We start from the raw sequence: 57,671 nt of genomic DNA on the forward strand, positions 1-57,671 counted from the left end.
CCCGGACATGGGTGGAGTCGATCACCGCCCGGGACCAGTCCAGCTGCTTCGCCGACCGCAGCTTCGTCAGCAGGACGGCATGGAGCCGGTCCCACGCGCCGGCCTCGTTCCACGCGGCGAGCCGCCGCCAGCACGTCATGCCGGACCCGAAGCCGAGCTCCTGGGGCAGGTACTCCCACTGGATGCCGGTGTGGAGCACGAAGAGGATCCCGCACAGAGCCTGCCGGTCAGGAACCCGAGGCCGCCCCGCCACCAGCTTCGGTGCCGGGACCGGCAGCAACGGCTCGATCAGCGACCACAGTTCGTCCGACACGACCCACGGTCGAGAGTTCCTCTTCCCCACGAACGGACCAACGAGCATCCAAGCCGACAGTCACCCCATTAATGACTTCTGTTAGGACCTCTTATTCCTCCCGAATGCCCCCGAGAGCCCAGCCGGATACGTCAGCCAGTCGGCCCCTCCAGCTCGGGAACGTGAACAGTCTGCCGTTCGGTCCCAGCACAGCCGCGTCACGGAGGTGAATCCACCGCGGCAGGTCATTCGGCTTCCGCACTCCCGCCTGGCGCAGTACTGCTGCAGCCTTGCGTTGGAAGCCGACGACGCCTGGCATGCCTGCGTTGGTTGCAACAGCGTCCCAGCGGTCCAGGTACTCCTCTCGGCCGATGAGCTCGCCACTGACGATGCCGCCCGGCACGTGCAGCGTGATGCTGACACTCGTCCCTCGGTTCTCCTCCGAGTCGACCATCGAGACCAGGAGGCGCAGGTCCAGGTCGAGGACCGGTTCCACGATGTCCGGGAACTCCGGATGCGCTTCGGTTCTCTGGGAAGCCTCCTCGGAATCCGGCATGGCACACCCCTCCTGTCGGGACTTCCGTACTTCCACGAGAGACGGAACGGGCCTCACCTGCAGTCTGATCGTCTGAAGGTAGCGCCCCCACGGACAACGTGCTCCGGTGTACAGCGTGCGGGCCGCGACAATTGAAGAGCCGAAGTACGTACGCGCGAGGGGGCTCCTTCAGTGAGAGGACGGAGGGGTGGAACGTCCGCGGATTGCGCGACCCACGAGCACGGCGAGCGGAACTACGACCACGACGTACGCGGCGCAGGCCGCTGCGGCCACGAAGCTGCCGGTGACGGCAAGGACGAGTCCCCCGAGCACGAGGCCGGCGGCGAGGGTCGAGAAGAACAGGCGCATGGGATGTTCAACGACTAGAGCTGCCGGGGGGCTCTGAGAGCCGCCCAGGATCTGGGGACGGGGACCCCGTCGGGGGTTCCTCCCACGACGCTGCCGACACGCCCCCTTTTGCGGCGGAACAGCACGTCGTGCTGTTCGCCCTCGTCCACATGGTCCAAGGCATCTCCCACATGGTGGCGCCCGCCCGGTGCAACGTGCGACGGCTTCCCGGGCGGGCTCTACCTCTATGTTGCGCCCTGCGCGTGACTGCTCAAGTTGAACTCGCCTTGTCGTGGGTGCTGACGGACCTTGATCCCTGCGATATGACGTCGGGGTGCGATACGCGCAGGGGGGTGGTTTCACTGCCCAGGAGCAACAGTGTCGGAGGCGGGTACGGCTGGAGGCCGCCGAGCGGTCCGAACGGGGTGACGGCAACAGGGTGATCGCGGCTGACCTTCGGGTCACCGTGCGGTCGGTGGAGCGGTGGTGCCACACCTGGCGCCAGGGAGGTTCGGATGCCTTGGAGTCGAAGGGGCCGCAGTCGCTGCCCCGGCTCGGCGAACGGCAGTTCGACCAGCTGGAGCGGGAGTTGGAGAAGGGACCGCTCGCTCACGGCTGGGAGGACCAGCGGTGGACGCTGGCGCGGATCAAAACTCTGTTCGGCCGACGGTTCCACGTCTCCTGCACCGTCCAGGGCGTATGGAAGTTGATGCGACGCAACGGCTGGTCGTGCCAGCAGCCGGTCCGCCGGGCAATCGAGCGCGACGACGGGGCGGTCGAGATGTGGAAGAAGCAGGTGTGGCCGCAGGTAAAAGCCTAGTGGCGGCGCTCGGAGCCTGGCTCGTGCTCGAGGACGAGGCTGGTGTCTCGATGACGCCGGCGCGGGCCCGCACCTGGGGACGCCGTGGCCGAACACCCATCGTTCGGGTGCGTGGCCGCTCCCGTCGGCGGGTCTCAATCGCCGCCCTGACCTGCTACAAACCCGGGGACCGGTCCCGGCTGATCTACCCGCCCAGGCTCGACGACGGCCAGGGCAGGCGGTCAGACGCGGCTTACGGAAGATCCAGTACCGGCCGCAGCTCATCGACGGCTGCCTGGCCGCGACCGGGCTGACCACTGCGTTGCCGTGATCATGTTCGACATCGGCAGGACTTGGCCGCATCAGCGGTCGCGTGGTCCGCGAGCGACGATCGGAGGAGCGTCGCCCTCTGGCAGGACGACCAGGAACCGCCAGAGGTCGTGCTCAACGTTCGCCAGTCCGATTGTCGCCGCTGACGCGAAAGCTTCGGCAGCGGGCCCCACACCCTCGGTCAGCTCGTCGATCCTTGCGTAGAACTTTGCCAGATCTGCGGAGCGGCCGTTGATCCACAAGCGAACCGTCGTCCCTGTACGAAGGGCGGCGAGCAGCTCATCGCGCATCGTGCCCGGAGTCGAATCCAGGACTCGGTCGTAAAGGCGCTCCTGGGCACAGGGCCGGGTCGGGGCCGCGTCGGCCTGCTGACGGCACCGTCGACACGACTGCAGCGCGTCGGGAACGAAAAGATGCAGATAGGCAGTGGTGTGCCGTGCCGATATGCCACACAGCGTCCCGCGCGCGCCTACCGCGTGCTCCACGCCAGGGGCCCCGTTCACCTCGCAAGCACCGAAGCGAGCCGGCTCCCGTGCTGCTGCGAACGACCAGCCATCGTTTGGGACCTCGATCACGCGGACGAGTGTGCCACAGCAGCTCAACCATCCGGTCCTGCCGCCGACATCACGAGTTCAACCTGAGTAACCGACCGCAGTTCGGAAGGCTGGTCCCTCGATCAGGTGACTCGGGGACGAGCGCCCTCATCGGGGCCGAAACCGGCCCGCGGCATCCGGGCGCAGACAGGTGGGCTGCGCATCCGTGAGATCGCTCCGCAGTGGCCGCGGGGCGGGCTTGCGGTGAGAACCGTGCTTTCGTCCCGGCCGGCACGGGGCCGGGACCCGCGCGTCCGCGAGCCCCGGCCCGGAGATTCCTCAGGCGAAGGTGAACCAGTTCACGTTGACGAAGTCGGCGGGCTGGCCGCTGTCGAAGGTCAGGTAGACGTCGTGGGTGCCGGTGGTCCGGCCGATGTCGGCGGGTACGGTGCGCCAGGCCTGCCAGCCTCCGGTGTTGGCGACGGCGAAGCTGCCGACCGGGGTTGCCGTGGGGCTGCCGAGGCGGACCTGGACCAGGCCGCTGACGCCGGCGGCGGCCCCGGACGCGACGCGGGCGTTGAAGCGGGTGGCGCCGGTGGCGCCGAAGGCGACGGACGAGAACTTGAGCCAGTCGCCGTTGGACAGGTGGCCGACGTCGGATCCCCCGCCGCTGTCGGAGCACGCTTCGACCTGGGCCCCCGACTGGGCGTTGAACGCCTCGGCCTGGATGGTGGCGAAGGCGCTGACCCCGCCGCCCGTGGCGGTGGCGGTCGGCGTCGGGCTCGGCGTACCGCCGCCGGCCGTTCCGCCGACGGTGATGGTCCAGCGGCCGGGGCTGCCGGACTGCACCTTGCCCTCGAAGTCGACGCCGGCCGGGTGCACGTCGTCGTACGGGAAGGCGTACCCGAGGTGGTCGGGGGTCGTGGCGTGCAGGATGCGGGCGTAGTGGTTGGTGCGGGGCCGGGTGTAGAAGGCGGCAGGGTTCTCGGCGGTCGGCTGGTGGGGGTTGTCCAGCAGGGTGGTGCGGTTGAACGCGGCGGCGAGCCGTGCGCTGAGGTTGCCCATCAGGTCGTTGCCCGTGGTGAAGGGCGCGTCGCTGCACGAGAAGATCGACAGGGTCGACGGCTTGGCGAAGCTGCCGGCCCCGGGGAACGTGAGGGTGTCGCCGTTGACGCGGCCGGTGAGCGTTCCCCAGGTGAACTGGGTGTCGATGCGCAGGTCGGTGGAGCGGTACTTGTTCCACACCTCGTCGACGTAACCGTCGAAGTAGCCCCGGAACAGGGCGTTGTTGCCGCGGATCGCCAGGTTGGGGCTGAGCACGCGCAGGTCGCCCCCGCCCTTGCTGACGATGAGCCGGCTCCAGTCGCTGCCGTCGGCTGCGGACTGGGCGCGCAGCGCCGCGGCGACCCGGGACAGCCCGTCGGAAGGCAGCCCGCGCACCGTCTGGGTGCCCTGGCCGGTCTCCAGTTGGAAGGCGATCGGCAGCGAGACCATGTCGACGAACGTGATGTTCGCGTACAACTGGTCGGCGTTGAAGGTGAATTCGCAGAAGTCGTGGTGGACGTTCGCGTTGGGGTCGGTGGGGTTGCTCACCGACGGCAGGGCCAGCCCGCCGCCCCGGTTCATCAGGAAGGTGAGCTTCGCGCCGACGGAGAAGTAGATGCGGCCGCTGTACAGCCGAGGGAGCGTGACCCTGCGCGCCCCGGCACCGGACGCGTTGAGAGCGATGGCGCAGTCGGCCCCGAGCGGGGTCTGGTCGTTGGCCGGGGCCGGCGGGTGGTACAGGGTGGAGCCGTTGGCCTGGATGAAGGCCCAGTTGCCACCGGCCGCCGGGTCGCGGCCGAGCACGTAGGCGTACACCGTGTTGTTGCCGGTGGTGTTGACCAGGTCGAGGGGGAGCGTGGGCGTGGTGGCAGCGTTCGCGCCGGCCTCGAGCCAAGTGGCCACGGCGGGGACCGCCACGGCCAGGCCCGCGGTCGCGGCGAGGAGTTTTCTGCGGGACATCGTTCGCTGGTGGCGTGCCGTCACGGTGGGGGGTCCGTTCTGAGTGAGGTCGGGTCGGGGAGCGATGGGATGCGGGGATGCGGGGACGCAGGAGGAAGGGGGAGAGGACGGGAGGGGAGGGCCCGTCCGGTGGGACGGGCCGGTCAGCCGATCGTCCACTTCTGGTTGGCGGAGCCGGTGCAGGTCCAGGTCTGGAGGCGGGTGCCGTCGGCCGAGGAGTTGCCCTTGGCGTCCAGGCACTTGTTCGCGCCGACGTTGGTGAAGTCGTGGGCGGCGGTGTACGTCCACTTCTGGGCGTTGGTGCCGTTGCAGGTGTAGAGCTGGACGACCGCGCCGTCCGCGGTGGAGCCGCCCGCCACGTCCAGGCACTTGCCGAGGGCGCGGACGGTGCCGTCGCCGCCGACGGTCCACTGCTGGGCGGCGTTGCCGGTGCAGTTGTGCAGCTGGATGGGGGTGCGGTCGGCGCTGGAGGCGCCGGCGACGTCGACGCACATGCCGCCGATGCCGCGGATCGGGCGTGCGGCGGGCGCGCTGCCGGAGGAGGAGGCGCGGACGTAGTCGACGGTCATCGTCTGCGGGAACGCCGTGGAACCGTCCGGGCTGCCGGGCCAGTCGCCGCCGACCGCGAGGTTGAGGATGATGAAGAACGGGTGGTCGAAGACCCACTTCTTGCCGCCGGTGTCGGCCGGGGTGAGGGTCTTGTACGCGGTGCCGTCCACCGACCAGACGATGGAGCTGGGGCTCCAGTCGACGGCGAACACGTGGAAGTCGTCGGCGAAGGCGCGGCCGCCGGGCAGGCTGTACGCGGAGCCGAGTCCGCCCGCCCCCGAGTAGCCGGGACCGTGCACCGTGCCGTGCACGGTGTTGGGCTCGCGGCCGATGTTCTCCATGATGTCGATCTCACCGCTGTTGGGCCAGCCCACGGTGCCGAGGTCGTTGCCGAGCATCCAGAACGCCGGCCAGACTCCCTGGCCCCGCGGGATCTTGATGCGGGCCTCGAAGCGGCCGTACGCCTGGGTGAAGGTCCGGGCGGTGTTCAGCCGGGCCGAGGTGTACTGACACTGCCCGTACCAGCAGCCGAGGCCGGCGTCGGTGTTCTTCCGCGCCGTGATGACCAGGTGGCCCTGGCCGTCGAGCGCGGCGTTGGAAGTGCTGTTGGTGTAGTACTGCAGCTCGTGGTTGCCGAAGCCCGAACCACCGCTCTCCAATGTCCACTTGGCGGCGTCGGGCGCACGGCCGGCCGCGCCGTCGAACTCGTCGGACCACGTCTGCGCGGCGACCGCGGCACCGGCCCGTGGGGCGACCGAGCCGCTGAAGGAGATGAGGACCGCCGCGACGAGGGCGGCGGTGAGGACGAGCACCACGCCGCCGAAGGACCAGCGTCGTGCGCGATGAGCAGCAGCCATGGGCGTACTCCCTTGTCTGGGGGATGGGGAACGAGGGTGACAGGGCAGGTCGAACCGTGCGCTCTTCGCCTGAGAGCGCTCTCAGTCGTGACGAGATGGCACCCGCGGGCAGTGAGTATTACGGAGGAGTAACTGCCATGGCAACGTCGGAGGTTAGTTCTTACATGCCTCTGAACTGCGGTTTTCTCCAGCAGTCCGTGACTTAACGCTCCCTTAAGGCTGGCTTGAGGGAGCGCGGGAGCTTGGAACGGGGCACTCGGAGTCACCCCGCAGCCGCGCACCCGAGCCGACGAACTGGTGGTACGCACGGCTGGTGACGGTGTCGACGGCGGAGCCGGAGGCGTGGGGGAGCCGCACCGCAGGTCCTCCCGAGCGCTTGCGCCCGGAAGGACCCGTTCGCTGTCGCGGGCTCAGGCGGTGTGCAGCCGCAGGCCGTACCGGCCGAGGATCTCGTTGATCGGCTGGAACCACGTCTCGCCGCCGGAGGAGCAGTTGCCCCAGCCGCCCGAGGTGACACCCTGGGCCTGGTCACCGCTGAGGAACGAGCCGCCGGAGTCGCCGCCCTCGGCGCAGACGCTGGTCTTGGTCATCTGGTACACGGCACCCTGGCTGTAGTTGACCGTCTCGTTCTTGGCCAGGACCGTGCCGCAGCGCCAGTGCGTGGTCGAGCCGGAGCGGCAGATCGAGGAACCCACCGGGGCCTCGGCCGAGCCGCGGACGAGCTGGTCGGGGATGGTGCCCCAGCCGAGCACCACGGGCACGGTCCACCAACCGCTGTGGATCGAAACGTACGCGTAGTCGTCGCCCGGGAACGACGAGCCCTGGAAAGTGCCCATCGCGGAGCCGTCCCAGCCGCGCACCGCCGCGCCGGCCCGACCGCAGTGCCCGGCCGTCACGAAGCCCCCGTACACGGAGAAGCCGATCGAACAGCGGACGTTGCCCGTGTAGTACGGGTCGCCGCCGACCGTGCCGGCCGCGTACGTACGGGGAGCCTGCTCCGTCTCGGCGACGGTGACGGGGCCGCCGGCCCGGGCCCGGTCCACGAAGGACCGCACGGCGGGGTTCTGCCGCTCGGAACGCACGACGTCGACCACCACGCTGTTGGTCCTCGGATCGACGTGCCAGCCGGCCACTCCGGCGGGTGCGCGCAGCGTGTCCAGGCGCGCCTTGGCGCGGTCCAGCGCGGCCGCGCTGTGCCGGACCAGCCGCGTGTCGGCGCCCAGCGCCCGGACCTCCGCCTCCTCGGCCCGGTCGGTCACGGCGACGACCAGCCGGCCGCTCGCCGCATCGAACCACGAACCGCCATAGGCCGCGCCGACGCTCTGACGAGCGGCCTTCTCCACCGCGACGGCGGCCTTCTCGGCGCTCAGTCGTTCCTCGGCCTCGGCGGCGGTGAGCCCGAGGTCCCTGCTCATGGCGTCGAGCAGTCCGGCCGAGGCGGACGGCGCGGCCGACCGCTCCGGAAGCGGGGCCGCGCCCGCCGCGCCGGCCTGGGCAGCGCCCAGACCGACTGTCAGAAGCAGGGCGGCGATGGCGGCGCGCAGGGGGGTGGTGCGTTTCACGGTACCTCCTGATGCGGGGGGCTTGAGAGCGCTCTCAGTGAGGCGCCGGCGTCACGGTAACCGGCCTTGCTTGTCAGGTCCATACCAACTTTCGGCCGTCACGACGGCCGGTTCCCGCCCCCACCCGCGGGCACGACGAAGTCCCGGAGCACGATCCCGCGCTCGCGGTCCGGGGGGTTCCGGGGCCGCACGGTCATCCCGCACGGCACCGTAGACGTCGCCCTACGGCTTTCCGGCTGCGCGCGGCGCGGCCACCTCCTCAGAGGAAAACGCCTCGTCGAAGGCGTGCGCCCCGTCGACCGAACCCTTCCAGACGTCGATGCTCCCGCCGCCCCACTCGGCGCGGCCGACCGCGAACGGGCCGGTGCTCACATCAGCCCGTCCCGGGAGCGCTGTGGCGGCCAGGACGCCGTCGACGTACGGCCGGATCTCGTTCGTCGCCGCGTCCCGGACACCCGCCATGTGGTACCAGTGCCCCAGTTCGGAGGCGGCGCTTCCTCGGACGGGGAGATCTCGCGGCCGAGCAGTGGGCAGTGCTGGAGCCGTTGTTGCCGAAGGGTGCGAGGGTGGGCCGGTCGCCCGTCTGGCCGCGGCGGCAGTTGATCGACGGTGTGCGGTTCCGTGTGCGGACCGATGTGCCGTGGCGGGACGTGCCCGTCGAGTACGGACCGTGGAGCCGGGTCTACGACTTGTTCCGCCGGTGGCAGCGGAACGGCACCTGGCGGCGGATCCTCACTCGGCTTCACTCCCTGGCCGACATGAGAGGCGCGATCGTCTGGGACCTGAGCGTCGACTCCACGGCCTGCCGCGCTCACCAGCATGCGGCCGGGGCCCGCATGCGGGGTGGCCTGCAGAAGGAACTGCCGGGCGGTGTGTTCACCGAGCCCGGGGATCACGGGTTGGGAAGGTCGCGCGGCGGGTTCACCACCAAGTTGCACTTGGTGGTCGAGCAGGGCCAGAAGCTCCTGTCGATCGTGATCCCGGCAGGGCAGCGCGGCGATTCGCCGCAGTTCGAGCCCGTGCTGGAGAGGGGTCCGTGTACCCCGCCTCGGGCCGGGCCGGCCGCGCGTCCGCCCCAGCCGGGTCCGCGCGGACAAGGCGTACGCCTCCTGCAAGAACCGCGCCTACCTGCGCCGCCGCGGCAGTCGCGGCACCATCTCGGGCATAGCGGATATGGCGGACAGGGCAGAAAGGGCGAACAGGCCGACCAGGCGCGCAACCGCAAGAAGCGCGGCTCCCGCAGTGGCCGCCCGCCCGGGTTCGACGCCGAGGACTGCAAGGCTCGGCATGCCGTCGAGTACGGCATCAACCGTCTCGAAAGGAACCGGGCCGTGGCCGCGAGATGCGACAAGCCCGCGGGCCGCCACGAGGCCGCTGTCCTCGTGGCGGCCATCAATGAATGGCTGACGGCTCATTCAGGGATGACGGGCGGACCTCCGTGGACGTCCGGGCGGTTCAGGCGTTGATGGCATGTTCGACGAACTGGCCGCAGGCGCGGAACCCCAGGCGGCGGTATACGGGCTCGCCGTCGGCCGATGCCTGCAGGACCGCGATGCGGTGGTCTCGCTCGCGGGCTGTGTGGAGGGCCGTGAGCGTGATGGCTCCGCCGTAGCCGCGCCGGCGGTGGGCGGCCGGCGTGAAGATGTTGTAGATGCCGGCGACTCCCGCGTGGTGGAACACCTCGGCGGAGCAGACCGGACGGTTCTCCACGTAAGGGCTGTCCCGTAAATGATCTCCGAGTCTCCTCGGGCAGGCTTGGTGGTCGTGTAGCCCGCTGGCCTATCCGGCGAGGGCGAGGTTGTGCATCCGGGCGATGCCGAGCATGGCGTGGTGGACGCCGTCGCCTTTGAGGCGGCAGTCGCGAAGGATCTTCCACGTCTTCATGCGGGCGAAGATATGCTCGACACGAGCCAGGACCTGCTTGTGGGACTTGTTGTGTTGCTCTTTCCAGTCGGGTAGTTCGCTCTGCCCGCGCCCGCGGCGGTGCGGGATGACCAGTCCGGTGCCCGGGTAGCCGCCGTCGGCAATCGTGAGGGTCCTGCCGACGGCGGCTTTGGCCCCTGATTCTTCCCATGCCTTGCAGTCGTTGCGGTTCCCGGCGAGCGGCCGGCCGACTACGACGACCAGGCGGGTGTCGGCGTCGATGACGACCTGGTGGTTGGTGGAGTACCGGTAGTTCTTCGATCGCTCGGCGATGGCGTGGTCGCGGATGGGGACCAGGGTGCCGTCGACGATGAGCACGGCGTCCTTGGTGAACCGCTTGCGGGGCTGGAGGGCGACCATCGGCCCGAGGTGGTCGATGATCCGGTCCGCCGCCGACTTCGAGACCCCGAACAGCGGCGCGAGCTGCCGCATCGTGAGGTTCGTGCGCCAGTAAGCCGCGACCAGCAGGGCCCGGTCCTCCAGTGGAAGACTCCACGGCCGGCCCTTGCGGACCACGTCCGCACCCTCGCGCCGCAGAACCGTCACCAGCTTCCCGAAGGCTCGTGGGCTGAGCTCGGTAAACGGGGCTATCCAGGACGGATCCGACGCCGTGATCACACCAGCCACAAACAGATCGTCGCATCATGCCTGCTGACCACGGCGCGTCTGTCCGTCGCCTCGGTCACCTGCCAGGCACGGACTCCCCGAGTACCTCCGCACCGACCTGCCGCGCCAACCACTCCGCTCGGGGGAGATCCCCGAACTTGGACAGGTGCACGAACACCGTGTGCTCATCGGCGGGAAGCTCCCCGTCAATGTCGAGGCTGTTGAACACCACTTGGACTGCCTCGTACTTCGCATACGCCTCAAGATCGAGTTCCGGCACGTCTGGCCAGCTGCCGTCCCAGTAAATCGACGCGGGGCCACGGCCCAGGGCCTGGACGAAGAGATCCTCCAGCTCATCACCCACCGTCGCCTCGGCGTCCACGCGGAACGGCAGCAACGTCACGAGCCCATATGAATCCCTGGGCAACGTGTCCGCCCGGTACTCATGAGTCCACTCATATGAGTCGAACGGCATGCCTTGTGCGTTGTAGACAGCCTTTGGCAGCACCCCCACCATCCTCCACACGTCCTCGGCCGTTTGCAGCTCAGCGGTTAGCTCGACAACCGAATCCCGCTTCTCCATCAGCGAGCACAGACGCCGTGCCAGCGTGAGCGTGTCCGCTGCGCTGGCACTCCTGAAGAGCGGGTACGCCCTTGAGTCACCCATGATCGCCACGATGTCACACCCGCCGACACTGGCCCCAGGTGCGTGGTGCAGAAGTACGCGAGGGTAGCCCTCGGCCGTAGTTACGGGACAGCCTTTAGCAAGATCATTCTCGCCGAGATTTCCTGCACTCAACCATTCACACCCACTGTTAGAGGCCACCCTTCGTCGTAGGCCCTGCGCGATTGCCGCTGCCGCTGCCGCTGCCGGTGTCGACTGTGACAGCGATGCCTCATCGGGGTCCTTTTTCTGCTCTGGGGTTCTGGCGCGGTCGATGGCTATGTCAACTGGATCAAGGCGCTCAAGCGCGAGATGTTCGGCTGTGCGGTCTTTGAGCTTCTTCGGAAGCATGTCCTCGTGTCGTGCTGGTGCCGAGGCTTGTCGGTTGATCGTGAGGGCTTCCCGAGACGGCTGTGTTCAGCAGTCGGATGTCGTACGCGGTCCAGCAATCGGAGATTTCGATGCCGACCTCGCTGCCGCAGTGGGCGCACAGCAGGTTCGGTCCGTTGAGCCCGTCCCGCCGACAACACCCGTAAAGCCGAGACGGGTCCGTGTGGGGCCGCAGGAGCACACCATCCAGGGGGTTGATCACCCGGGTGGCACTCGGTCCAGCGGGACCGTACGGGTCTGGGGCACCGGAAAAGAAACCGGCAGGCACTGTCGACGGACCGTATGTGTAGTGCTCCCGGCCCCGTACGGACGGCAGCGGCTTCCACTCACATTGCCCCAACGGAATTCGACAAGGGAGCAGCACACGACCGACACCTGAACACGACCAGCACCCCTGGCACCCTGGCACCTCTCCCGTTTCGAACCGCGTTCCTTGTCGTCATCCAACCCCCGCGCGCCTGGTGGAGGCCGGGCAGGGCACTGCCTACCGGCATGTGTGCGCAGTCGTCCTGGAGGGTGATCTCCTCCGTTTCGCCGGGCGCCGGGGTCGCCGAGGGGCGAGGTCGATGTGGTGAAGGGCGCGCGGGAGTGTGCGAGACCCTGAGCCCTCGCCAACTTGAAGTCGCAGGTCAAAGGGCTGGTGTGACCGGTGCTCAGGGTGCTCACGCTGGTCATGGGCGGCTGTCTGCGCAGTAGATCGTCCGTCAGCGGTTGGTTGCCGGTTTTCCGGTGCTCGAAATCGGTGGCGGACGTGCGCTTCCCGACCAGTGACAGGCGTGACTCCGACGCCGTGGTGTTCGGCCGCAGAGCCTCCTCAAAAACCCGTTGGCGGAACCACGGCAGCCACTGCTATGTTCTCGGAGGCCGTGCAAGAGAGCGAGGAGGTGGTACCCGTGAACGTATCGACATGGGTGCTCCCCTCCGGGGTCACGGTCGGGCGGTAGGTCGTCCGGGAGCGCCGTTCCATGGCACTCCCGAAAGGCATGACCGTGCAATTCACTTCTGAACAGCGTCTCGACGACGCTGTCCTTGAGCGCGAATTCACCCTCGGCGAGATCCCCGGCATCCTGTGGACGCCCGGATCTGCATCCACATCCGCACCGGCGCCGCTGATCCTGCTCAGCCCCCCTCCTCTCGGGCTGCGCAAGATGTACCCCCGGCTGCTGGCCCGGGCCCGGCACTCCGCGGCGGACGGCTTCGCCACGGCCACCATCGAGCTCCCCGGAAGCGGCGACCGGCCCCGTTTGCCCGCAGCCGAGCAGGCCGTCGCCGACCTGCGCCGGGCTATGGAGGCCGGCGAGCCGGTCAGCGACGAGATCATCGACGCCCTTGTCCTCCCCCTGGTCGACAAGGCGGTCCCGGAATGGCAGGCCGCCCTGGACGCCCTCCTGTCGCTGCCCGAGATCGGCGGCCCGGTCGGGTACTCGGGGGGAGTGATCTCCATCGGGACTCGGCTGGCGGTGGTCGAGCCGCGTATCTCGGCCGCTGTTCTGTTCGCCGGGAGTTTCGTCCCTCGCGCCATGTTCGAGGAGGCCCGCCAGGTCACCATCCCTCTGCACGTCCTGCTGCAGTGGGACGACGAAGGGAACGACCGGCAGGCGGCCCTGGACCTGTTCGACGCCTTCGGCTCCAAGGAGAAGACGCTGCACGCCAATATGGGCGGGCACACCGGCGTTCCGCAGTTCGCGGGGGACGCCGCGGCCCAGTTCTTCACCCGACACCTGAAGTGACGCCGGGCCGTCAGGCCACCAGCAGACGGTAGCCGTGTTGGCCAGGATGCTGCTCATCTAGGGACGGGTCCCAGCCCCCTCGGCTCCCTACACCACGGGCCCCTGCCAGACTCTTGGCAGGGACCCGTGCTGCCCGAAGCCATGAATTGCTCGACGTCCGCAGAGCTTCGAGTGCTGTCCCAACCCGTGTACAGGCGCTGTCGGCTCGTGAACAAAGCCACTCGATCACACCCTTTTCCGGAAAGCCCCACCAATAGGCTTCTACGATCTGTGCATGCTGGATCCCGAGCTGCTGGTACGGATCACCGCGCGGCGCGCGGAACTGGACGAACTCGAATGATCAAACAACGGGTTCAGGACACTGCCCCTGACCTGCTGGAACTCCACGGAGTCGGACCGGACTCGGCCGCGGCGCTCCTGGTCGCGGCCGGGGACGACCCGGAGCGCTTCTCCAGCGAGGCGTCCTTCGCCGCACTGTGCGGAGTGAGCCCGGTCGAACGGTCGTCCGGCAAGAGTCAGCGGCGTCGGCTGAACCGCGGTGGCGACCGCCAGGCCAATGCAGCTCTCTTCCGCATCGCCCTTACTCGGCTTCGCGACCACCCCGAGACGCGTGCCTACCTTGCGCGACGGACCGCGGAAGGTCGAACCAGAAGAGAGATCATCAGATGCCTCAAGCGGTATCTCGCCCGGCAGATCTTCAAGATCATCAGCACTTCGATGGCGACCAGGGCAACTTGACGAACATAGAGGCGTCAAGCACCGCAGCCACGGCCTGCACTTCCTCGCCCTGACCGACGAGAGCAGCCGCCTGATCTGGATCTCCGCCGCCCGGCCCGGCCGCACCCACGACAACACCGCCGCCCGCCACGACCACATCCTGGCCCACCTACGCGCCGCCGGCCTCGGCGCTCTGGCCGGCCTCGGCTTCCGCGGCCTGGACAACGACATCCGCGACCCCGTGATCATCACCGGCTACACCGCCAGCCGCACCCACAAACTCACCGCCGGTCAGAAGGAAGCCAACCGCGTCCTCGCCGTCGGACGCGCACCGGTCGAGCGCGGCTTCGCCCACCTCAAGAACTGGCGGATCCTCACCAAACTCCGTACCGATCCCGCCCACGCCACCCAACTCCTGCGTGCTCTGCTCGTCCTGACGAACCTCGAAGTCGACCGCTAACGGACGATCTTGTCCGCAGACTTCCGCCCGCGACCAGCACGAGCACCACGAGAACCGATCACACCAGCCCTTTGACATGCGACTTCAAGTTGGCGAGGGCTCCCTGCACTGCACTGCACTGCACTGCACTGCACACAGGCACGCGTGGTGGCGATGGACGAGTGTGGGCAGAGGAGGACCCGGGCGCGCCCGCCAACTCGTGGTCCCCGCGGGGGAGGGTGTGTGCTGGGAGCATGGCGGGCATGACCACTGATCATCCCGCCAAGCGAGGCGGTGCCGGTCGTGACTGGTTCGCTGCGTTCTCTGATCGGGCGTCGAACGTCACCAGCTCCCCGTTCTTCTACGTGCTGTGCGTGCTCCTGGTCTTCGGCACGATCGCCCTGCACCTCGTGCACCCGCCGCTGTCCTGGCTGATCTTCGCCGGAGACCTCATGACGTCGGTCAACCTTCTACTGCTGGCTTTGCTGAAGAACGCCGAACGGCGTGACACGCACGCCGTTCAGCGCAAGCTGGACGCGATTGCCGCGGCGCTGCTGGAGCAGCGCGAGGGCACGAGCCAGGAGGCGGCTGATGAACTGCGGCGCGCCATCCGTTTGGATGAGCGGCAGTGAGGATCGAGGCCCGGTGATCCAGCTCTGGGTACGGGGCGGCGGGGTGCAGACCCGTGGCACGTGCTTACGCAGCTTGCCTGCTCTGCCGAACATCACCGAGCAGGCGGGTGCGCAGAGATCGGTGGATGCGTCGAGACGCATCGACACGACCTGGATGTCGTCGGGACTGTGCAGGACGGCGCGAGCGGACGACCTGTCCGTCGAGGGAGCGGCACAGCCACGCGAATGCACTGCGCACCGGCTGCCCTGTGCAGGCCGAGCACCTGCTGTACGGGCTCGATCAACGGGTGGAGCAGGATAGGTGGGGGCGGCATGGGGGAACGTGAGCGCCGGGCCTTGCTGAAACGTCGCCTGAACGTCACGTCCTGGGCTCGACTCCTGGATACGGCTCGGCGTCAGAACGAGCAGAGCAATCGTCAATACTTGTGGCTGACTGCTTGAACAGCCGGCTGGGTTGATGCCCCGGAGGATGTCGCTTGCCTTTGATCTGGAGATCGTCAGAGTCTGGAGCGGTGAAGATGAGACGGGCGCCGTGTTGTCGACTGCGAGGAGTACTACGTGTTGGGTGAGGCGGAGTATGAGCGCCTCCTGACGGACTCTGAGGCAGCTCGTTCGCTCGTCGAGGCCGGCCGTCGCCACCGGCACGACGACCTGCTGATGCAGAAAGTCGGGCTGGACAGCTACGGGTCGATGGCGCGCGTGCGCGAGATCGGAGTCATGCTGATCCCCTCCGAAGCCAGGAGCCTGCTCGTGGCGTATTTCGCCGAGCATCCGCCGGCGATCTCGGGCGAGCTGTACATCGCGCCGGAGTGGTACGAGGACGCCGTGGACTACCTGCCGGTCTGGGGTGCGCGGGAGTTCCTCGTCGACGGCCGGGAGGCGTTCGGCCGGTGGGACAACCTCGCGATCTTCATCGACAAGCGCACCGGCGAAGTCCGCGAGGACTGGCACACGCCGAACTTCGGCAAGATCAAGGCGATGACGCCCATCGCCGTTCCCGAATGAGCGAAGGGGACCGGTCCATGCTCGACGCGGCCACCGAACGGTTCGTCGACCGGGTTCGCGCGCTGCCGGCCGAGTCGCTCGCCACGGCCTTCGAACCGACCACCGGGGCAGACGTCCGGTCGGCGCGCCGGGCGAGTCGTCCGGCTTGCTGCTGCGGCGCACGCCGGTCCGAGGAAGGCGCGCATGACGGCATTCAGGAGTTCTGCCCCGATCACCTCCGACCCCGACGAGAACCGGCTGGTCGCGGTCGGCCGCGCCCTGTTCGCCACACTCGCGGACGACCCGGTGCTGAGCTTCGTCGAGCTCCCCGACGGCCTCGGCGTCTGCCTGGTGCACGCCGCCCGCGGCGGCGGAAAGATCTACGTCGCGCCCGACGAGACGGCCCTCTTCGTAGGTTCGGCGGTGGACTTCGAGGCCGGCCTCGAAGCGTTCTGGGGCTGCGTGCGCACGCCGCTCGAGACGTCCGTCATCGATCGCGGGGGAGCGGACACCTGATCGGTGAGAGACCGCCCGCAGGGACCCAGGCCGCCGACTTGCCCCGTGCTCTCCCGAGGCCCGACGCGGACTCGGCCACCAGCTCGCCCGGCAGGCGGCGCCAGGACAGTCGCGGAACGGATCACGGCGGAAGCGCCACGGTGACTTCGGCTCCATCGCGTTCTGAAGCGATCAGCTAGGAGTTCGGTCCGGCAGGGTCACACCCGAGGTGGTGAAGGGCGCGGTGAGGGTCGCGTACTGGCCGACGGTCAGCGTTTCGCGCTTCCACACCGTCTGCGCGGTGAGCACGGTCCGGGAGATCGCCGCGCGCAGCCCGCCGGAGCGGTAACTCGACAGTTCTTCGGCGCGTGCGGCGAAGGCGTCGCGCACCCGCTTGTTCAGTGCGCTGAACTGCGACGCGGAGAGTTTCGGTACGACAGAGTGGTCGTACGCGCCCGAAGCCACCGCTGTGGCGGTGGCGTGCCGGATCTCGTCCAGAACCTCCGCCGTCAGCCCCGACGCCTCAGCGACGAAAGCCGCCACCTCAGGTGGAATCGTGGACATGCGGCCCCCTGGAATCCGGCGCGGGAACACCGATCGCGCAAGCCGCCCGACCGAGGTGACAACACTATAAAGAGCTGTGGTTCGGGTGACGCGTGATCAGGCAGCGGCGGCCTGTGCGCGCTCGACCAGGACGCCGTCTTCGACCAGGACGCCGTCTTCGAACGCGGCGCCCGCGCGGACCAGGGCGACGAGGTGGGCTCCGGTGACCGCGCGCCAGCGGGCCTGGGCGGACTCGACGAGCTTGAACACCATGGCGAGGGCTGCGGCCGGGCTGCCGGCGCCGCGGGTGACCTTGCTGCGGAGCTTGACCGTGGAGAAGGTCGACTCGATCGGGTTCGTGGTCCGCAGGTGGATCCAGTGCTCGGCCGGGAAGCCGTAGAACGCCAGCAGTTCCTCCCAGTCTTCGGCGATCTTCGCGACGGCCTTGGGGAACTTGGTGCCGTAGGTCTTCGCGAACGCCTCGATCGCCTTCTCGGCGTGCGCGCGGTCCTCGGCGTTGTCGATCTCCTGCATCGCCCTCGTCGCGCTCGGCTGCGCGGACTTCGGCAGGGCGTTCGTGACATTCCGGCCCTTGTGGACCCGGCACCGCTGATGGCGGGCAGCCGGAACACCTCCGCCAGTGCCTTCCACAACCCCATCGCGCCGTCGCCGACGACCAGCTCGGGATCGCGCATGCCCCGGCGGCGACAGTCGCGCAGCAGGTCGGCCCACGACTCGGCCGACTCACGCAGCCCCTCGGCCAGCGCGATCAGCTCCTTCGTGCCGTCCAGGCGCACACCCATCAGCACCAGGACGCAGGAGCGCGCCTGCCCGAGTCGAACCTTGGGGTGCACTCCGTCCGCCCACACGTACACGTAGTCGGACTCAGCGAGGTCGCGCTGCTGGAAGGCGGCGTGGCCGTTCTGCCGCTGCCTCGTCAGCCGGGTCATGGTGGCCGGCGACAGTCCGGCCGCCGAGCCGAGGAACTGTTCCAGCGCGGGCACGAAGTCCCCCGAGGACAGCCCATACAGGTAGAGCAGCGGCAGCGCCTTGCTGGATCACTGCGTCGGCGTGGCTCCGGGGGCCGGCATGGAGTGGACGGTGGTGCTTCGGGCACGCCCCTTTCGGCACAGTGCTGAGTGTCTGCCATGAGGCGGCGGCGGTGAGGCCCCTGCGGGAGGATGTCGCCGATGAGCGGTAGGTTCGGGATGGTGTGCCGGTAATGGCTGCAGGCAGGTCACCCAGCGGGTGCAACAGCCGGCGAACGTGCGGACCCCCGAATCGTGCTGCCTGCGCGCGCAGGTCAGTCATGTCGACACACTGCTGGGCGCCGCCGACATCCTGTCGCCACATGTACGACCACGGAACCCGCGCCCCGACCGCCGCCTGCCTCCGCCCGGCCGGGGCCGGCGCAGGACCCGTGTCGTACCTCCGTGGTAGTCATGCCTCATGAGTCAGTTCCGCGATTTCAACCTCAAGCTGCTCGTCATCGAGGAGCTCATGTACGGCCCCGAGCCGCTCCTCCCGGTCTACGACCTGTCGACACGGCTGGCTGAGCGGGGGATCGGCGACCCCGCGTCCTACGCCTTGGCAAATGGCCTCCATGCGGAGGTGCTGCCGGAGTCCCGGGCCCACTTCGAGTCTCTGGAGATCCCGGCCGAGCTGCTCGCCCGAGTGGAGGAGCTGTGCTTCGACGCAGGGGCGGACGTCTTTCGGCATTGCGCCCCCGCTTGGGACGGTGAGGACGACCTGTTCGACGTTCGCTCGCTCGACGACCTCGCCCTGCTGCCGAACCTGCGGGAGGTGACGTTCGTGGAGGACGGCGTCCTGGCGGTGCCGGAGGCAGCGGAGATCTTCGCCGCGTCCGGCATCGACACCGACTGATCCCCGGCCCTCGTTCGTCGCCCGCCACCACGGCCGGGGCCTCAGGGCCCCGGCCGGTGAAGGCCGCGTACCGCCAGGAAGGGCTCCGTGAACGCGCAGGGAAGCGCAGCGTCCTGCGGGCGCGAAGCCCGAGGATGCCGCCGAGCGGGTCGGTCATGTGGAGCACGACCTGCAGCCGGTGCGGAAGACCACGTCGAGGACCGCCGCACGAACGGCCAAAGAAGGTACGGCGGTGAACACCGCTGTAGAGCAGCGCATCAGCTGCCTCGCGCAGCAGCGCGGCCCGGCTGCGCGATGCAGCGAACGTGCCATCGCCTGCCGGGCCGCGCTTCAGCTCGCCGCGGTCTGCATCTGAACCAGACGCTGACCGGCGGCGTCGATCACGGGGTCGTGAGGGTCGGGTTCTTGACGACCTTCGCGCAGATCGCGTACGCCTTCAGCTTGCCCGGGTTGCTGGTGTCGGAGTTCGTCGCGAACGCCCACCAGCTCTCCCCGGCGATGGGGATGCTCGCGCCGAGCTGGTAGCGGTCGGCGTAGGAGTTCCCTGCGGTCACCACGGCGCCGCCGCCGGTCCGGGTCTCGCCAGCCGGGCACTCCGCCACCGCCGCCGCGCGGCCCGGGTACCCGCCGCTGGCGACCGGGATGGTCACCTCCGCGCTCTCCACCACGCGCACCACATCGTCGGCCGCCGCAACGCCGGCCGGCATGAACGCCATCGCCGCGGCAGCGGCCGCGACAAGAGACTTCTTCAGCACAGGGATTCGCTTTCACTCGATCAGGAACGGAAAGCCCGCACACCTTCACGGGCCGACCTCAGATCTACCGGTGTGCGTCTCTTCAGCCTGCTCGACCGCGCCCGGCAGCCCGAGGGTTCACTGCCGAAACGATCATGCTTAGCGCAAACAGTCCTGCCCTGTGTGACCGCTGAGCTCGCCGGGGCCGGATGCCGCCCTCGCGAACGTCTGCGACCGCTCCGGCGCGACGACCGCGGCCCTCACCTTGATGCGCCTCGACGACCGGATCGTCCCGGACAACGCCGACGACACCCACGACTTCGACCTTGAGACCGAACCCGCCGTCGCGCGCGACAGGAGAAAGGGAGGAAGGGGAGGGAGGGGAGGGAGGGGAGGGAGGGGAGGGAGGGGAGGGAGGGGATGGCAAGGGCAAGGAGCGGTGAGCCGGCAGGTATGCGCGGATACAACCTCCCCGCCCTCCCGCTCTCCGGACCTGCACACCTCAACTCGCTGGCACCCCCACCATCCAATCCCCACGGGCGGGGGCACAGTCCTGGCCGGTCGCGGTGATTCCCGCCCCCCGGCGACGGCCTGACCGGCACGCGTCACACCCCGCGGACCGAATCTTCCCTCCCTGTCCAGCCGGTGGCTGCCACCGCATCCCGCGCGATGTCCACGACGCGCCTGGCATCGGTGGCCACCCGCACGGTCCCCGCCACCGCCCGCCGGTCCAGGAGTCGCGCGGTGCGGACGCTGCGGGCCCACTCCTCCTCCAGTCCCGAGCCGAGCTCCCGGCCCGTCAGCCGCTGACGGGTGGTGGCGTCGGACGCGGTGAGCAGCACGCGCACGATCCGTACGCCGGTGCCCATGGACCGCTGGAACATGCCGGTGGCCTCGGGGAGCACGCTGGCGGTGTTCGTGTAGATCAGGTGCCGGTAGCCCCGGTGGGAGAAGTTCGCCCATACGGCCGTCAGATTGACCTCGGTGATCGCCGAGCGGTCGGGGTCGCCTGCCGGGGCGGGGTGCACCTGCCCCATGAAGTCGCCGTCGACGATGGCGTGGGGGATGGCCTCGGCGCGCAGCAGCGCCGAGACCTCCCAGCCCACGGTCGTCTTGCCGACCCCTGCCCGCCCGCCGATGAGGAGTACTTCCGCGTCGTCCATGCGGGCAGGGTGTCAGCGCTCTACGGCGTCCCGCGATCCGGTATCGGGCGGCCGTGCGCTGTCCGGGCCGGGGAGTACGAGGAAACGGAACGCCGTCGTGTCGTCAGATGCCGCAGCTGGACGCCGACCAGAAGCGGGCGTCGCGGTGGTCGACGTGGGCGTGGTCGCTGTGTCCGGGGTAGCCGGGGCCGAGGATCCCGTTGAAGCCGTGGTTACGGGCCTGCTGGGCCAGCGTGCACAGTGAGTGGGGTCCGGCACCCAGGTCGGCCGCGTCTCCGTAGAGGTGGCGGCTCGAGGTGGCGCCGCCGGCGGCGTCGTTGCAGGCCTGGCTGCGGAAGCCGCTGGTGACGCGGATGCTCTGGTCGCCGAGGGCGTGCCGCAGGGCCTCCAGCTTCCACATCGTGCGCAGGGCGTTGGACTTGGCGGTGGCCGCGCTGACGGCGCCGCCGGCCCAGGTGGTGTTGCAGTTGTTGAGTTCGGCGTAGGAGAAGTGGAGGGGGGTGCAGTCGTCGTCCTGGAGCGCGTAGATCTTGCTGAAGGTCGCGGGTCCCGCGACACCGTCGGAGGCCAGACCGTAGGCGGCCTGGAAGCGCTTGACGGCGGCCGCCGTTGCGGGACCGTAGGAGCCGTCGATCGCCAGCACCCCGCCGTATCCGGGATATCCGGCCACGCGGATCTGCAGCGCCGTGACGTCTGAGCCGGAGGCGCCCTGGGACAGGGTGCGCGACCAGGTGTAGCAGCCGTCGGCCTGGGCGGTGCCGGCGGTGGCGACCACCCCACCCAACGAAGCAGTCATGATCATGACAAGCGAGAGAAGTAGGCGAAACGGCAGGGAACGCAGCGGGCGTCTAGACATCGATCCTCCATGGCCTCACGAATCAGAGGTGACCCAGGAGTGAGGGTCCCCCCGAGACTGACGGCCCGGTCGACGCGCGTCAACCACGCCGGAGCGACCGTCATTTGTTGAGCCAATGACGCCCGGACGAACAGGAGGCCGCCCCTGCCCCACCGTGGCGGTGGACCCGCGCAGCACGGGCGTCAGCGGGCGCCAGGGCATGAACCCCCACAGCGCCGCCCACCACCTCTCGCCCCGCACCACGCCCCGACACCACTTCCAGGGCACGCCCCCGACGGCAGCCGTCCGCGACCCCCGCCATCCCCTTCTCGACGCCGGGCGGAAGGTCCTGCCCGAACGACGCCTCAGCGGTGGAAGTCGAGGCATCTGCGTATCTGCTCCTGCGGGTGGCCGGCTCCACGCCGAACAGCTCCACACCGCGGCCCCTGACGGCCTCGTCCGCCGTCTCCAGTGGTCCCCGCGCGTGGTCGGCGTCCACCTTCCCAAGTCCGCAAGCCGACGCCCGGTCATCACCCTCGCCCTCCCGATCGCCCTCGCCTTCGTGCTCGTGGGCGAGGCGTCCGGCGCGCAGCGTCGCCGCGAGCAGTACGGCAGGCAGGATCGGTGGCCGGTACGTCGACCACCTCACGTACGTATCGGTACACGGTCGCGATGCCGATGCCGATGCCGAACCAGGCGGCGAGCCGCATGTATGCGTTCCCACATCGGAGGTGGGCACGGACGAGCAGGGCCTGATGGCCGACGGGCAGGCGGCGCCCCGGATCCCGATCCCTCGCAGCCGGGCACGCGGCCGTGCAGCCAGGGAGCGCAGGGTGTGGCTGGACAGACTCGATACCAGCCCGACTGTCGGCCGCCTCACATCCGTCACCGGCCTGCCCCGCCCAGGCCCTGCCCCCCGCTCAGGCCCTGCCCCCCCGCTCAGGCCCTGCCCCCCGCCCAGGCCCTGACACCCCCTCGTCCGGCTCCGCGCCCGCCCCGGTGACCCGGTCGGTCCCGCCCACACCGACGCAGGACGGCTCGGCAGCTTCATTGCCGTCAGCCCCGACCCCCGCACCACCCGGGCCCGTGGCGACCAACTGCTGGGCGACACGGACATCCACGTCGAACCGCAGCCCGCCTGGGTATTTGGTCCATCTCCCCGTGATGCTCCTCTGCCGGCATGGACCGGGTCCATGTAGCGTCAGGGGGATGGGATGGACTTCGACGAGAACGAACCGCAGTCTGTTCGAGAGGGGCGCTTCGCCGCAGAGCGGGCCGAACGCAGAGAGGCACGTAAGGCTGCGTCGCTCGACTCGCGGGGAGCCCACCTCGGCGTGGCCATCGTGGCCATCGCCCTGGTCTTCTTCGGCTGGAACGGGAAGCTGGTCGTTCTGGGCATCGGGGTGGGAGTTTTTCTGCTCTGGTTCTCCGCAGTCCTCGCGTGGGCCTACGCCGACGGGGGCCACGGCCGACCTGCACTCCAGCGCGCGTACAACCTCACTTTCGGATGGGGAGACGGGTTCTGAGCACCGAAATCGAACCAGGGGAGTGATGTGACGTTCGAGGCGTTGAGGTGCGCTCTTGCCCGGGATGGTTCCATCAGCGGTCCCGCCGCCTTGGCTGCTCTGCTGTCGGGCGCGCGGTGGAAGGTCCCTTCGAATACGGCCTCGGCCCGCACGTTGTGGGCGATCTGGTGCGACCGGCTGGACATGCTGGTGGAGACCGGAGAATCTGATCCGGGTCTGCTGGAGAGTCTGGCTCAGGCCGTGGACGGGCTCCACGATGTAGGGGACGCACGGGTGTGCATGGCCACGGTCGTCGACCCGCCACGCCGGTTTCACGTCTACCTCTCAGAAGACCTCGCCCACTGTGCCGGGGTGTGGGAGGGCCGCGTGAACGAGCAGGCTCCCCGAGCGGCGACCTGAACCGAGGCGGCCAGGTCTTCCTGAGTACCTGATCCTGATCCATTCATGAGAACCGTGGTCGGGTGGGAATTTTGGTGAGGGCTCGGTTAGGGCCTTGAGTTGGCCGCATCGCCTTCCGGTTCAGGGGCGTTTGCGTGAGTGGCTGACGGTCCTCGGGCTCGGAGTGAGGGTGCCTGACCCAGCGGCCCCTGGGCTACAGGGCGGCGTGCGGGGCGACGACGCCGGTAATGCGCCGGCGGATCTTGGCGAGTTTGTCGCGGATGACCGCGAGCTCGTATGCCTGGAGCTCGGCGGGATCGGAGCGGAACTTGCAGCCGTCCGCCGTCCGCCGTCCGCTTTCGTCCAGATCAGTGGTGGCCAGCGGTGTTCCGTGATGGTGTCCCGCAGGCATGCCGGGCCTGAGCGGGCTTGTGAGGTTGCGAGTTCGCTGGATCTGACCAGTTGCCTGAAGGCCAGCCCGGCGGGCCGTGCCTCGAAGAGCACGAACCGCAGGGTGTCTGAGTGCCGCTGGGCTGCCTGCCGGGGACCGGTGCCGGGGCATCCCATTACTCGCCTTGCAGCATGCGGGCCAGTTCGCCGTCGACGTCGACCTTGTCGGTGTCCACGGCCGTCTCGATCCAGTCGAGCGTCGCCCGTACCCGGGCGACGTTCTCGTGGACGATCACCTTCTCGTCGTCGGACAACTGCCGGTCCCGTAGTCACGTAGTGCTGTCGAGCGCCTCAGCAACGGCGGGCTTTGAGGCGGTGAGGATGGGCCAGCAGTCCAGCAGCTGCTCTCTCGGCTCCCGCGAGGCGAGGTACTACACAGAGGGGCGGACGCGGTCCGCAGGGGCCGGCTGTGGAGTCTTCCGCTGGAGGAGCGGGCCCTGCTGATTGCGGCCTACTGGCGCACGAACCTGACCATGCGCCAGCTCGTTCCGCTGTTCGAGGTGTCCAAGTCGACGGCGGACCAAATCATCGACCACCTCGGGCCGATGCTCGCCCTCCAGCCCCGCAAGCGGTTCGCCAAGGACAGCGTGCTGATCGTGGACGGCACCCTGGTCCCCATCCGGGACCACACCATCGCCGAGCGGTCGAAGAACTACAGGTACTCCACCAACCACCAGGTCGTCATCGACGCCGACACCCGCCTGGTCGTCGTGGTCGGCCGGCCTCTGCCCGGGAACCGCAACGACTGCAAGGCATGGGAGGAATCCGGCGCCAAGGCCGCCGTCGGCAACACCGTCACGATCGCCGACGGCGGCTATCCGGGCACCGGACTCGTCATCCCGCACCGCCGGCGGCGCGGCCAGGCCGAACTGCCGGACTGGAAAGAAGACCACAACAAGTCCCACAAGCAGGTCCGGGCCCGCGTCGACCACGTCTTCGCCCGCATGAAGACCTGGAAGATCCTCCGCGACTGCCGCCTCAAGGGCGACGGCGTCCACCACGCCATGCTCGGCATCGCCCGGATGCACAACCTCGCCCTCGCCGGATAGACCAGGGGATCACACCGCAACCAACGATGCCCGGGACGACTTGGAGATCATTTACGGGACAGCCCTTAGGCGAGCCCGTCAGCCACTCCTTGCAGATCGCAAAAGCATCCCCGCGCTGGGCCTGTCTCCTCTGGCCGTCCATCGTTAACCCCGTCCTCGTGTCCAGTACCGAGTTCCACCCTGCCCAGCACTGCCTTCCAGTGAGGAGAGTTCGTCTCGCCGACGCCCTCCGGCTCTCAACACCAAGGCCCTTGTGCGCGGCTGGTGGCACCCGAGGCACGGCGCTGTGAGGACACCGGTCGATTCAGCGGAAGCGACAGATGTTCGCCCTTGCCCTGTTTCAGCTGCCAGCCTTTCAACAGGAGTTCATCGAAAGAGCAGCGCGGTGCACCAGAGTCCGTCAAGCCTGTGGGCGGCCTGACGTAGCCAGGTCGCAGTGCCTGCCCGGCTCCGGCAACCCCAGTCGCGGCCGAAATCTTGGGTGCGACCCCAGGAGAGCCGAGCCGGCCTGCCATGGGCAGCCCAGTGAGGTTCGCCCAACAGTCGAACCTGCCATTGAGAAAGGTCGGTCACTGTGTCTCAGCCCAGCGGAACCCCCGGCCCTTCGCCGACCCGACGCGGCGAACATTCCACGCTTCTCGATCTTCTACAGGGTGTTCATGAGGCGCACGAAGGCTTGCCGCAGCCTTGGAACCCCGGGCAGGCAAACACAGCGCCCATGCGGACCAGACCGCACTAACGATTGCTCAGAACCCTCCCCGGAGACCAGCAGTACGGGGAGGTCGCCCGCCTTGTCGCAAAGGAAAACCGCATGTCGCAGCCGCACGAGCCCTGGTACAAACACGGACCGCAGCCTTGGCCTGTGCCGGACAATCCGTACGCGCCCGAGGGGTACGGTCCACCAGAGCCCCCCTCACGTCGCCGCCGGTGGCCGTTGCTTGCCGTGATCCTCGCGCTGCTACTGCTCTTCGGCGCTGGCGCGTACGTTTTCGGCGAGCGCTCCGGAGCGGATCGCGCCCGAGCGGGGAGCGACGCCCCGAAGGACGCGGCGCCGAAGACCATGCCACCCCCGAAGGGGACTGCCAGCCCCTCCCCGTCACCCTCCCGCATCCCCACCACCGCCGAGATCGCGCGGCAGCGCCGGTCCGGCGAGGCCGCTGCCTGGATCGTCGACGACCGCACCGACCTGCCCCGCCGTAACATCCCGACCAAGGACCTATGGATCGTTGGCGACACCGCCGTCCAGGCCGTCTACAAACGTGTCGTCGCCCACCGGCTCAGCGACGGAGCCCAGTTGTGGAGCGCCGACCTCCCGACCCCCGTCTGTGAGACCCCGGTCAACACGACCCCCGACGGCAAGGTCGTCATCGTCCTGCAGAACGTCGAGGCATGGACCGGCGCCCGTTGCAACCAGCTGCGGATGATCGACCTGCGCACCGGGAAGGCAGGCTGGCACAAGCAGCTGACCGAGACGGGCGCGGGGGACGGCACCATCATGGTGGACAGCGCGATCAGCGGCGGCACCGTCGCGATCGTCCAGAGCATGAAGGCCGCCGCGTACCAGGTCGCCGACGGGAAGAAGCTGTACGACATCCCCATGGAGAACCCCGGGAAGTGCTACCCCGGCAGAGTGGCCGGCGGCAGCCGGCTGCTGGTGGTCGCCGACTGCGCGATCACCTCGATGGAGAAGGCGTACGACCAGGTTCGGGAGATCGACCTGGTTACGGGCAAGGTCCGCTGGCGCTACCGGACGGAGCCGGGGCGGAGGATCGGCCAGGTGCTCTCCGTCTCACCGGCCGTGATCACCACCGCGCACCGGGAGACGCATGCCGAGGACTGGCGGGTCGTCGCCCTCGATCCCGGCGGCAAGGTCCGCAGGACCATCGATCCCCGGCCGCAGGGGTTCAAGCACTGCGGAGACTCCATCGACACCAGTGGCAACGCCCAGTCGTGCCGTGAGGCCGTCGTCGGCGGGGGGCTCGTGCTGCTGGGCGGAACCGACCGCGTCGGCGCCTACGACCTCGCCACCGGGAAACTGGTCTGGGGCGTGAAGAACGAGGGGACCTCGTACGGCTACTACCCCTTGCGCGTCGGACCGGGCAGGACGGGAATCGTCTACCAGCTGGGCACGAGCGGTCGGGCCGGACGAGTCTTCCGGGCAGGCCCCGGTGGCGTGAACACGATCACGGACGTGCTGCGGCTCCCCGCATCCACCGCGAGGGCGGAGTTCGGGATGGGGGTCGTCGGGCGGAACGCCTACGTGGGGAACCGGCTCGTCATCACTCCCTCCGGCCTGAGCGGCGACGACGCCAGGCATGAGCCCCGCATGCTCTCCTTCGCCCCCTGAGGGCAGGGCGCAGGCGCTCCTCGGCAAGCTGCCGCGGAGCACCTGCGCAAGTGCTGTCAGCGGTCACGCTTTTCCTTACTACCCACATGATCAACGTCATGTAATTCCCCACCCGCACGGTCACGCTTCCCCACGGGGATGGCGGTTGTGAGGGGGTACCCAACGGCAGGGAAGGCCCAACCTCGTCCCTCCCCGCCGTTCACATGGACAACGAGTCGACCGGCGGCCATGGGTAGCCCAGTTGCTCGGCATCATGCGAACCTCCCCAGACTTCGGCGGTGGCGCGGGGATCGCCTGCGGTCAGCCGCGCTTCAAGGCGCTCGGCTTGGTCCGATGGGGCGTCCACGGAGACCGGGAGGGTCATCCCGAACTGCAGCCAGGGCAGATCTCCATCGGCCCGGTTACGGGGATGCATCAGGACGACGTGGATCCGATCGGGTTCCTTGCGGGAGGCCCAGACGCCTTCCAACTCGCAGTCCCACCTGACGAGCCAGTCCCCGCGTCCCCTCAGCCCCGCCTCAAGCAACCGCGCAACCGCTCCTGCCGGCCACTCCCAACTGCGGTCCTCTCCAGCTCGCAGGACCTCGGCCTCGTACTGACCTGCGGCGAACCGAAGCTCCGGCAGAGCGAAGTCCTGATCGGCCGGGTCGCGCCAGCCTGCCCAGACAACATGATCCCCCATACGCGTGACCGTCATGTACAGCGCGCCACAGCACTCCTCCACGCCGCACCCGGACCGCGCGAGACGAACCTCATGAGGCGTCGCCGTGGCATGCAACGGCCCGTCCTGGCACAGCAGATACCTGGGCTCTACGCCCCGACACCGGGAGCCTCCCAAGCCACCGGAGACCACCTCGGCCAGGAGATCCCGGCCATTGACGATCGGGCGGACCTCCACGACGCCCTCATTGGGTGGAGGGCACGCGATGCTCAGGCTCAGAAAGTCCGGTCCCGTGGTCATCGACCGATGATCGCGGAGTTGGCTCGAAACTGTCATGCGAATTCGCGTGGTTCACGCTCGGGGCGGTAGTTCGGCCGCCTTCAGGCACACTGACCCCGGAGACCCCTCCGAAACGAGAGATGGCAGCCTGCGGTTGCTCCTGGCTCCCGTGGGATGAGACCGAAGCGGCGTACTGCTGGTGCAATGGTCTCAGCAGACCGGGCTTCGAGCGGTTCGGGCAGTCGGTCTTGCCCCGCGGCACGGTGGCCCCGGCTCGACGAGGAGTCGCCCCGTGTGCCTGGAGCGGACCGGCTCCTCCGACGAGGAGATCATCGGCGGTGGCCGTCATGCTCGTACCTCCGGACCTCAGGACTGCCGTGTGGCTTCGTGCAGTCTCTTGGCCAGGGTGTAGAAGACCGGGAAGTTCGGGATCGATGACACCGGGACGTCCATCGAGAGGAGCCGCCGGCCGTCCTCCTTGACGTGGAGACGGCCGTTGACAGGCCGCATCTCGCGAATACGGGGCCACGGCAGGGTCTGCCCCTTGAACTCCATCCCGTTCAGGCTCAGCCTGATCGTGTTGAAGATGAGTTCCCGCCCGCGCGCCACGTCTTCCAGGGCGCGGCGCAGCTGGGTTTCGCTGACCGCCTGCACGATGGCCGGTCCCCATTGTTCGGGATCGGTGAACTCCGCCCCCTGCATGTGGGCGGCGATGCCCGCGTAGCGGGAGGTGGAGGTCCTGCGGGTGTCGCCGATGGTGAGGGCCACGCCGTCCTCACCGATCAGCGTGTATACGTGGCTTGATTCGGTGACGCCGTTCTTTCGCGAGTGGAGTACGTCCTGGTGGACCCGGACGGAGTCCCACCCGAAGGCGTGGGCTTTCCCGTCGTGGGTGGTCACCACCGCGCCGTGCTGGAAGAGGTCGAGCCGCGCGTTCCTGCCGCGCCGGGCCAGCTTGATCTTTTCGATCAGCATCCAGCCGAACACCGCGTACATGAGTGAGAAGGCCAGCAGTGGTATCGAAGCGCCGAGTGCCACGGCCATCGCGATCAGCAGAGGTGTGCCTCCGCCGAGGAGGATGACGCCCCCCAGTACGTACCCGGTCCACGGCGGGCGTCTGGCCGCATAGGTGGCCTGCTTCGCTCCGAGCCATGCAGCCGTGCCTGATTCAGTCATGCTGTCCCTGCTCCCGGGGATCCCGTCGGCACCACGGTGATGTGACGGGTCCGCAACTCCGCACTCGGGTGCAACTCTTGGGCAATCCGATGCTCCGGCGCTGAAATCGGGCTGCAGGGAGCATGAATCGCGTGGTCGCACCCTCGCTGTGCCTGCCAGGAGGGTCCGCGGGGCTGGCCGACGACCGGTCACTGTTCGTGTCGCGCCACGTCGTCTCCTGGAATCGCCAGGTCAAGGGTTTGGCCGGTGGGCCGCTGGACGGTGTCTGTGGTTTCCAGTCCCTCACGTGCCATCCCGTGTTCGAGGGCATGGTCGCCGGCCCCGGGCAAGGAAAGGGCGGCCCGGAACTCCTGCTGTGCGTCGGTGTGACGGCCCGTTGCCGCGTAGGTGCTGCCGAGCCGGATGCGAACCCCCATCTCCAGCCATGTGCTCGTGTGCGGGGTGAGCGCCGAGAGCGCCTCGTGGTGGAGATCGACGGCCGAGCGCAGGTCGCCTCGGGTGTGCTCCGCGGCAGCCAGCTGCGACAGGGTCGCCGCGCGCAGCGGCAGGTCCTCGACCTCGCCGGCCAGCTCCGCGGCCCGCCTCAGCAGGCTGGTGGCCACCTCGTACCGGCCGAGCGCCAGCTCGATATCGGCCACGAAACACAGGGTGCTGCTGATCGTCCTGGGCCGGCCGTTCTTCTCCGCGAGTGCCAGAGCGGCGCTGTAGTGCCAGAGCGCCTCTTCGTGCCGCCCCAACTGGTGGTGGATGGAGCCGATGTTGCAGTGGGACACCCCCGTCAGCCAGTCGTCGGCGAGGCCGGATGCCAGCCCTACTGCCTTGTCCAGACCGGAAAGCGCCTCCTCGGTGTCCCCCAGCTGCCCCAGTACGACGCCCGTCCCGGCGATCGCGCGGGCCTCTTCTCGCAGGTCGCCCCCCGTGCGGCTGTACTGCAAGGCCTCGGCGAACCATGTTCCTGCCTGCCGGAACCGTCCCTGGTAGACATCGAGGACACCCATGCAGTTGCGCAGCGCCGCGGGCATCCGTCGATCGGTGGCGGCGTCCGCGCACGACAGCGCGATTTCCAGGACCGTACGGCACTCGTGGTGGTGACCGTGTCCGGCCAGGTGGTCGACGAGGGCTTCTGCCAGCAGACACGTGTGGTCGGCGTGATCGGTGGCGGCTGCGAAGGCCACGACGTCGACGAGCTCGCCACCCGTCGAGCCCAGCCACGCCGACGCCTCCCGCCACCCGGCGAAGGACGAACGGGCAGCGGTCGAGCTCGGGCCGGCCGAACCGGTGGCGAGTGCGGGGAAGCCGCCGGGCCCCCAGTCGCTGGCCATGCGACCCGCCGCGATGTAGAGGTGCAGAACGGCGTCGCGGTCCGCGGCGGCTTCTTCGGGAGCCTCGTCGGCCATGCGCCGCGCATGCGCCTTGACCAGATCGTGCAGCCGATATCGGCCAGGATGAGGCTGCTGCAACAGGCTGGCGTCGACCAGATCCTCCAGAACGTCCTCCGCCTCCTCGCGAGAGCCGCCCAGCATGGCGGCGAGCGTGAGCCGGTCGAAGCGGGCGGTGGGGTTCGTTCCCAACGCGCGGAAGCCACGCTGCAGTTCCGGGCCGAGCTGGTCGTACGAGACCCGGAAGGCGGCCTCCACGCTGCGATCCTCGGCCCGCAACTGCGTGAGGCCGTGCGCGTCGTCGGACATCCGGCCGGCGAGAAAGGCCAGGGTCCAGGACGGGCGGCTCTGCAGCCGGGCACTCGCGATCCGCAGTGCCAGGGGCAGGCCGCCGCACCGTTGGGCGAGTTCACGTGCCGCCTCAGGCTCTCCGCCGGCCCGCAACTCCCCGACGAGCTCGCGGAGCAGGCCGACGGAGGCGCCCGTACCCAGCGGCTCCAGAGTGAGCCGCAGGTCGGCGTCGAGGCCGGTCAGACGCTGACGGCCGACGATCAGGACCCGACTGCCCGGTCCGGCCGGCAACAGCGGGCGCACCTGTTCGGCGCTGCGTGCGTTGTCCACGACCAGCAGCAGCCGCAGGCCACTGGTGGCGGCGCGCCAGGCTGTGACGAGATCCGCCAGGACGTCCGTGTCATCTCCCGCGGCGTTGGGTCCCTGTGGCCCGTTTGCAAGGTCCGGGAGTGCGTCGTCCTCGCTGTGAACCGCACGTAGCATCCGGCGAAGGGCCCGCTGCGGGGTGACGCCCTCGTGTGCGTTGCCATGTGCGTGCAGGTCGACGAAGAGACACCCGTCGGGGTGGGCGTCGCCGAGCGCCCAGGCGGCACGCACCACCAAGGCGGTCTTGCCCACGCCCGCCGTGCCGTCGACCGTCATCACGGACACCGCGTCCGGCGACACGGGGGTGGTGAGGAGGGCGAGTTCCTTTTCGCGCCCGACCAGGCAGACGATGTCGCCGGGAAGTTCGTTGCGACGCCAAGTGCGGGCCCCGGACCGCGACCCGGCCCCCGCCCGGCCGGGGAGGGCGGTGCGATCGGACCCGGCGGGATCGTGAGGCTGGTCGGTTCCGCCGGGGAGATCGTCTCGGCCACCGGAGGCCGAGCGGCCGGGAAAGGGGTCCTGGGACCCGGTTCGCTCAGGAGCGACGGTTGCGGCTACGGCTACGGCCGAGCGCGGGCGGACGGTCCGGCCGAGCAACGGCAGATCGTCCCGTCGTAGGACGGCTTGGTGTACGCGCCGCAGCTCCTCGCCGGGTTCCACGCCCAACTCGTCGATGAGCCGACGGCGCGTCTCGGAGTAGACGGAGAGCGCCTCGGCCTGGCGGTCGCTGCCGTACAGGGCACGCATCCGCAGAGCGGCGAGCGGCTCATCGTGCGGCTGTGAGAGGGGCGTCGACAGGAGGGTGTCCAAGGCAGCCGGGTAGTCACCGAGCAACACCAGACACTCCGCCCGGTCCTGGAGCAGGGCGCGCCGCTGCAGGACCAGGCGTTGCCGTTCGGCAACAGCGAGTGGACCCGGCAGACCGGGCAAAGGCTCCCCACGGAACAGATCGAGAGCCCTGCTGCCATGATCGAGTGCGGCATCCAGGTCGCCGGCGGACTTCGCCCGCTGGGCACTCCCAGCCACTCTTGCGAGCTCGGCCGTGTCGGTCCGGGCCCTGCCGGGCATGAGGCGATAGCCGCCGTGCTGCCCACGGATAACCGACTGTTCCCCTTCAGCGCCCGGCTCGTCCAGAGCCTTGCGCAGCGCGTAGACATAGCTCGGCAGGACCCGGTGCCCCGTGCCCGGGGGAGCGGCCCCCCAGACGTCGTCCAGGAGCTGCTGGTAGGTCACGAAGTCGGGCGCGCGCAGGACCAGGGCGGCGAGCACCGCCTGCCGTCGCGCCGGGCCCAGCAGCAGCGACGCGCCGCCGCGACGGGCCCGAACCGGCCCGAGCAGATCGATCTGCAGATCACCCCCGGCATCGGCAGCACCCGTACCCGCTGAATTCACGCTCACGCCGAATCCCCATGCCCTGTGAGTCCATTGCCTGCCCGCTGCAGGAGCCCCATTGCTTCAACAGGACTTCATCAGAAAAGCAGCGTGCCACGACAGAGTCTGTCAGGCCCGTAAGAGTCGTGCAGTCAGGGAGCCGCACCTTCATCGCCCGGCGCGCACGAGCAGCGACCGATCCGACAGATCCGGCGTCAGGCCGTGTCGAACCGGCGAAGAGGTGAGGGATTTTGGGGCGTGGACGAACACAACCGAGAGCATTGGCCCCATGCGCGGGAGCAAGGATGAACACACCTGAGCCGGACGCTCGCGGAGACGCACCGGTAGATCCTCTGCCCCCCGTACGCGACGTCATAGCAAGCATCGTCGATGCCGTGCGCGCCGGTGACGACGCCCACACCGACCGCCTCCTGGACCGTTTCGTCCGAGTCGCAACCCCTGACTCCCTGTACGAATTACGTCAACAGCTCGACCACGGCGTGAGATCGAAGTAAGAGGACGCCTGGTGTGGCCGAATTTCCGCTCATGCCCCAGTAGGCGCCTCGCCGGGTTGGTGCCGCCTCCTACGGCGACCTTTCGAGGCGATGTGATTCATGTCATCTCGCCCTGTATTGCATTCATGGCAAGCCTCATTGCAAGAGGGGCTGCACAGCTGACCAAGGGGATTTCCATGACCATTTCGTTACTCGCTCGCAAGATAGGAGCGGCCCTGGCCGTGGCGGTCGCACTCACGGGCACGGCTGCCGGGCCGGTTCACGGTGCGCCGACCCAGACTGCCGACCAGGTGATGCAGGACGGACTCAACGCGGCAGTCGCTGCCGGGTACCCCGGCGCCACGGCCCTGCTCCGCAAGGACGGAGCGAGCCGGTACCTGGCAGCGGGTGTCGGCGACCGGACCGCCCGGACGCCGATGGACCCGAGGGCGCAGGTACGCATCGGGAGCAACACCAAGCCGTTCATCGGCGCCGTCACCATGATGTTGGCCGATCAGGGCCTGCTGTCGCTCGACGACACCGTGGACCGGTGGCTGCCGGGCGTGGTGACCGGGAACGGCAACGACGGAAGAAAGATCAAGATCCGCCAACTGCTGAACCACTCGTCAGGCGTACCCGAATACCTCGACAGGGTCACCACCGACGCGTACAACAACCCGAGCAAGCCGTTCCCGCCCGCACAGTTGGTACAGCTGGCCATGCAGCGAGCGCCGCTGTTCGCGCCGGGCACGAGTGTCAAGTACAGCAACACCAACTTCATTCTGCTCGGGATGGTCATCAAGTCGGTGACGGGCAACGAGCCGGCTGTCGAGGTGCAGACCCGCCTCATCGACCGTCTGGGCCTCACCGGCACGAGTTACCCCACGTCCGACCCGAAGCTGTACGGCAACCACAACCGCGGGTACGCCGTCCCTCTCTACTACTGGGGCGAGCGCCCCTACGTCGACGTCACCACCCTGAACGTCCAGTTCTCCGGCGCGGCGGGCGCGATGGTGTCCACCCTGGACGACCTGGCCGCTCTCCACGAAGCGCTGCTCGACGGCACCCTGCTCTCCCCGTCGATGCTGAATCAGCTCAAGACCCTCGTCCCCTACCCCGACCAGACCAACTTGTCCTTCGGCCTCGCCCACGAAGTGGTGAACGGCCCGGGCGCCTGCGGCAAGGTCTGGACGAAGGGCGGCGCCATCTACGGCTACTACACCGCCGTCCTCACCCGCGAGGACGGCGCCCAGGCCGCCGTCGCCACCAACCAATACAACATGGCCGGCCCTGCGGGGGCCGGAGTGACGAACCTGACCAACGCCGCCATCGACGCCCTCTGCGCCCTCTGACGGCCTTCCCGCACGCCTGACCCCACCGGGGCCCCGCCCCTTCGAAACGGCCCGTCGAATGCGCCTCGTTCGACGGGCCGTCTCTCGTCACGCGACGGCCCATCTCGAAGCGCACGGGGGACATGACCGCCACAACTTCGGCGCAAATGGCCGTAGCCGTAGCCGTAGCCGTAGCCCTTGTCGCCGTGGAGTTTGCCGGACGACGCCGACGCGGCCGACGGAGCGAGCGGATCGGTGGGATACCTCGAACCAAGGGCTCCAGGGCCTGACTGTCATGCAGGTTGACACCCGAGACCGTGAGCGAGATCGGTACACCGGTGCGGTCGCAGATCAGATGGATCTTCGACCCCTCCTTGCCGCGGTCGGTCGAGTTCGGTCCCGTCAGACGCCCCCTTTGAGGGCACGAATGCTCACCGAGTCGATCGCACATGTGGACCAGTCGAGCTGCCCGCGTGAGTCGAACTCGTCCAGGATGATCCGGTAGAGCCGGGCCCACGCCCGCGCACGGCTCCCCTGCGCGAACCGCTTGTACAGCGTTTGCCAACGAGCCCCGAAGGCCGACGGGGGCTGACGCCAGGTGCAGCCCGACGTCGCAGCGAAGACGATCGCAGCCGACGTTGCCCCAGGGCGTTCTCCACCCGCCGTCTAACCTCTCTTCTTGAGGGGGGATTGTGGAAAAGCCGATCTTGGTCGAGTCCGTCAGGTACTCCGCTGTGTGCCAGGAATGCGGTGCCGAGACAGAGTTGTGCGGTGTCCAGGCGCTGGTGGGTGAGGCGCTGCGGTGGGATGTCGAGTCGATGTGTCCGGCCTGCGGGTTCGCCCTGGCTGTTTGCGACGGTGACCTGCCGGAGGACCTGCGCGCTCGGCTGCTCTCCGAGCATGGGCGGGCAAGGTTGCAGGTAGCCCCGCAGACGCGGAACGCTGCCATCATGCGGGTGCTGCGGGCAGAGCTCTGCATCGGCCTCGACGACGTCAGGGCCGTGCTGGAGCAGGTCCTGACCGGCCGGTACTCAGGGACTCTGCCCGAGGTGGAACTCCTGGCACGGAAACTGCGGGCGTCAGGCATCGAAGCGGCCGCTTCGCGGACGGTGGAATGAGGCAGCCGCGCGGAACGACTGTGGCCAGCGAGGACACCCGGCCGCCGAGACAGGCAGGGGTAGGGGTCAGCCGGCCTTGACTGCCTGCTCGGCGCCGAATCGGGTACGGGCGAGGCGGGTAGGAGCCGGTTCCGGATTCGACCAGCGACGTGTACGGGTCCAAGGCTGTCGGCCGCAGCGGCAGCCGCTTCCTCGGCGTGGGCCGGACCGAGTCGACCGCCTTGCGGACCGCTGGATCTCTGCCGAATGCTCGCCGCGCCAACCCGGGCCTGCACGGCGAGGGCAAGTCCACTGGGCCGAGGTGTCCCCCTGCTGAGGCGTTGCCGAGGCGAACGCCGCCACCGGGGTGCCCCTCGCTCAAGGCCTGCTGCAGACCACCCCAGCGCCGCACGCACCATGGAGCAAGGTGCCATCGAATCGAAAGTGCTGTCGCGACCCTGCGTCTTCGATCCGAAGGCGCAAGTGGAAATCGGCAAAAGAATTCACCATCTCCAGCTCCGGCGCCGACCGGACGACAGGGCTGCCGCCCCGGAAACTTGCGTGACGAGGTTACGAGCTTTTGGAATGATCGCCCGGTTGTCCTGCCGTGCCCGGTTCTGGAGGAACACCACGTCCATCAGCTACGAGCTCGCTCCGGCTTGGCTGCCGTGGTCTGCCGTCGATCCCGGCCTCGTCACCTGGTGCGGGGAAGGAAGCCGTTCCTCGGACCTCGCTCGAGGCCGCCGATTGCTCGCGGCGCTGGCTCAGTTGCGCACAGACGCTTCCCGTAAGTGCCCCTTGACGGGCCATACCCCAGGTTCACTTTCCTGCCTGCCACGCCGTACCCGCAGCATTGAGCTGTGCTGTCCTCCGGCACGCGGCGGCGAGCGCGGGCGCCCAAACGGGGCCACTGCCGCACGCAGATCACGAGTCGTCACATGGACGGCCCAACCCGCCCCGGTCGGGCGCCACAGCAGCGCCCGCGACCACCCCAACGACCGATCATCGACCGCGCGTGACTACATCGCCCTTCCCCTTCGACTACGGCCGCGTCCGCCCGGACCCGCACCTCCCTGCGCCGGAGTACGCGCCCGGCCACCACGCTAAACGCCTCCACGAACATCCTCGCGCCGCCGACCGCCGCCACTGCCCGAGGCTCACCCCAGTACGCCCGAGGACGCGGTCGCCATCGAGCACGCCCACGCGATGACGGGCTGGCATGGCGTTGCCCCCCCCCGCACGAGTGGTATGCCCGGGCCGTCCTGCCCGTGTGGTGAGCCTTGCCGTGCTTGCCTCGTGCTTCGGCTGGAACACCAGGTGGGCGGTTGGGCGGGCAGGCCTGGCGACCGTACTCAGAGCCAAGGGGCCCTTGTCGGATTCAACTCCTACAAGGGCCCCTTGGAGGTGCGGACTACAGGATCGGCGTCTGAGAATTCTGCGGATGCCGGCGTCGCCGGAGTTCGAGGAGCCTTCGCGTTCCGTCGACGGCCAGGCATGTTCCGGCGAGGACAGCGAAGATCGAGAAGGGGGACGGGAGGACATCTGCCAGGTAGAGACCGAGCAGGACCGCGCCTACGGCAATGGCTCCGCAGGCAGTCCATCTGTTCAAGGTTGCTCCTGTGGCTGTTTTGCGGCGGAGGGTCAGCTAATGCCTGTCGCCCGAGGGTACTTGGGCCGACAACGCGGCATCGAGTGTGGGCAACCCGCAGATCCCGACGTCGCAGAGCGGCATGGGCGGCCCCATGAGCGGCTTTTCTGATGCCTGGCCCTGGGCGCTGACTTGCTGTCCAGCCCGTGCTGCCCTCCACGATCGACGGCGAACCTTTGCCGACCTTCAGTGGGTCTGTGTCGGGGGGCGGGCGTAGCGAAGCGGTGTTCCGCAGGGGGGTGTTCTGGCCGGGCGTCCCGTCTTTGGGTGGGATTCGCTCCTGGGGGGAGTGGTCGGCTTCGGGCTGCTGGTCTGTGCTGGGCAGCGGTGTGTGTCAGTGAGGAGGAGCGCCGGGTGCCGTCGAGGACGGGTGGGCCGGTGTCCAGTGCTGCAGATTCGCTGTTCCCAGGTGAGTGCAGTGGCGCTGTTGCGGCGGGGTGGTGACGTGACGTCGGTTCAGCACAGGCCGAAGGGCGGTTTCAGGCAGGCGGGACGGCCCCGTTCCCGGCGGAGTTCGCCGGGAACGGGGCCGTCCCCTGGGCACGGGACCCGCGTCACGCGGGAAGCGGCGGGGTCAGAACTGGAGCGACCAGGCGTTGATGTAGCCGGTGTCGTTGGTCCAGTTGTCGGTGGCGCGGAGCTTCCAGGAGCCGTCGGCGGACTCGGCGGAGGCGTTGACGGTGAAGGTGCCCTGGATGTTGTCGGCGCTGTCGTTGGAGTTGTAGTCCTTGAGGAGGAAGGCGGTGCCGTCGGGGGCGACCAGCTCCAGCTTCACGTCGCCGCGGTAGGTGTGGCGGATGTCGACGGTGACGGCGAGGTTCGAGGGGGCGTTGCCGGCGACTCCGGTGACCGCGAGGGGTGAGTCGACGGTGGCGTTGTCGCGGATCTGGTAGTCACCGGTGTTCTCGAACTTCTTGCCGGTGGGCGGCGGGGTGGTGCCGCCGGTGCCGGTGTAGAGGAGCTTGTCGGGGGAGCCGGTGCGGGCGTCGGTGACCTTGTCGGGCGTGGCGTCGGCGACCAGCTTGTCGCGGACCTGGGCCGGGGTCCAGGTCGGGTTGGCCGCGAGCAGGAGGGCGGCCGCGCCCGCGACGTGGGGGGCGGCCATGGAGGTGCCGCTCATCGTCTGGGAGGCGGTGTCACCGGAGTTGGAGGTGGAGACGATGCTGTCGCCGGGGGCGAAGATGTCCAGGCAGGAACCGTAGTTGGAGCCCTGGCCGTTGGACCAGCCGGTGGCCCGGGCGTCGCGGCTGTTGGTGGCGCCGACCGTGATGGCCGACGGGGTGGAGGACGGGGAGTAGGAGCACGAGTCGGCGTTGTTGTTGCCTGCCGCGACGACCCAGGTGACGCCGGAGGCTATGGAGGCCGCGACCGCGTCGTTCACCGACTGGGTCTTTCCGCCGCCGATGCTCATGTTGGCCACGGCCGGCTTGACCGCGTTCTTGGTGACCCAGTCGATGCCGGCGAGGACCGGGGCCCAGGTGTCGCCCGAGGTGCCCTGACAGTTCAGCACGCGGACGCCGATCAGCTTGACGCCCTTCGCGACGCCGTAGGAGCTGCCTCCCACGGTGCCGGCGACGTGGGTGCCGTGTCCCTGGCAGTCGGAGGCGTTGGAGTCGTTGTCGATGAAGTCGTAGCCGCTGACCGCGCGGGTGCCGAAGTCGCGGTGGCTCATGCGGATGCCGGTGTCCACGATGTACGCGTTCACGTTGGAGGCGGTGGTCCCGTAGGTGTAGCTCTTGTCCACGGGGAGGTCGCGCTGGTCGACGCGGTCCAGGCCCCAGGAGGGCGGCGTGGGCTGGGTGTCGACCGCGTACGCCACGGCGTCGGCCTCCACGCGGGCCACGGTGGGCTCGGCGGCCAGTTCCTGGGCCTCGCTCTCCGTCATCCGGACGGCGAAGCCGCGCAGGGCGGCGGTGTAGGTGTAGCGCAGACTGCCCGCGTGCCGTTCGGCCAGGGCGCGCGCGGAGGCGGGCACGTCGGCCGAGGAGACCGAGCCCCTGAAGGTGACGATGTAGGAGCCTTCGACCGCGCCCGGTCGGTCCGCGCCGACGATGCGGTTCTCCCCGCCGCCCGGCGGTGTGGGCGCTGCCGTGGCCGCGGTGGTCGCGGAGGCCACGGCGAGCAAGGCGGCACTGGTACTGACGGCGAGCAGGCGCCGGAGGGCGCGAGCTTCGAACTCCATGACTGCTTCCTTCGTGGGAGGTGTCCGGACCTGGCTCGATGTCCGGAGGGCGGGATCCGTCGCGCCGGTGGTTCCGGGCGCGCTCCGTCAGGGGTGGGAGGGCGCGCCCGGAGGGTGGCCGCCGGTCGGCCGGGACGTCGATCCAGGTCAGGACCATGACGAGCCGTCGGCCGAAGGCGGTCGTACAGGCGCCTTTGATGGCGGCGCCCGAGACGACGGGACGAGGTGACGTGTCGTACGGAGCGGGCTCCGCGACGCACGGATCCGGTCACGCCGTACGACTGCGTGGGGTGCTGCCACCCCGTACCTCCAGCGGTTGGGGACCGTGGTGGACGGGGACGGCGCGACCGGACCGCCCAGAGCTTCGGTCACCCGGGAGGAGGCCAGCAATGCGTAGCGCTACCCAAAGAGTGGGGAGGGGGCATCGCCTCCTGTCGTCCGGCGGCGACCGTGTCGGGCCGACGGAATTCCCTGGGTAGTCACCCCCTATTGCGATGGCGGCCCTGCTGCGGGTAGACCACCTGCGGGTGGACCCACGTGCCCGGAGGGCGCCCCGGCCACCCCCGAACAGGGACGCGCGGGGAGTCCGGTCCACAGGGGACTCCGCGGCGTTCGACGGAGCCACCGGGTGAGTGGTCGGCGAAAGGCGGAGCCGTGGAGAGACGTCCCTTCGATGTGCGACACGGCGAAACGGGGTCCGAGGGGGCCGGGTTCGTCGGACGGCATGAGGAGGCACGGCGGCTTCGGAAGGCCCTGCGCGCGGGGCGGAGCGTCGTGGTCGTTCGGGGGGAGGCCGGAGCGGGGACGTCGCGGCTCGTCGACGAGGTGCTCGGCGGGGCGGAGTTCGCCGAGTGGACGCAGCTGCGCGGAACCTGCCCGGACAGCGCGGAACCGGTATCCCTGAAGGCCGTCACTTCGGCCTTGGCCCAACTGCCCTACCGGCCCGGTCCGCCGGACCGGATGCCGCCGGTCACCGGAGTCGTGGGCCTCGTCGTGCCCGAGCTGGCCGACCGGCTGCCGAGCCCGCCCGCATCGGCCGCGGACCCGGAGGTACGACGAGGACTGATGCCCCGCGCGGTGGGGACGCTGCTCGCCTCGCTCGGTGACACCGTGCTGGTCCTGGAGGACATCCACCTCGCCGACCCCGCGACTCTCCGACTGCTCGACCACCTGACGGACACGATGCCCGCCGGGCTGCGGCTGGTCGTCACCGAGGACGCCGCACCCGGGTTGCCGGTTCTCGGCGTCCGCGCCCCGGGAGGAGGGTGGTGCGAGGAGATCCGCGTACGACCCTGGACACCGGAGGAGACAGAGCAGGTCGTCCGCCTGTGGGCAGGGGGACACCCGCAGGCACGACCGGACGAGCTGCCTGAACTCGCGGCACTGGTGTACGAGCTGTCCGGCGGACTGCCCGGAACCGTCGGGGCGCTGCTCGACGACGCCGGGGAACTGCTGACGGTCGGCGGGACGGACAGGCCGCGGAACGAGCCGGCACTCACCACCGTACGAGCCGTACGAGAGGCAGGGGTGCCCGGGCGTGTGGGGCGGGAGTTCGCCCGGCGGTGCGAGCCACTCACCGAGGACGCGTGGCGGATCGTCGCCGCGGCGGCGGTCCTCGACCGGCCGGCTCCCGTCGCCGTCCTCGCCGAGGTGGCGCAGTGCCCGCCCGAGCCGGCCGAAGCTGCCGTCGACGCGTGCCTGCGGCGGTCCGTGCTGCGAGCCGAGGGGCCGTGGATCTCCTTCCGCCATCCGCTGGACCGCCGGGCCGCGCTGGCGCGGGTGCCGGGACCCCGGGTGGCACGGCTCAGCCTGCGCGCGGCCCGGATCCTGCACCGCACCGGAGACGGGCCGGTGCCGCTGGTCGACCTCGCCCGGCTGTACACGGCCGCCGGACGCGTCCGCGAGGGTCTGAGGTGCCTGGTCGTGGCCGCCGACCGCGCGGCAGCCACCGGCGACTACGCCATGGCCACCTGCCTGTACACCCGGGCGGTCGTCCAGGATCCGCGCGCCGCGGGACGGGTGAGTACCGCCGCGAAACTGGCCCGCACCGCCCAACTGGCGCGTGCCGACAAGCAGGTGGTCACCGCCGTGCGCACGGTCCTCGCCGAGGACGACCCGCCGCCGCGCCTGCGCGGCGAGATCCGGTTGCACCTGAGCGTGGTCCTGCGCAACCAGACCGGAGGGGCGCTGGACAGCCTCGAAGAGGTCGCTCGCGCCATTCCCGACCTGGAGGCGTCCGACCCGCAGACCGCCGCACGCGCCATGGCGGTCGCCGCCATCCCCTCCATCCAGGGCTGGCCCGTCGACCGGCACCGGCACTGGCTGGACCGCGGCGAGGTGCTCGCGGGGCGGGTCACCGATCCGGTCGCCCGGGCGGCCATCGCCGCCAACCGGGCCACCGCCCTGATGCTCGTGGGCGACCCACGTGCCTGGCGCGCCGCGGAGGCGCTGCGCGGACCGGCCGAATCCGCGATGGAGGCCGCGCACCACGCCCGGGGCTGGACCAACCTGGCGCACGCGGCCAGCGCGCTCGGATACGGCACGCGGGCACGGGACTTCCTCGACCGGGCCGTCGCCGGGCTCGCCGACACCAGCAGCCCCTATCTGGAAGGACTCACCCAGACCGCCCGCCTGGTCCTCGCCTGGCACGGCGGCCGCTGGGACGACCTGCACGCCGCCGCCGACCGCACCACCCGGCTCTACCAGGAGATACCGGACCTGACCGCCGAAGCGATGCTGGTGCGCGGACTGACCTCGCTCCACGTCCTCGGCGACGTTCCCCGGGCCCGCCACGACCTCGCGGAAGCCGCCCGCACCACCTGCTACGACACGGGCTTCATCCTCACCTCGTCCGCTGCGGCCACCGCCCGCATCCACCTGGAGGCCGGCCGCCCCGGGCAGGCGTGCGAGGCCGTGGAGGACGTGCTGCGCCGGATCGAACGCACCCAGGGCTGGGTATGGGCGAGCGAGGTGCTGCCCGTCACGGTGGAGGCCCTCCACGGCAGCGGCCGTACGGCGCGCGCCCGACGGCTGGTCGCCGACTTCGCGGCCGGATCCGCGAACGGCGACGCGCCCGCCGCCCACGCGGCCCTGACCGTGTGCAGAGCGCTGCTCGCGGAGGCCGCGGACCGGCCGGACGAGGCCGTCGGCCTCCTGACGGACGCGGAGGCCCAGTGGCGGCTGCTCGACCGCCCCCTCGACGCCGCCCGCGCGGCGGAGGCCCGCGGACGCTGCCTGCTCGACCTGCACGGAGAGGCCGCAGCCAGGGGCATCCAGGACGTGGTCGAGGTCTACCGGCAACTGGGCGCCCGCTGGGACGTCGCCCGCTGCCAACGACTGCTGCGCCGCCACGCCATCGTCACCACCCACCGCCGTGGCCGCCTCGGATACGGCGACCGGTTGTCCCCGCGCGAGGAGGACGTGGCCCGCCTCGTCGTCCAGGGACGCGCCAACCGGGACATAGCCGAGAGCCTGGTGCTGTCCACCCGCACCGTGGAGCATCACGTGGCGCGCATCATGCGGAAGCAGAACGCCGCGTCGAGGGGCGACATCGCTGTGCCGTGAGGGAGGTGAGAGGGGGAAGGGGGGGAGGGGCCCGGATCATGGCACCGCGTCACCGCGTCACCGCGTCACCGCGCGCATCGCCACCGCATGACGGCCGGTGGAGGGTGCTGCTTGCGGATGGACGGGTGGCCCTGAGACCTCCTGAGGCGTCGTGCACTGTCCTGACGGCGGAGGGCGCACCCGGTCCGCGTGACCAGCCGTTGATCGCGATTCCGCCGAGACCGGGCCGGAAGCGGCCGACCGGGACGATACTTGCAAGTGCGGGGTGCCATCGCCTCCACGGCGCCACAGCCGGGCAGGGGCGGGGCACGCCTTCATCGACGCATCCGAGGGGAGCCGTTCATGACCACGGCGAAGGACCTGTTCATCATCGCGGTGGACTCCGGGCAGGAGTCCACCGTCGGGCAGGGGGACCTGTCGCTCGCGCTCGCGGGCGCCGAGCTGATCGATCTCCTCGGTGCCGGGGGTGTCACCCTGGAGGGTGGCCACGTCGTGCCGGGTGAGCCGTCTGTCCCTGACGACCGGCTCCTCGGCGAGGCGGGGGCGCGGATCGTCCGGCAGACGCCGTACGAGCGCGTCGAAGACTGGTTGTGGCGTCGGGGCAGGGACCTCGCCGCCACCTACCAGACCGCGCTGGAGGTCGACGGTGAGCTGACGCAGAAGGCTGACGGCCGCCTGCCGTTCGGCGCGCGACGCGTGGAACCGGTCGATACGCCGTCCCGTCACGCGGCCGTCGACCGCTGGGAGCGGCGGGAACCCGTCCTGACCGCCCTCGCCTCGGCCGTCGGCATCGGCGACGGCCCCTCCGACGTCGAGCCGGGCCTCGATGACGAGGCGGCCACCTCTGTGATCGCCGCCGTGCACGACGCGGTCATGGAGCTGGAGGCCGTCCGCCAGAGGCGGACCATCGAGAACGCGGCCTTCGCCAACGTCTGGCGCGTGCCGTGATGCGAGTGGGGGTCCGCGGCCGAAGCCATCGATGACGGAGAGCGGCCCACCGGCTGCCCAACAGGAGTCCGAGGTGCCTGCCGATCCGAGGTGCCTACCGAACAGGGCCACTCGCCGTACAGGCGAACGCATTCCGTCCCGGGGTACCACACCACGCAGAGGGTAGGACAGCGCCGGACCAGCTATGAAATGCACCGTGGCGTGCTGGGAGTGGCGAGCGGGGCCCGCTGAGCGATCTGCGCCGAGTTCTCGTCCTCGGGCAGCAGAGAGACCACCGTGGTCGTCGTGCTCAGCGCAGCGGCTCGGCTCCGGGCGACTTCCGGCGGGCCGCCACGACGACGCCGAGCAGCAGGGTCAGGACCGCGAGGAGGACGCCCTCCACACCGCTCTGGGCGTGCAGAAGACCGCCGGCGAACGCCCCTGCGGCCAGCACGGTCACCGACACTCCGCGTCGTATGCCGGCGGGCCCGGGCCGGTCCGCCGCGAGACCGGTCAGTGTCCGCGTCATCACGGTGGTGGTCAGGTCCGGCACCCCCAGGCGGTGAACGACGGCGTTCTGCAGCCCCATCCCGCAGGCCAGCGGCACCAGGACCGCATACCGGCCCCAGCCGGCCGCCTGGGCGCCGAGCGCGAGGGCGAGCAGCAGGGCCTGGAACGCGATCAGCGGGGCGAACAGAGTCCCCGGCTCGGCCTCCCGGCGCCACGCACCGCCCGCGACAGCCCCGGCCAGAAACCCTGCCAGCGCCACCGCCGAGGCCAGGGCCGACAACTGCGCCACGCCCGACAGCGCGAACCCGAGGAAGACCACGTTGCCGGTCATGTTGGCCACGAACACCCGGCCCAGCCCGAGGAAGCTCGCCGCGTCCACCAGCCCGCTGACGAACGTCAGCACAAGCAGCAGGGGAACGAACCGCGCGTAGCGGTGCCCGTCGGGGAACAGCCCCCGCGTGACCTTCCCGTCACCACTCACCGCGGCCCCTCCCCACCGGCACGCCCCAGGCTCCTGCAGGCGGACTCGCGCCAGCAGGCGTAGGCGCCGACTTCGTTGATGACTTGCGTCCCTTTCATCTGTTCACTGGAGCAGAAGGTGGTGAGGCAGCCGGGTGTCACACGCCGGGCGGGAGCCCGCTCGACCGGCATGAGGGCTTCATGCGTGGCTCGATACGGAACCACCAGGGCCCCTTCGGTCGCCGGTGTGATGAGTGGAATCACCACGCCGACGACGAGGGGCCTGCCTCGTCACCACACCCGCTGACCGGCCCCTTTCACCCTCCGGCGCAGGATGAAAACGGCTCAGTGAAGATTGATCGGCTCTCTCAGGTGAGAGATCACGAGTAGGACGCGAGGTAGGAAGCAGATTGCTCGGCTGGCGAGAACTCGTCGAAGTACCCGGCACCCTCACAGTGCAGCAATCGCTTCAATGCCGCCTGGCCCTCTTGTGTGGAATGCCTTGAAAGATATGCCTTGGTCTGTTCCAGCCCGCCGGCACACAAAAGTTCGATGTCGATGGAGCAGTCGGCGTCCCAACTGGCCGTCTTGGCGCTCCAGATCAGCGGGACGTCATCGAGAAGGGCGGCGAGGAACAGCTGGACGCAGCACAGCCTCATCAAGATCGTGTTGCCGCGCCCCTGACTCTCGGGTTCGAGCTGGATCTGCTCGACCAGAAGCGTGCGTACCTCATCAAGACCACGCCCATCCGGCCGAAGGCCATGACGGACCAGCCACTCCTTCTCGTCCACTCGTCCTCCGGCCCGTGTCTGCTCAACCTGCGATGACACGAACCTACGCGTGATCAAACTTCGGCGGAAATCAGTCAAGATTCGCTGACGCAGGACAACCGCGAGCACGCGGTGCTGACCGGCTCCCTGGTCTGACCGCTGCCGGACGCCCTGCCAGCCGTGCCCGAGACCCCGGCGTCGAGGGCTGCGGGCTCTCGGTATTGCGGGGGCCGGTCTGTCCTCGCCAGGAGGGGCGAGCGTGGCCCGCAGCCCTGCTGTCGCGACGAGGATGCAAGCGGCTCTGCCCGCTCGGTCAGCAGCGCCTCGGTGAGCGTCTCGATGACGTCGTCGACCGCCGTCGGATTTCACGCCCCTGCGACTGCTGCATCGGCGAGTTCGCAGGCTGCGTCCGCGTGCTGCGTCACCGCCAGATCGTGCGGCTCGGGTGTGGGTTCCTGGCCCGGGGCAACGACGTCGCCGCCGGCGGGGTGATGCACGCCCGCTCCTCCCGGTCGCCATCCCCAAAGTCGAGGTGGCCATTGAGGCATCCGGCGAGAAAGCCCTGACCTGTGCAGAGGTACGTCTTGTGGAACTCGCGAGACCGCCCTACGCGCGCGTGTCACGAGGGTTCCACCAGCAGGCCCTGACTCCTGGGTCCGTCGGAGCGGCGGCCTACGGTGGAGGAGTGCCCGAGCAGTCAGCTTGCGGCCTGGATGATCAACTCCAAGGGGTGCCTGCGGAGGGTGTGGGGTGGGCGGTCAGGCGTCGGGGTCGACTTCGGGGTGCGTGAACCGCACGGGTTTGCCCAGCGACCGGGCGTAGGCGATCTCGGCTCGAGTGCTGTCTCCGATGTAGTCGCCGACTACGAGCACCTCATCAGCGAGCCGGATCTTCGATCGGTGCAGATCGTCGAGTCGAACCTTCAGCGCCTCGGCCTCGGCAGGATCGGACCGAAGTTCGTGCGGTGACTTCATGTCGCAACCCGGCTTGACGACAATCTTTCCGGCTTTGGTCTCCCGCAGATCGGCCTGGGTCATCTCGGCCATGAAGCGGGTGGAGCCGCAGATCACGACGATACGCGGGAGGCGCAGCTGCTTCTTCGCGTCGGCGAGTTTCTCCTCGGGGGTGAGCGGTTGCGCGTATGACTGGTGATGTAGTCCAAGGGGTGCCTGCGGAGACGAGAACGAGGGTGTCCAAGATCGTCTTATGGCGAACGACGTGGACATCCCCGCGACAACGCCCTATGCGGCGACCGGCGACATGCTGAAAGAGCATCCCGACTGGCGCCGTGGCACCTGCCGGTCGCCATTACGCCCCGCCTGAGCGATGCCGAACTGGTCACCCTCGCCATGATGCAGGCCATACGGACTCTCATCGGCGACAAGAACTGCCTCGGCCGTGGTTTCGAACGCGAACCGTCCGAGGGTGGAGTCCGGTTGCTGCGGCCGGCCGACTGGCCCGTAAAGGTGAACGGGAACGGTCTGGTGCAGCCCTGTTCGAGCCGCTGTGGCAGGTCATCGAATCGATCAACGAGACCTTCAAGGGGCAGCTTGACCTCGAACGGCACCGAGGGCGCACACCCGGAGGGGCATGGCCGGCGCCATGCAACGCGTCCTCGCGCTGGCCGCTGCGATCTGGCACAACGCCGCCACCGGACAAACCGTCCTACGCTCAGTGATCGCCTACGATCACTGCCCCCTTGGAACAGAGCATCTACTGCTGTGACCAGGAAGGTTCACCGGGATGGGGAGTGATGGGTTTATCCCGTCCCGTCCCGTCCCGTCCCGTACTGTTCGGGTTGTTGGCCGCCGTCAGTTCAACGTTGGGTGCCGGCGATGAGCGGAGCGCGTCGACCTTTTCGGCGAGGGCGGTGATGTCGACCGCCTGGGCGGTGTCGACGGTCAGAGAGTGCCCGCCCAGTCCGAGCGGTCCTGGGTGGGCGGCCCAGACAGCGACGCGATCACTGATCTCCTCGCGGGTGAGGCCCTGGTCGAGGTGGCCCGGATGGCGTTTGCGTGTCCGGAACCGTTCAGCGACAAGTCCGGTATCGCAGTCGCAGAACACCTCGACCAACTGGGCGTCGAGTTGCTGGAGTCGGGCGGGGGCGGTGTCGCGGTGCCACCAGTTGACGAGAACGGCTCGCCCGGCGTCGGCAGCGAGTGCGAACAGGATGTCGTCGCTGGCCCGGCTCAGTCGGTAGCGCCATGCCTGATCGCCGATGCCGAGGGAGTCGTAGAGCGATTCCAGGATCATGTCTTTGTCGATGACCGGCAGGCCGAGTTCCGCGGCAAGTCCGCGGGCCAGGGTGCTCTTGCCGCTGGCCGGCAGACCGGAGACGATCACGAATGCGTTGTCGATCACCACGTCAGTGTGTCGCAGCCCGATGTCCGGGCTGCCCGCAGGGCGAGACCGACGCTGCTTCCGGGCCTGGTCAGGCTGCTGCTCGCAGCGGTCTGCCGCCCCAACGGATGGCCCTCCGGGGCGCTTTGCGTCACCCCGCTTGAGGCAAGTGGGGCGTGGGGCATCGATGTACGGAGTCGTTTGCTCTCGCTTAGCTCGCCCAGAGGTGCAGGCCACTGACCCCTGTCGCGGCGATCGCCCCGCAGCGCCCTGCCGGCCATGCCTGTTCCAGGTCCGTGAGCATCACGCTGCGCGTGAGGTGAACATCCTTCTTCGGGGCGGGAGTTCAGCTCCTCCCCACCTCGATGCGCCGGAATCCGGCCACCCCGCAGAATGGGCGAAAACTCGCCATTGCCGTGCGCGTGTGTGCTTCAAACCGCGCTGCCGCCAACGTGAGACACCGCGAACAGGAAACCTTCACTCAGGTTCAAGGAGATCACGTAGGGCATCGGCGGCCTGTCCATCAGGCCCCCGCGATTGCATCAGCACTCTTTCGGAACCCGGCCCCGGTGCGCGGTGAAGCAGGCTCCGCCTGCTGGCAAGCCCAACCTTCTCGCCTGTTCGAGTCAGGCCGAGGCGGAACGGGACTGGGAGGTGGAGTTCCGGTTAGCAATCTGATTCTGTAACTTGCTGACGATCTTTCAGGTTTCCGGCAAGGGGTGGGTCCTCGTTTGTTTGATCTTGCTGGATGCGCCCTGGGGTGTGGACGCGCGTAGAGCGGCTGGAAGGGCGCCTTGCGGTGCCGTGGTGAGGAGTTGAGGATTCCTCTCAAGCAATTGACAGGTTCATGGCGGTTACCGTCGCCGATCCGTGCTCCACCCGGGCCACTTCACCCAGGCGGCCCGACCACCCCCACCGGAGGATGCAGTGAACCGTTCCATCCGTCGCGTCAGGATCACCCGAAGCAGCCGGCTGATCGCCGTGCTCGGCGCCGTCGTGGCCGCCTCGGCCCTGACCGTCCCCACCTCATCGGCGCAGGAGGCCGACACCGCGCGAGTCACCGCCGCCACACTGGCCACCACCAGCGACGCCGTCCTTCAGGCCGACGTGGCCGGCTCCGCCTGGTACACCGACCAGACCACCGGAAAGGTCGTCGTCACCGTCGACTCCACCGTTTCTCAGGCCGACCTCGCGACCCTGCGCAAGGCGGCCGGCGACAACGCCAAGAACCTGAAGATCGAGCGGACCGCCGGGAAGATCAACAAGCTCATCGCCGGCGGCCAGGCCATCTACGCCGGAGGCGGTCGCTGCTCGCTCGGGTTCAACGTCCGCAGCGGTAGCACCTACTACGCCCTGACGGCGGGACACTGCACCAACATCGGCAGCACCTGGTACACCAACTCCGCCAACACCACCGTCCTCGGCACGCGAGCCGGAACCAGCTTCCCCACCAACGACTACGGCATCATCCGTCACTCCAACGCCTCCGCAGCCGACGGGCGCGTCTATCTCTACAACGGCAGCTACCGTGACATCACCGGCGCCGGCAACGCTTACGTGGGGCAGTCCGTCCAGCGAAGCGGCAGCACCACCGGCCTGCGCAGCGGTACCGTCACAGGCCTCAACGCCACCGTCAACTACGGCAACGGCGACATCGTCTACGGCCTCATCCAGACCAACGTCTGCGCCGAGCCCGGCGACAGCGGCGGCGCCATGTTCTCCGGGACCACGGCCCTCGGCCTCACCTCCGGCGGCAGCGGCAACTGCTCCAGCGGAGGCACCACCTTCTTCCAGCCCGTCACCGAGGCCCTCAGCGCCTACGGCGTCAGCGTCTTCTGATCTCCGAACCACCGCTCTCCCAAGAGGCGCCTCCGTCGACGGAGGCGCCTCGGTCGTGAACGGCTGACGGGCTGGGAGCACCCTTACGATTCGGACGACGTACGGGCGGATCTCCTGCCAACCGAGCCGTTCCGCCAGCGATCCGGGAACGGTTTGCCGAGCTGACCAACAGAGTCTTGGGGGCTCCCCAGCCTTCGCCTGGCTTGTTCGGTCGAGGAGCTGGCCGACCCGTGGGAGGTCGTGGTCGAGGGTCGTCGTCACGAGGCCCGGGACAGGGTCAGAAACGTGAGGCGGGGCAGGTACCCGGCATCGGCTGATGCTCGCCGACCGGCTGGCCTCCACCCTGATCCACCTGCGGCACGGTCTTCCGCACTCCGTCCTCGCCCTGCTGTGTTCGGCGTCGACCGCTCCACCGTCACCCATGGGATCGGAGAGATACGCAGACTCCTGACCGAACGGGGATACGCGGTCCCCGACCGGCCCGGCCCACGGCTGCGGCCCCGGGCGGACGTGTTCGCTTATGCCCAGGCCGAGGGCATCGAGCTGCGGCTGAATACCGCCGGCCGCCGTACGCTCCGGCACCCTGATCGCGTTCGCGGAGTGGTGCCGGCGCCAGTCCGCCCGACGGCCCAAGCCCGGCCACGCGCCCGGCGGGCTCACCGCGCCATCGACCGCCGGATCACCGACGTCCTCGCCCCCGCCCGCCGTCAGCTCGAGCTGCAGTCGACCGAGGACATCGCTCGGCTCTCCCCGCTCAAGCACAAGAACCTCAATGTCCTGGTCCCACTACGGCTTCACCCTGCTCCCTCCAACGGGTGGCCTGCAGCCCCTGCGGGACCGGGACGCGACGAACTCGACGAGGACGAGGACCCCGACCAGGAGTAGTAAGCCGGGCGGGGCGGTACGGGAGTGGAACACGCTGCTCAGATCACTGGGCGGCGGACCGTTCACGGGCGTGGGGCACCGGCGGCGTGGTGGCGGACGGGTGGAGGTCTGATGCCTCTGCGGTGCCCGGTGATGCGGGAGTTGACGTCACCTCGATCACGTCGACGAGCCTGCGCAGCTTGTGCTGTGCACGCAGGGCATCGGACTGTGCCACGCATACGACGGCTGTATCCGTGTCCGCCGGTGCAGTGGTGTAGGTCAGGTCCAGCACATGGTGGTTGTTGAGCGTGGCGGCGAGCCGCGCGAGTGCTCCGTGGCCGGACTGGAGTGTGACGGTGAGCCGGGTGTGTTCCATGGGTGGTGGTCCTGTTCATGGGGCCGTGATGGGGCCGGAAAATGGAAAAGACCCCTCGCGAGATGCGAGAGGTCTGCGTGCGGGCGGTGAACGAGGGGAGGGTTACTCCCTCGGGCTCGGTGCCGGCACGCTGCCGCTGATAATCAGCTGCTGCTGCATGCCCGGCATGCTGGCACAATCCGGCCGCAGCCCGGAGGGCCATCTCATACTGTGGGCGGCTTGAGAGGGGGGTTCTGTGCTGAAAGGGCCCCCTCATGGCGGCTGCTGGCTCAGCGCCCGGGGCATCTCATCTCGGACGTGGCAGCGATCTTGGGTGTGCAGTTCGTGGTGCGGCGGTGTGTCGAGGTTCGGTGGTTGTCGCCTACGGAATCGCATGGTGGCAGTGGCGGCGTTCAGAAGGACGGGTTCTGGTTCAGATCGTGGGATTCATGCGCTGAGACACCGGCCGCCTGTTGAGGACGGGCGTACCGTAGGGGAAGAGCAAGCCATCGAAGAGCAAGCCATCGGAGTCGAGGCACCACGGGGCGGCCGAGCCGTGCGACGGCGCTGTTTCCGCAGGGGCTCAGTACCGTACAGAGCGGCCGTTCCGTACCGTGCGGAGCGCCGGAAGGGGACTCGTGATGGCCGGTCTGAGGCTGGGGCCGCTCCTGAGACACGTTGACTGGGCGTCGGGCACGAGCGCGACGGTGTGGGTCGAGACCGACCGGGCGTGCACGGCGGAGGTACGGTGCCCGGGCGGCGCGGGGGGTTCGGCTCCGACGTTCCGCGTCGCCGACCATCACTACGCGCTGGTGGTCGTGACCGGACTCGTCCCCGGGGCCGCCACGACGTACGAGGTACTGCTCGACGGAGAGCGGGTGTGGCCCCTCGCGGACTCGCCCCAGCCGCCCAGCACCATCCACACGCCGCCGGTCCCGGCGACGGGCGCGGTGGTCGCCTTCGGCTCGTGCCGGTGGGCGGCACCTGACGTGGGCGAGTCCGATCCGGTGGGCCCCGACGTCCTCGACACCCTTTCCGCCCGGCTCGCCGCCGACCCGGAGGCCGAGCGTCCGGACGTTCTCCTCCTCCTCGGCGACCAGGTGTACGCGGACGAGACGTCCGCCGACACCCGCGCATGGATCGCCCGGCATCGGCGGGCCGCCGGCACCGGCTCCGCCGCCCCGCCGGACCAGGTCGCCGACTACGAGGAGTACACCCACCTCTACGACGAGTCCTGGGGCGACCCCGAACTGCGCTGGCTGCTCTCGACCGTGCCCAGCTGCATGATCTTCGACGACCACGACGTCATCGACGACTGGAACACCAGCGCCGTCTGGGTGGCCGACATGCGGGCGACGCCCTGGTGGCACGAGCGGATCACCGGCGGCCTGATGTCGTACTGGGTCTACCAGCACCTCGGGAACCTCTCCCCGGCCGAGCTCGCCGAGGACGAGCTGTACGCGGCGGTCCTGGCGGCCGACGACGCCACGGAGGTGCTGCGCGCGTTCGCCGAGCGTGCCGAGGCCGACCCGGCGTCGGTGCGCTGGAGCTACCGCAGGGACTTCGGTCGCACCCGGCTGCTGATGGTCGACACCCGGGCCGCGCGGGTGCTGGAGGAGCAGCACAGGGCGATGCTGGACGTCCAGGAAGCGGCCTGGCTGCGGACACAGGTGTTCGACGAGCTCGGCGGCGTCGACCACCTGCTGGTCGGGACCTCGCTCCCGTGGCTGCTCCCTCCGATGGTCCACTTCGCGGAGGGCTGGCACGCGGCGCTCTGCCGGGGCGAACGCGGTCCGCGCTGGGCGCGCTTCGGCGAGTGGCTGCGTCGGCGGGCGGACCTGGAGCACTGGGCGGCGTTCACCACGTCGTTCGAAAAACTCACGGAGACGGTCGCCGAGGCAGGGAGAGCCGACACTGCCCCGGCGACGGTGTGCGTGCTTTCCGGGGACGTCCACCACGCATACGTGGCGGAGCCCGTCTGGACCACCGGGCAGCCGCCGCGCTCCCGCGTCTTCCAGTTCACCTGCTCACCACTGCACAACTCGGTGCCCGCGGCCATGCGGGCCGGGTTCCATTTCGGCTGGAGCCGGTTCGCCAAGGGGATCGGGCATCTCCTTGCCCGCCACGGACGGGTCGAGCGACCGGCGGTCCGATGGGAGCGCACCGGCGGGCCGTGGTTCGGCAACCAGTTGATGACGCTGACGCTGCGTGGACGTACAGCACGGCTGCGGCTGGAAAAGGCCTCGACGGGCGTGAAGCAAGGGCGCCGCGGGACCGATCGCGCGGGAGCACGGCTCATCGGCGTCCTCGACCGGAATCTGACGGAAGGAAGTTGACGTCCCGTCGGAGGGTGCGCACTCCGTCTCGCCTTCTCCGCTCTCATCACCCGGATGCGTACGTCGGCGTTCCTCGGCCGCCATCAGGAGGCCGCCGCCGGGGCCGTCTCAGGAGCGGGGCTCCAGCACCTCCAGGGCACCGGCCTCGGTGTCGTAGCTGCGCAGGGTGACGAGCTGGGCCGAGAGGGGCGGCACCGGCAGCAGGTCAGGGACGCGCCGATCGGCGAAGGCACCCGCACGCCGGGTGCGACCGAGGGTGATGTGCGGGCTCCAGCGCCCGGGTTCGTGGAACGGGTTGAGAGCTGCGGGCGGGCTGTCCGAGGCCACCGCCTCCCATACCCGGCGCTGCAAGCCGGCCAGCGCGGCATCGAGATCCAGCGCCCAGGCCAGCACCGAAGTGGGCCGCTCAAAGCGGACCACGCCCGTGAACCGCACCGGCAACGGCAGGACGGCGACCACCTCGGCAAGCTCCCACCGAATCGGAGCGGTCAGCTCCGGACATGTCGCCAGAGTCAGATGCGGGCGGTTGGTCGGGGAACGGAGCCGCGCCTGACTGGGCAACCCCGCATCCGCGAGCCGCTGCCACGCCTCCCGAACCGCCAGCTCCGCAGCCTCATCCAACAAAAGTTCGACCGTGCGCACCACCGCACCCTACCGGGGAACCCGGAAGAGCAAGAGCTCCGGCCCAGTCGGCCGGCCGCCGGCTCGGGGCACGGGCAGACCGAATGCTCTACGGGCACCGGCATCAGCCGGCGGCCGTATCGGACGGTCCACGCCCGACATCGCGCCACAGCGCCCTCACGGACATCCATCGGCCCGAGGCATCCAGATGCTAATTTCGGCAGGTGGCCCGAAATCAACCCATTCATCCCGGTTCGCAGATCGCGGGCTACCAGGTAGAGCGTGAGATCGGCCGCGGGGGAATGAGCGTCGTCTACCGCGCGAAGGATCTGCGGCTGGACCGTATCGTGGCCCTGAAAGTGCTCGCCCCCGAATTGGCGCACGAAGACTCTTTCCGCCGACGTTTCCTCCGTGAGTTGCGCATGGCCGCTGCGATCGATCATCCGCACATCGTGCCGATCTTCGCATCGGGAGAGTCCAACGGTGTCCTGTACATCGCCATGCTCTACGTTTCCGGGCCGGACTTGGGGACTCTCCTGGACCGGGATGGTCTTCTGCCGGTGACAGGTGCGATGCGCATCGCAGCGCAGGTGGCGTCGGCACTCGATGCCGCGCACGAGCACGATCTCGTGCACGGGGATGTGAAGGCTGGCAACATCCTCGTGGCCACGAGCGGTGTCGGTGACGATCCCTATGCGTATCTCGTGGACTTCGGAATGGCGAAACCGTCACTGGACGCGTCGCTCAGCAGGGCGGGTGAATTCGTCGGTACTGTGAACTACTTTTCCCCCGAGAAGATCTCCGGCCGTCCTGTAGACGGTCGGGGCGATCTGTACAGCCTTGCCTGCGTCGTGTACGAGGCCCTTGCGGGTAGTTCCGTGTTCCAGCGCGACACCGACATGGCGCTGCTGTGGGCGCACCAATACGACCCGCCGCCGGCCCTCTCCGAGAGATGCCCGGGGCTCGCGCCAGCTGTCGACAGCGTGATGGCCAAGGCGCTGGCCAAGGACCCTGAGCGTCGTTACGGTTCATGCCGGGAGTTCGTGGCGGAGTTGACGTCCGCCGCGGGCGGTCGGCCGAGCTAGAAGCGATGTCCCGGAGACGTTGGTGGCCGCGCCGGTGGCGACACGCGGGCGGTCGGTACGCACCGGATCTCTGGCCCGTGTGGATCGTGGCCGGTCTTGCTGTGGTATCGGTCTGCGTTGCCGGCGTCGTGGCGTATTGGCTCGTCCGCCGGCTGACGGCACCCACGGAGACCTTGGGCGTTCCCGACGGAATCAGGCTCAGCATCGCCATTCTGACGGTCTTCGGCGCGGTGCTCGCGGGTGTGTACGCCTATCGCAAGCAGCGCATCGCCGAAGGGGACGCCCATCGGGCGGACGCGACCCAGTTCGCCGAGCGTTACAGCACGGCAGCCGGCCAGCTCGGCCATGAAGGACCGGCCGTACGACTCGCCGGCGTGTATGCGATGGCCCGTCTGGCCGACGACTGGGTGGAGCAACGCCAGGTCTGCGTCGACGTCCTGTGCGCCTATCTGCGCATGCCCTACGAATGGAAACCGGAGTCCGACCAGTACAGGAAGGGAGAAAGGGAGGTACGGCAGACGATCATCCAGGTCGTCCGCGATCACCTCCGGGAGTCACGGGAGGAGTCTTCCTGGTCGACCTGCGCTCTTGATTTCACCCGCGCGACCTTCGACGGAGGCGACTTCTCCGGCTGCCGGTTTCGCGGCAGCGTCTCCTTTGCCGACGCCGACTTCGTCGGTGACCTCATCAGCTTCGACGGAGCCGGGTTCCTCGACGGGGTAGTCACCTTTCGCGGCGCAAGATTCGGCGCTGGCACAGTCAGGTTCAACGACGCGCAATTCCAGGGCGCTGCGGTCTGCTTCGACGAGGCGAGGTTCAGCGGCAGCGCGGTTTCCTTCCGCGGGGCGCTGTTCGGTCCCGGCGCCATCACGTTTCACCATGCGAGCCTCAGCGGCGGGACGCTCACGCTGGACGAGGCACGGTTCGTTGACGGCACGGTCGGCTTCGGCCACGCGCAGTTCGGCAACGCCACGGTCACGTTCAACCGGGTGCAATTCGATGCCGGTTCGCTCGCCTTCCGCCGCGCACGGTTCACCGGAAGCACGTTGAGTTTCGACCATGCGCACTTCACTGGCGGGGCCCTTGCCATCGACGACGTGGAATTCACGGGCGGCACGGTGACCTTTTACGCGGCGCGATTCGATGGTGGAAACGTCACCTTCGACTACGGGCAGTTCACCGACAGCACGGTCACCTTCCACCACGCGCGATTCCACGGAGGCACTGTCTCGCTCGGCCACGCCAGGTTCAGCGGCGGCACGGTCTCCTTCGTCCGCGCACAGGTGAACGGGGGTCGGGTCACCTTCGCCGACGCACAGTTGGGCGGCGCCAATGTCCGATGGGGCCGTCTCCGGCCGCCCGAGGACGGGACGGGCTGAACCCCAGACGGACTCTCACGAGCGAGTGCTGTCGGAATCGGCCCCCTTGAGCTGATGAGCCTGCGCGCAGAAGGCCGTTCGCCCGCGCCGGTCGCCGAAGGGCGTCCGCATGACGGCAGCGGGTCACAGACATTTGTTGATGGCCGCGGTGATGACAGTCGCCTCGTGGCGGACCACGAACTCGTCATATCGCATGGCGACGGCGCGGTGCCTCTTGAGGCGGTTGATCCCGCACTCGACCGCGTGGCGCTCGCCGTAGTCGACCGGGTCGAAACGCGGCGGTCGGCCGCCACGGGAGCCCGGTTTCCTGCGGTCACGGGCCTGGTCGGCCTTATCCGGAACGGTGCAGCGGATCCCGCGACGACGCAGGCAGGAGCGGTTCTTGCGGGACGCGTACGCCGTGTCCGTACATCTCGTCCAGACCGATCTGGTGCGTCTGGTACGCGAACACCAGGCCGGGCCGCTTGGGGTGCACCCGGTCGAGGACGCCGGCGAAAGCCTCGTGGTAGCCCTCACCGACCGGTCCGGAACGGGCGCCGCGTTCTTCGAGCACGGTCACGAGGAGATGGCCCACGCCACGTCTGCAGCAGCCGCTTCGCAGGGCTTCGCAGGGCTTCGCCCCGTCGATCAAGCGATCGACGGGGCGAAGCAGCAGACCTGACTCCGAGTCCTCGAACGGCGTCCTCGCACTGATGAGCCGTCACGAAGGCTTCGGCGCTAGGGGACGCGGACGCACGTACTGCCGCTCACCGGCTTGTGCTTGATGGCCTTCCGGGTGAGCGGACCGTAGTCGCCGTCCACCGTCGTGCCGGCCTTCTGCTGGGCGCGGCGCAGGGCGGCATCGGTCGCGGCACCGAAGTCCCGGTCCACCACGAGGCGTTCGCCGTAGCACATGTTGAGGGTCTCCTGCAGCGTGCCCACCGCGACGTTGTTCATGACGCCCTGAGACAGGGCGCAGTTGACGTTGCCGCTGGTCGTGCCGTAGTTGGGCACCCAGGCCCCGTAGTAGGACGCGCTCCAGTTGCACGTCGGGTTGGCCGCTGCAGCCG

48 protein-coding genes and 10 pseudogenes (1 of these 58 running past the window's edge) are annotated in these 57,671 nt (G+C 69.2%); 27 read left to right on the forward strand and 31 right to left on the reverse strand.

Annotated features, from left to right (window positions below):
• The 3 genes from ACIQFX_RS36115 to ACIQFX_RS36125 all read right to left on the reverse strand — a co-directional run.
• Positions 1-361 (reverse strand): transposase (locus ACIQFX_RS36115; protein ID WP_402472149.1); only part of this gene is annotated, 361 nt, incomplete at its 3' end.
• A 43-nt stretch (positions 362-404) separates the two neighbouring features.
• Complete coding sequence (locus tag ACIQFX_RS36120; protein ID WP_402472152.1) at positions 405-848, reverse strand: hypothetical protein; 444 nt, start codon at positions 846-848, stop codon at positions 405-407.
• A gap of 168 nt (positions 849-1,016) precedes the next feature.
• Entirely contained in the window at positions 1,017-1,196 is a 180-nt protein-coding gene (locus ACIQFX_RS36125) for a hypothetical protein (RefSeq protein ID WP_402472154.1), read from the reverse strand.
• Positions 1,197-1,509: 313 nt separating this feature from the next.
• On the opposite strand from ACIQFX_RS36125, the gene ACIQFX_RS36130 reads away from it, so the two are divergent.
• Entirely contained in the window at positions 1,510-1,995 is a 486-nt protein-coding gene (locus ACIQFX_RS36130) for a transposase (RefSeq protein WP_402472157.1), read from the forward strand.
• A 50-nt stretch (positions 1,996-2,045) separates the two neighbouring features.
• Positions 2,046-2,219 (forward strand): annotated as a pseudogene (locus tag ACIQFX_RS36135) (IS630 family transposase); the annotation flags it as partial.
• Positions 2,220-2,336: 117 nt separating this feature from the next.
• Here ACIQFX_RS36135 and ACIQFX_RS36140 read toward each other — a convergent pair.
• The 5 genes from ACIQFX_RS36140 to ACIQFX_RS36160 form a co-directional block, all read right to left on the reverse strand.
• The gene (locus ACIQFX_RS36140; RefSeq protein ID WP_402472159.1) at positions 2,337-2,879 is read right to left on the reverse strand and encodes a hypothetical protein; all 543 of its coding nucleotides are present in this window, start codon (positions 2,877-2,879) and stop codon (positions 2,337-2,339) included.
• Between the two features lie 297 nt (positions 2,880-3,176).
• Positions 3,177-4,841, reverse strand: coding sequence for a beta-1,3-glucanase family protein (locus ACIQFX_RS36145; RefSeq protein WP_402472160.1), 1,665 nt, complete (start codon positions 4,839-4,841; stop codon positions 3,177-3,179).
• Between the two features lie 143 nt (positions 4,842-4,984).
• Positions 4,985-6,247 carry a family 16 glycosylhydrolase gene (locus tag ACIQFX_RS36150; RefSeq protein WP_402472163.1) on the reverse strand — a complete coding sequence of 421 codons (1,263 nt, stop codon included), beginning with the start codon at positions 6,245-6,247 and terminating at the stop codon, positions 4,985-4,987.
• A 410-nt stretch (positions 6,248-6,657) separates the two neighbouring features.
• Entirely contained in the window at positions 6,658-7,809 is a 1,152-nt protein-coding gene (locus ACIQFX_RS36155) for a S1 family peptidase (protein ID WP_402472165.1), read from the reverse strand.
• A gap of 222 nt (positions 7,810-8,031) precedes the next feature.
• The gene (locus ACIQFX_RS36160) at positions 8,032-8,271 is read right to left on the reverse strand and encodes a LamG-like jellyroll fold domain-containing protein (RefSeq protein WP_402472168.1); all 240 of its coding nucleotides are present in this window, start codon (positions 8,269-8,271) and stop codon (positions 8,032-8,034) included.
• On the opposite strand from ACIQFX_RS36160, the gene ACIQFX_RS36165 reads away from it, so the two are divergent.
• Positions 8,202-9,275 carry an IS5 family transposase gene (locus ACIQFX_RS36165; RefSeq protein WP_402472378.1) on the forward strand — a complete coding sequence of 358 codons (1,074 nt, stop codon included), beginning with the start codon at positions 8,202-8,204 and terminating at the stop codon, positions 9,273-9,275. The genes ACIQFX_RS36160 and ACIQFX_RS36165 overlap by 70 nt on opposite strands.
• Here ACIQFX_RS36165 and ACIQFX_RS36170 read toward each other — a convergent pair.
• From ACIQFX_RS36170 to ACIQFX_RS36180, 3 genes and pseudogenes are all read right to left on the reverse strand, one after another.
• A pseudogene (locus ACIQFX_RS36170) lies at positions 9,265-9,522 on the reverse strand (GNAT family N-acetyltransferase); the annotation flags it as partial. The gene ACIQFX_RS36165 and the pseudogene ACIQFX_RS36170 overlap by 11 nt on opposite strands.
• Positions 9,523-9,588: 66 nt before the next feature.
• The gene (locus ACIQFX_RS36175) at positions 9,589-10,359 is read right to left on the reverse strand and encodes a transposase (RefSeq protein WP_402472171.1); all 771 of its coding nucleotides are present in this window, start codon (positions 10,357-10,359) and stop codon (positions 9,589-9,591) included.
• A gap of 55 nt (positions 10,360-10,414) precedes the next feature.
• On the reverse strand, positions 10,415-11,353 hold the full coding sequence (locus ACIQFX_RS36180) for a hypothetical protein (RefSeq protein WP_402472174.1): 939 nt from the start codon (positions 11,351-11,353) through the stop codon (positions 10,415-10,417).
• A 1,028-nt stretch (positions 11,354-12,381) separates the two neighbouring features.
• Here ACIQFX_RS36180 and ACIQFX_RS36185 point away from each other — a divergent pair.
• The 7 genes and pseudogenes from ACIQFX_RS36185 (at position 12,382) to ACIQFX_RS36215 (ending at position 16,410) form a co-directional block, all read left to right on the forward strand.
• Entirely contained in the window at positions 12,382-13,122 is a 741-nt protein-coding gene (locus ACIQFX_RS36185) for an alpha/beta hydrolase (RefSeq protein ID WP_402472176.1), read from the forward strand.
• Positions 13,123-13,458: 336 nt separating this feature from the next.
• Positions 13,459-13,860, forward strand: a complete 402-nt coding sequence (locus tag ACIQFX_RS36190; RefSeq protein WP_402472178.1) for a transposase — start codon at positions 13,459-13,461, stop codon at positions 13,858-13,860.
• The gene (locus ACIQFX_RS36195; protein WP_402472381.1) at positions 13,742-14,299 is read left to right on the forward strand and encodes a transposase family protein; all 558 of its coding nucleotides are present in this window, start codon (positions 13,742-13,744) and stop codon (positions 14,297-14,299) included. Before ACIQFX_RS36190 ends, ACIQFX_RS36195 begins: the two co-directional genes overlap by 119 nt.
• Before the next feature lie 242 nt (positions 14,300-14,541).
• A complete protein-coding gene (locus ACIQFX_RS36200; RefSeq protein WP_402472181.1) occupies positions 14,542-14,910 on the forward strand; it encodes a hypothetical protein in 369 nt (122 codons plus the stop codon).
• A gap of 154 nt (positions 14,911-15,064) precedes the next feature.
• Positions 15,065-15,351, forward strand: a pseudogene (locus tag ACIQFX_RS36205) (WhiB family transcriptional regulator).
• 117 nt (positions 15,352-15,468) lie between these two features.
• Entirely contained in the window at positions 15,469-15,915 is a 447-nt protein-coding gene (locus tag ACIQFX_RS36210; protein ID WP_402472184.1) for a hypothetical protein, read from the forward strand.
• A gap of 183 nt (positions 15,916-16,098) precedes the next feature.
• Complete coding sequence (locus ACIQFX_RS36215) at positions 16,099-16,410, forward strand: hypothetical protein (protein WP_402472186.1); 312 nt, start codon at positions 16,099-16,101, stop codon at positions 16,408-16,410.
• A gap of 171 nt (positions 16,411-16,581) precedes the next feature.
• On the opposite strand, the gene ACIQFX_RS36220 is transcribed toward ACIQFX_RS36215, so the two are convergent.
• Positions 16,582-16,953, reverse strand: coding sequence for a hypothetical protein (locus ACIQFX_RS36220; RefSeq protein WP_402472189.1), 372 nt, complete (start codon positions 16,951-16,953; stop codon positions 16,582-16,584).
• Positions 16,954-17,049: 96 nt separating this feature from the next.
• A pseudogene (locus ACIQFX_RS36225) lies at positions 17,050-17,987 on the reverse strand (IS256 family transposase); the annotation flags it as partial.
• A gap of 394 nt (positions 17,988-18,381) precedes the next feature.
• Here ACIQFX_RS36225 and ACIQFX_RS36230 point away from each other — a divergent pair.
• Entirely contained in the window at positions 18,382-18,816 is a 435-nt protein-coding gene (locus ACIQFX_RS36230; protein ID WP_402472191.1) for a DUF6892 domain-containing protein, read from the forward strand.
• Between the two features lie 232 nt (positions 18,817-19,048).
• Positions 19,049-19,171, forward strand: a complete 123-nt coding sequence (locus ACIQFX_RS36235) for a hypothetical protein (protein ID WP_402472194.1) — start codon at positions 19,049-19,051, stop codon at positions 19,169-19,171.
• Between the two features lie 25 nt (positions 19,172-19,196).
• Here ACIQFX_RS36235 and ACIQFX_RS36240 read toward each other — a convergent pair whose 3' ends face one another.
• The 4 genes from ACIQFX_RS36240 to ACIQFX_RS36255 all read right to left on the reverse strand — a co-directional run bounded on the left by ACIQFX_RS36240 (position 19,197) and on the right by ACIQFX_RS36255 (position 22,402).
• Positions 19,197-19,571 carry a hypothetical protein gene (locus ACIQFX_RS36240; protein WP_402472196.1) on the reverse strand — a complete coding sequence of 125 codons (375 nt, stop codon included), beginning with the start codon at positions 19,569-19,571 and terminating at the stop codon, positions 19,197-19,199.
• Between the two features lie 584 nt (positions 19,572-20,155).
• Complete coding sequence (locus tag ACIQFX_RS36245) at positions 20,156-20,713, reverse strand: hypothetical protein (protein WP_402472198.1); 558 nt, start codon at positions 20,711-20,713, stop codon at positions 20,156-20,158.
• 103 nt (positions 20,714-20,816) lie between these two features.
• Complete coding sequence (locus tag ACIQFX_RS36250; RefSeq protein WP_402472200.1) at positions 20,817-21,509, reverse strand: D-Ala-D-Ala carboxypeptidase family metallohydrolase; 693 nt, start codon at positions 21,507-21,509, stop codon at positions 20,817-20,819.
• A gap of 569 nt (positions 21,510-22,078) precedes the next feature.
• Complete coding sequence (locus ACIQFX_RS36255; RefSeq protein WP_402472384.1) at positions 22,079-22,402, reverse strand: transposase family protein; 324 nt, start codon at positions 22,400-22,402, stop codon at positions 22,079-22,081.
• Positions 22,403-22,537: 135 nt separating this feature from the next.
• Between ACIQFX_RS36255 and ACIQFX_RS36260 the strand changes: the two are divergent.
• The 3 genes and pseudogenes from ACIQFX_RS36260 to ACIQFX_RS36270 all read left to right on the forward strand — a co-directional run.
• Positions 22,538-22,747, forward strand: a pseudogene (locus ACIQFX_RS36260) (hypothetical protein); the annotation flags it as partial.
• 15 nt (positions 22,748-22,762) lie between these two features.
• Positions 22,763-23,074, forward strand: a complete 312-nt coding sequence (locus ACIQFX_RS36265) for a hypothetical protein (protein ID WP_402472202.1) — start codon at positions 22,763-22,765, stop codon at positions 23,072-23,074.
• A gap of 27 nt (positions 23,075-23,101) precedes the next feature.
• The gene (locus ACIQFX_RS36270; protein ID WP_402472204.1) at positions 23,102-23,473 is read left to right on the forward strand and encodes a hypothetical protein; all 372 of its coding nucleotides are present in this window, start codon (positions 23,102-23,104) and stop codon (positions 23,471-23,473) included.
• Between the two features lie 196 nt (positions 23,474-23,669).
• On the opposite strand, the pseudogene ACIQFX_RS36275 reads toward ACIQFX_RS36270, so the two are convergent.
• Positions 23,670-24,019: pseudogene (locus ACIQFX_RS36275) on the reverse strand (hypothetical protein); the annotation flags it as partial.
• Positions 24,019-24,171: pseudogene (locus tag ACIQFX_RS36280) on the reverse strand (DUF6192 family protein); the annotation flags it as partial. The pseudogenes ACIQFX_RS36275 and ACIQFX_RS36280, both read right to left, overlap by 1 nt.
• Before the next feature lie 111 nt (positions 24,172-24,282).
• Between ACIQFX_RS36280 and ACIQFX_RS36285 the strand changes: the two are divergent.
• Positions 24,283-24,951 (forward strand): annotated as a pseudogene (locus tag ACIQFX_RS36285) (transposase); the annotation flags it as partial.
• A gap of 943 nt (positions 24,952-25,894) precedes the next feature.
• Positions 25,895-27,298, forward strand: coding sequence for a PQQ-binding-like beta-propeller repeat protein (locus tag ACIQFX_RS36290; RefSeq protein ID WP_402472206.1), 1,404 nt, complete (start codon positions 25,895-25,897; stop codon positions 27,296-27,298).
• Positions 27,299-27,497: 199 nt separating this feature from the next.
• Here ACIQFX_RS36290 and ACIQFX_RS36295 read toward each other — a convergent pair whose 3' ends face one another.
• The 3 genes from ACIQFX_RS36295 to ACIQFX_RS36305 form a co-directional block, all read right to left on the reverse strand.
• Entirely contained in the window at positions 27,498-28,259 is a 762-nt protein-coding gene (locus ACIQFX_RS36295) for a hypothetical protein (protein ID WP_402472207.1), read from the reverse strand.
• Positions 28,260-28,604: 345 nt separating this feature from the next.
• Positions 28,605-29,414 (reverse strand): DUF6585 family protein, encoded by an 810-nt coding sequence (locus ACIQFX_RS36300; protein WP_402472209.1) that lies wholly within the window; start codon positions 29,412-29,414, stop codon positions 28,605-28,607.
• Between the two features lie 188 nt (positions 29,415-29,602).
• On the reverse strand, positions 29,603-32,848 hold the full coding sequence (locus ACIQFX_RS36305; protein ID WP_402472211.1) for an AfsR/SARP family transcriptional regulator: 3,246 nt from the start codon (positions 32,846-32,848) through the stop codon (positions 29,603-29,605).
• Between the two features lie 664 nt (positions 32,849-33,512).
• On the opposite strand from ACIQFX_RS36305, the gene ACIQFX_RS36310 reads away from it, so the two are divergent.
• Positions 33,513-34,667, forward strand: a complete 1,155-nt coding sequence (locus ACIQFX_RS36310; RefSeq protein WP_402472212.1) for a serine hydrolase domain-containing protein — start codon at positions 33,513-33,515, stop codon at positions 34,665-34,667.
• Positions 34,668-34,804: 137 nt separating this feature from the next.
• Here the strand turns inward: ACIQFX_RS36310 and ACIQFX_RS36315 are convergent.
• Positions 34,805-35,279, reverse strand: a pseudogene (locus ACIQFX_RS36315) (transposase); the annotation flags it as partial.
• A gap of 59 nt (positions 35,280-35,338) precedes the next feature.
• Here ACIQFX_RS36315 and ACIQFX_RS36320 point away from each other — a divergent pair.
• A complete protein-coding gene (locus tag ACIQFX_RS36320) occupies positions 35,339-35,764 on the forward strand; it encodes a hypothetical protein (protein ID WP_402472215.1) in 426 nt (141 codons plus the stop codon).
• A 2,201-nt stretch (positions 35,765-37,965) separates the two neighbouring features.
• Here the strand turns inward: ACIQFX_RS36320 and ACIQFX_RS36325 are convergent.
• Positions 37,966-39,573, reverse strand: a complete 1,608-nt coding sequence (locus ACIQFX_RS36325; RefSeq protein WP_402472216.1) for a S8 family peptidase — start codon at positions 39,571-39,573, stop codon at positions 37,966-37,968.
• A 675-nt stretch (positions 39,574-40,248) separates the two neighbouring features.
• Here ACIQFX_RS36325 and ACIQFX_RS36330 point away from each other — a divergent pair.
• Both ACIQFX_RS36330 and ACIQFX_RS36335 read left to right on the forward strand, forming a co-directional pair.
• Positions 40,249-43,137 carry an ATP-binding protein gene (locus ACIQFX_RS36330; RefSeq protein WP_402472385.1) on the forward strand — a complete coding sequence of 963 codons (2,889 nt, stop codon included), beginning with the start codon at positions 40,249-40,251 and terminating at the stop codon, positions 43,135-43,137.
• A 342-nt stretch (positions 43,138-43,479) separates the two neighbouring features.
• Complete coding sequence (locus tag ACIQFX_RS36335; RefSeq protein ID WP_402472219.1) at positions 43,480-44,085, forward strand: GPP34 family phosphoprotein; 606 nt, start codon at positions 43,480-43,482, stop codon at positions 44,083-44,085.
• 289 nt (positions 44,086-44,374) lie between these two features.
• Here ACIQFX_RS36335 and ACIQFX_RS36340 read toward each other — a convergent pair whose 3' ends face one another.
• The 4 genes from ACIQFX_RS36340 to ACIQFX_RS36355 all read right to left on the reverse strand — a co-directional run bounded on the left by ACIQFX_RS36340 (position 44,375) and on the right by ACIQFX_RS36355 (position 48,164).
• The gene (locus ACIQFX_RS36340) at positions 44,375-45,055 is read right to left on the reverse strand and encodes a YoaK family protein (RefSeq protein WP_402472221.1); all 681 of its coding nucleotides are present in this window, start codon (positions 45,053-45,055) and stop codon (positions 44,375-44,377) included.
• Between the two features lie 358 nt (positions 45,056-45,413).
• A complete protein-coding gene (locus ACIQFX_RS36345; protein ID WP_402472223.1) occupies positions 45,414-45,824 on the reverse strand; it encodes a hypothetical protein in 411 nt (136 codons plus the stop codon).
• A 737-nt stretch (positions 45,825-46,561) separates the two neighbouring features.
• Entirely contained in the window at positions 46,562-47,029 is a 468-nt protein-coding gene (locus ACIQFX_RS36350) for a hypothetical protein (RefSeq protein ID WP_402472226.1), read from the reverse strand.
• A 487-nt stretch (positions 47,030-47,516) separates the two neighbouring features.
• Positions 47,517-48,164, reverse strand: a complete 648-nt coding sequence (locus tag ACIQFX_RS36355; RefSeq protein ID WP_402472229.1) for an AAA family ATPase — start codon at positions 48,162-48,164, stop codon at positions 47,517-47,519.
• Between the two features lie 906 nt (positions 48,165-49,070).
• Here ACIQFX_RS36355 and ACIQFX_RS36360 point away from each other — a divergent pair.
• Complete coding sequence (locus tag ACIQFX_RS36360; protein WP_402472231.1) at positions 49,071-49,982, forward strand: S1 family peptidase; 912 nt, start codon at positions 49,071-49,073, stop codon at positions 49,980-49,982.
• A 198-nt stretch (positions 49,983-50,180) separates the two neighbouring features.
• A pseudogene (locus tag ACIQFX_RS36365) lies at positions 50,181-50,567 on the forward strand (transposase family protein); the annotation flags it as partial.
• A gap of 343 nt (positions 50,568-50,910) precedes the next feature.
• Here ACIQFX_RS36365 and ACIQFX_RS36370 read toward each other — a convergent pair.
• Positions 50,911-51,222 (reverse strand): hypothetical protein, encoded by a 312-nt coding sequence (locus tag ACIQFX_RS36370; RefSeq protein WP_402472233.1) that lies wholly within the window; start codon positions 51,220-51,222, stop codon positions 50,911-50,913.
• A 620-nt stretch (positions 51,223-51,842) separates the two neighbouring features.
• Between ACIQFX_RS36370 and ACIQFX_RS36375 the strand changes: the two genes are divergently transcribed.
• Entirely contained in the window at positions 51,843-53,537 is a 1,695-nt protein-coding gene (locus tag ACIQFX_RS36375; protein WP_402472235.1) for an alkaline phosphatase D family protein, read from the forward strand.
• Between the two features lie 108 nt (positions 53,538-53,645).
• Here the strand turns inward: ACIQFX_RS36375 and ACIQFX_RS36380 are convergent, their stop codons facing one another.
• Entirely contained in the window at positions 53,646-54,179 is a 534-nt protein-coding gene (locus ACIQFX_RS36380; RefSeq protein ID WP_402472238.1) for a 2'-5' RNA ligase family protein, read from the reverse strand.
• A gap of 203 nt (positions 54,180-54,382) precedes the next feature.
• Between ACIQFX_RS36380 and ACIQFX_RS36385 the strand changes: the two genes are divergently transcribed.
• From ACIQFX_RS36385 to ACIQFX_RS36395, 3 genes are all read left to right on the forward strand, one after another.
• Positions 54,383-55,243 (forward strand): serine/threonine-protein kinase, encoded by an 861-nt coding sequence (locus ACIQFX_RS36385; protein WP_402472241.1) that lies wholly within the window; start codon positions 54,383-54,385, stop codon positions 55,241-55,243.
• Positions 55,244-55,320: 77 nt separating this feature from the next.
• Entirely contained in the window at positions 55,321-56,622 is a 1,302-nt protein-coding gene (locus ACIQFX_RS36390) for a pentapeptide repeat-containing protein (protein WP_402472243.1), read from the forward strand.
• 382 nt (positions 56,623-57,004) lie between these two features.
• Entirely contained in the window at positions 57,005-57,283 is a 279-nt protein-coding gene (locus tag ACIQFX_RS36395; RefSeq protein WP_402472245.1) for a hypothetical protein, read from the forward strand.
• 56 nt (positions 57,284-57,339) lie between these two features.
• Here the strand turns inward: ACIQFX_RS36395 and ACIQFX_RS36400 are convergent, their stop codons facing one another.
• On the reverse strand, positions 57,340-57,671 hold the 3' portion of the coding sequence (locus tag ACIQFX_RS36400) for a peptidoglycan-binding domain-containing protein (RefSeq protein WP_402472248.1). The gene runs 79 nt beyond the window's last position; 332 of the gene's 411 nt are visible here — the last part of the coding sequence; its start codon lies beyond the right edge, outside the window; it ends in the stop codon at positions 57,340-57,342.

The sequence above is a fragment of the Streptomyces sp. NPDC093089 genome (genome assembly GCF_044754405.1).
GTDB lineage: Bacteria > Actinomycetota > Actinomycetes > Streptomycetales > Streptomycetaceae > Streptomyces.

Coding starts and splice junctions, on each gene's coding strand:
- ACIQFX_RS36120 (WP_402472152.1), bottom strand. CDS start 848: ATGCCGGATTCCGAGGAGGCTTCCCAGAGAACCGAAGCGCATCCGGAG.
- ACIQFX_RS36125 (WP_402472154.1), bottom strand. CDS start 1,196: ATGCGCCTGTTCTTCTCGACCCTCGCCGCCGGCCTCGTGCTCGGGGGA.
- ACIQFX_RS36145 (WP_402472160.1), bottom strand. CDS start 4,841: ATGTCCCGCAGAAAACTCCTCGCCGCGACCGCGGGCCTGGCCGTGGCG.
- ACIQFX_RS36150 (WP_402472163.1), bottom strand. CDS start 6,247: ATGGCTGCTGCTCATCGCGCACGACGCTGGTCCTTCGGCGGCGTGGTG.
- ACIQFX_RS36160 (WP_402472168.1), bottom strand. CDS start 8,271: ATGGCGGGTGTCCGGGACGCGGCGACGAACGAGATCCGGCCGTACGTC.
- ACIQFX_RS36180 (WP_402472174.1), bottom strand. CDS start 11,353: ATGCTTCCGAAGAAGCTCAAAGACCGCACAGCCGAACATCTCGCGCTT.
- ACIQFX_RS36190 (WP_402472178.1), top strand. CDS start 13,459: ATGATCAAACAACGGGTTCAGGACACTGCCCCTGACCTGCTGGAACTC.
- ACIQFX_RS36200 (WP_402472181.1), top strand. CDS start 14,542: ATGACCACTGATCATCCCGCCAAGCGAGGCGGTGCCGGTCGTGACTGG.
- ACIQFX_RS36215 (WP_402472186.1), top strand. CDS start 16,099: ATGACGGCATTCAGGAGTTCTGCCCCGATCACCTCCGACCCCGACGAG.
- ACIQFX_RS36220 (WP_402472189.1), bottom strand. CDS start 16,953: ATGTCCACGATTCCACCTGAGGTGGCGGCTTTCGTCGCTGAGGCGTCG.
- ACIQFX_RS36230 (WP_402472191.1), top strand. CDS start 18,382: ATGAGTCAGTTCCGCGATTTCAACCTCAAGCTGCTCGTCATCGAGGAG.
- ACIQFX_RS36245 (WP_402472198.1), bottom strand. CDS start 20,713: ATGGACGACGCGGAAGTACTCCTCATCGGCGGGCGGGCAGGGGTCGGC.
- ACIQFX_RS36250 (WP_402472200.1), bottom strand. CDS start 21,509: ATGACTGCTTCGTTGGGTGGGGTGGTCGCCACCGCCGGCACCGCCCAG.
- ACIQFX_RS36265 (WP_402472202.1), top strand. CDS start 22,763: ATGGACTTCGACGAGAACGAACCGCAGTCTGTTCGAGAGGGGCGCTTC.
- ACIQFX_RS36295 (WP_402472207.1), bottom strand. CDS start 28,259: ATGACCACGGGACCGGACTTTCTGAGCCTGAGCATCGCGTGCCCTCCA.
- ACIQFX_RS36300 (WP_402472209.1), bottom strand. CDS start 29,414: ATGACTGAATCAGGCACGGCTGCATGGCTCGGAGCGAAGCAGGCCACC.
- ACIQFX_RS36310 (WP_402472212.1), top strand. CDS start 33,513: ATGACCATTTCGTTACTCGCTCGCAAGATAGGAGCGGCCCTGGCCGTG.
- ACIQFX_RS36325 (WP_402472216.1), bottom strand. CDS start 39,573: ATGGAGTTCGAAGCTCGCGCCCTCCGGCGCCTGCTCGCCGTCAGTACC.
- ACIQFX_RS36335 (WP_402472219.1), top strand. CDS start 43,480: ATGACCACGGCGAAGGACCTGTTCATCATCGCGGTGGACTCCGGGCAG.
- ACIQFX_RS36350 (WP_402472226.1), bottom strand. CDS start 47,029: ATGTCCACGTCGTTCGCCATAAGACGATCTTGGACACCCTCGTTCTCG.
- ACIQFX_RS36370 (WP_402472233.1), bottom strand. CDS start 51,222: ATGGAACACACCCGGCTCACCGTCACACTCCAGTCCGGCCACGGAGCA.
- ACIQFX_RS36375 (WP_402472235.1), top strand. CDS start 51,843: ATGGCCGGTCTGAGGCTGGGGCCGCTCCTGAGACACGTTGACTGGGCG.